Genomic DNA, 56,454 nt, shown 5'->3' with positions numbered 1-56,454 from the left:
TGCTTATACATGGGGAGATATCAACACCGATAATGTTGCTCTGCTGCCAATTTCCGTGCCCGACTGCCGAAGGGAGATAACGGTCGTATGCAACAATACCGAGTCAGCTGCAGCTGTTGATTTCTACAATTTCCTTTGCGATAATATTGAATCGGTGCATCGTGAATCTCTGAAAAAGTTCTGATGATGTTCTGCACATTTAATGAATTTTGGAGTACTTCATACCTATTTCCAAGGAAATAGATATGAAACATAAATCTTATAACAAGGAGACATTAAATGTCTGATTTTAATACATTTGAAAAGCTGGGAGAAAGCTGTGAGATATGCGTCACGAAGGAGCATACCTTCGGCACTGACGCATTTTTGCTGGCTGATTTTGCCAAAGCACGCCACAAGGATATTGTCTGCGACCTTGGCACAGGCTGCGGAATAATTGCCGTTCTCATGCGCCTGAGATATGTGCCTAAGCAGGTATATGGCGTGGATATTCAGCCGCAGGCGATAGAGCAGTTTGAGCTGACTGTGAGCCGCTCCGGGCTGAAAGAGACATATCCCTTGCTTATGGATCTGAAAGCACTTACAAACGATGCTCCGCTGGGCAGATGTGACCTTGTCACCTGCAACCCGCCCTATAAGGCAGCCAAAGCGGGCATTGAAAGCGAGCTTTCGGCTCACAAGATAGCCCGTCACGAGATATTGTGCAACATATCTGACGTGTGCGCTGCCGGAAATAAGCTCCTGAAATACGGCGGCAGGCTGTGTCTGTGCAACCGTCCCGAGCGTCTGGCGGACGTTATGTGCGCCATGCGTGACAATGATATCGAGCCGAAATATCTGCGGTTCGTATCAAAATCGCCCAGTGATGCTCCATGGCTTTTCCTTATTGAAGGAAGAAAGGGCGGCGGCTCATTTATGCAGGTGCTTCCGCAGCTTTATATCAGCGGAAGCGGGGGAATAAGCCCAGAGCTTGCACAAATCTACGGAAAGACCGATGAAAGGACTGAATAAAATGCCAGGAAAACTTTACGTTGTGGGAACACCCATCGGCAATCTGGAGGATATCACCTACAGAGCTGTCAGGATCTTATCGGAAGTGGATTTCATCTGTGCCGAGGATACAAGAGTTACCGTCAAGCTTCTCAATCATTTTGATATAAAAAAGCCTTTGCTCAGCTATCACGAGCATTCTGCATCACACGTTTCGGAAAATATCATAAGCCGCCTGCAAAGCGGGGAGAGCTGTGCGGTGGTAACCGATGCAGGTATGCCCTGTATCTCCGATCCGGGCGAGGATCTGGTCAGAATGTGCAGAGACCTTGATATCCCCGTGGAAGCTGTTCCGGGACCTACGGCAATGGCAACGGCGGCGGCGGTGTGCGGTATCCCTGCATCACGTTTTGCATTTGAAGGCTTCCTTTCCGTCACAAAGAAGCAGAGATTTGAGCATCTTAAATCCGTATCCAAGGATACTCACACGCTGATTTTTTATGAGGCACCACATAAGCTCAGGTCAACTCTTGAGGATATGCTGAAATATTTTGGTGACAGACGCATATCCATATGCCGTGAACTTACAAAGATACATGAAGAAGTAATGCGTACAACGCTTTCTCAGGCGATAGAATACTATGAGCAGAATGCTCCGAGAGGGGAGTATGTGCTTGTGGTGGAGGGCATGAGCGCTGAAGAGCTGAAAGATGAATATTCGGTGGAAGAAGCCGCCGATATTGCACGCAAGCTCATTGAGGGCGGTGCAAAGATGTCCGATGCCTGCAAGGAAGCCGCAAGGATAACAGGGGTGAGAAAGAACGATATTTACACTGCCGTAATGTGATTTTGACTCTGTGTAAATAACGCTTTGAGAATTTTGTTAAAAATGCTCAAAAAATATGCAGGATTTTTTTTGCAAACTTGCGTTTTACATCTTGCAAAATCTGAATAAAGGTGTTATAATAAATTCAGTCTTTATGTGATGGAAGTTTTCGCATGGAGAAAATTATACAGGGAGGTTGTTAACAATGGCGTTAACCAACACATATCTTATCAATTTACTGGAAAATGTTAAGAAGCGTAATCAGGGTGAGCCCGAATTCATTCAGGCTGTTACAGAGGTTATTGAGACCCTCGAGCCCGTTATCAACAAGAGACCCGATCTCGTTGAGGCAGGCGTTCTTGACAGACTCGTTGAGCCTGAAAGACAGATCATTTTCCGTGTTCCTTGGGTTGACGACAACGGCAAGGTACAGGTAAACCGTGGTTTCAGAGTACAGTTCAACTCTGCAATCGGTCCTTACAAGGGCGGTATCAGACTTCACCCCTCCGTTTATATCGGTATTATCAAGTTCCTCGGCTTTGAGCAGGTATTCAAGAACAGCCTTACAACCCTCCCTATGGGCGGCGGCAAGGGCGGCTCCGACTTCGATCCTAAGGGTAAGAGCGACGGAGAGGTTATGCGTTTCTGCCAGAGCTTCATGACTGAGCTTTGCAAGCACATCGGTGCTGACACAGACGTTCCTGCCGGCGACATCGGTACAGGCGGACGTGAGATCGGCTATATGTTCGGTCAGTATAAGAGACTCCGCAACGAGTTCACAGGCGTTCTCACAGGTAAGGGCCTTACCTACGGCGGTTCTCTCGCAAGAACAGAGGCTACAGGTTACGGTCTCTGCTACTTCACCAACGAAATGCTTAAGGCTAACGGCAAGTCCTTCGAGGGCAAGACCGTTGTTATCTCCGGTTCCGGAAACGTTGCTATTTACGCTTGCCAGAAGGCTACAACCCTTGGAGCTAAGGTAATCACAGTTTCCGACTCCAACGGCTACATCTACGATCCCGACGGAATCGAGCTTGAGCTCGTTCAGCAGATCAAGGAAGTTGAGAGAGGCAGAATCAAGGAGTACATCGGCAGAACTTCTCACAAGAATGCTGAGTACCATGAGGGCAGCGTTTGGACACTTAAGTGCAACGCAGGCAATATCAAGCTTGACATTGCTCTTCCCTGCGCAACTCAGAACGAGATCGACGGCGAAGGCGCAAAGGCTATCGTTGCTAACGGCGCATTTGCTATCGCAGAGGGTGCTAATATGCCTTCTACTCCCGACGCTATCAACACATACCTTGCAAGCGGTCTCCTCTATGGTCCTGCAAAGGCTGCCAATGCAGGCGGCGTAGCTACTTCCGGTCTCGAAATGAGCCAGAACAGCGAAAGACTTTCCTGGACATTCGAGGAAGTTGACGCTAAGCTCCACAACATCATGGTTTCCATCTTCAATGCTTGCGACAGCGCTGCTAAGGAGTATGGCATGGAAGGCAACTACATGGCAGGTGCAAACATTGCAGGCTTCCTGAAGGTTGCTGAAGCTATGAAGGCTCAGGGCTGCGTTTGATTTCGCCAACTGATTTATGGAGGCACTGAATGAATTTCAGCAAGAATAATAACGGTCATAAAGACTTTACAGCTCATACCTCACAGGATACGGACTGCCGTCTTTCACCAAAGCATGATAACAGAGGAACAGCTCATTACCATGCCAAGGCAGATGGATTTACCAAGGACTGCATGAAGCCCTCATTAAATCCCTCCGATTCGCATAAATCATATATCAAAGATCACGATTAAAACAAAGGCTCACGGATATTCTTCCGTGAGCCTTTGTTTTGTTAATGCTTCAAAGCTTCCTGCGTTATACGTAAATAAAAAAGCAACAGGCTGCACTTTTCGCATAGCCTGTTGCTTTTTTATGGTTTATCTTACTTTTTATCTATAATAAGAACATAGAATATTCCTGCACCAACGCAGGCAGCCAGTGACAATACTATCACCTTGACAGGTGTGGCAACTGTTTTAGCCTCTTCGTCACCATTTTCATCGGATTCTTCCGCTTCCGATATGTCGCTGTCAGATGACTGGGCAGTTCCTTCATCCGTTGCTGAAACTGTAACGGTTTCTGCAACTGACTGAGAAGTTTCGATAAGGTCAGGAACTGTTGCGTCCGCAGGATTGGTGTCTTCGGTAACAGCCTCTGAGCTTTGTAAAACTGTCACGCTTTCGGTAGTACCATGAGGATTTTCGGTTATGATCTTATCATCTTCATTTGCCTGTGAAGCTTCTGTGTTCCATACGCTTTCGCTGCTGTCCTCGGAAATAAGCTCCTCGCCAACGCTTCTGAGCACCAGCATATAAACGGACATTGTATCTGCATCAAAGCTTACGGTGTTGCTGCCATACTCAAAGCTGTCCGTTCCGATGTTTACAATGTCCGCATTTTCATCTATGCGGTATGCTTCGGAAAGCTCATAATCATACTGAGATGACTTGATGTTTATGTTGAAATTCTTCGTATTCACCATGTTTTTGTTTGTGAGTATAAGACGCAGCACTTCAGGGTCATCATTATCCACAGCCGCATATACCGAGCTCATTGTATCATCGTCGTTGTCAGAATATACAAGCGCATCTCCGAACTTTGTGCCCTCACCGTCATAGTCGGTGAAAAGATTCATGGCAGCCTTCTGGAAGCTGTAATCCTCCGAAACAGGGGACAGGCAGGCAAGGTAAACGCCTTCCTTTGCAAAGGTTCCCAGCACATCTGTCTCGGCAATGGCACCGCTCATATTGTCTCCGCCGCCAAAGTCATATTCAGAGAATGAAAGACGAGTTCCGGGATAATTCATTCTTATAGAAGCCTGCAATGTGGGGATAAGCGGGGTGAACTGCTTGTTCATAAGCACTGAAACGCTGTTTTCCGTGTAGTCCGAATCCCATAGTGTTCGGACCGCCTGCATACGGTAAGCGTTGCTGAACTCATCGCTGCTTGTGAGCACAGGAATGCCCACGGGAGTAAGCGCTTCGGTGTAATAGTGCAAATCCAGAACGTCCAGCAGACGATAACCCACCTGATCGCCACGCATATACATATACGAGAGGTAATTATCTATAAACCATGAATACTCATTATCCGAACGGCTGCCCCATGCGTCTGAATTGTTCAGATTTATGCAGCCCTGAAGCCCGCTGACTGACGGACCGAATATAAAAGCCTTGTTGTCAATAGTCTTGACTGCATATGCAAGCTCTGCAGAACGATACAAAAGCTCGTCGGGGGTTATCTGGTCAAGACCCAGCACCGAGAAATTCTCAGCCCACTTATCAGGCTCGCTGTCAAGGAAATATCCGTTTATTCCGCCCTCCATGGCTGAACCGTAGCGGTTTACCAGATAGCTCACATATTCGTCCATATAGACCACGTCATCGTCAGTGTCGGGCTGATTAAGATATGTGTCGTTTTTATGGAACTGCACGGTACACCATCTTGTCTGCTTCGACAAAGCATCGTCAGAAACGATACCCATGGAATCCTTGGAGACATATCCCATCAGCTGGAGAGTTACCAGCCTTACGGGAATATTGTTCATCATTCCACGGGTAACAAGTGAATCAGTGTAAAGCGCAGGTGAGCTCCATTTGCTGGATGGAAAATTATCCACCAGCGATATATCGTTTGAGTTATTGCCGCTTGTTCCGGGATTTGAGAAATTTGTCTCCCAGTTGTAGGTTGAAAGAGATGTGCCCGTCTGCTTTATAACTGTAGGGGATATGCCCGCTATATTTCCCTTGTCGTTTATGCCGAAAATATAGGGGCTTATCTTAGTCTTGTCCTTTTCAGGCTTGACTGTTACGATGGTGTCGGCAGTTTCGGGGATTATCTCGATTATCATTTCGTCGTCCGCATATGTTGAGCAGGGGATAGCCGCTGCGGTAAGCAGTGCGGCAGCAAAAGCAGCAATTCTTTTCACTTTTTTCAATATTACGGCCATCCTTTCTCAGAGCTATGATCGTTATAGGCGATCAGGTTACTCATATTTACATTATACAGCATTGATGTATAAAAAGCAAGTGAAATCGTGTTATTCATCTTTCATTGCCATAAAGCTGTAAACTGCTGACATTCCTTGCAAATTAAATTCCACAGTGTTGTCAGGAGCTTTTTCAAGGGGGATTTTTATTTCATGGAAATCGTCCCATGAGGCTGACGGGGGTATCTCAACCGAGCCTATGCAGCTGCCGTTGCAGATAATTTCAATTCTGGCAGTGGAGCATGGGGCTGAAGCATATACTATCATATGATCTGCGCCGTCAAACTGACAGCTTTCAAATGAGACATTTCCGCCCCAGTCGCCGAATTTTACATACCAGTCGTTTTTCGCATTGGAAAATCCGAGGGAACCTCTGAAGATACTGTCATTATTTTTACAGTAAACAGTTTCACCGCATTTTCTGAAAGAAGCCTCTGCCCCTGATATCATCACATCAGCCGTGCAGCGTATATCCTTGCTTGAAGCGCCTGCCATAAATGTGTATTTTCCGCTGAAAATTTCCATTCTACCGTTAACGGTGCTGTAGGCTTCAAGGCGTTCCTTGGGAATTTCAAGGGATAATTTGGCGGTTTCGCCCGCTTTTATGGTGACTCTTTCAAATCCGCAGAGCTTAGATATTCTTTCGGGGGCAGTGTCCGCAGAGAAATATATCTGAACCACTTCATCTCCATCTGTGTCGGAGGTGTTTTTTACATTTACGGATATTTTTATGCAGTCGTCAAGCGCATTCACCGTAAGATCAGAATATTCAAAGCTGGAGTATGATAAGCCAAATCCAAAGGGATAAAGCGGCTCGCCGTCATAATACATATAGGTTGAGCGTGATGTGATGATATCATACTCCTTGATATCGGGAAGCTCATGCTCTGATCTGTACCATGTGATAGGACATCTTGCGGCGGGATTATTTTCACCGAATATGGTCGAATACACAGCATTTCCCATCTCTGCACCGCAGTGGGAGGAGTAAATTACCGCCGAAGCGTGCTTGCTTTCGCTGACTATGGCGTAAGGGTAACTTGATATAAGCATAAGCACAAGCTTTTCGGAGGGCAGGCTCATTATCTGCTCATGCTGATGAGAGGGGAGAGCAAGAGTTTCCCTGTCATAACATTCCCTTGCCACCTGCATCGGGTGATTTCCTGCACAGTATATCACAATATCCGACTTGTGCGACAGCGCATGAAGTCTTTCTGTTCCTCTTGAAACAGTTTCAATAGTGAAAAGCCTATTCTCGGAGGGGCGGCAGGTTGGCTTTACGGCAAGCTCGCCATTTTCATTAACATAAACCGAGTCATCATGCCACGATTCAAAATAAACATATTCGCCGTATTCGTGGGGCTTGAACCATTCTTTTATAAACCATTCGTATGGTGTTTCCGAGGAAGCGGAGTATGTGCCGTTTTCGGTGACATATTTGCCATTGAACAGAGATTTGAAATTATAAACGCTCTTGTCCCATTTGTGAAGCTCGAAAAGCTCACGTTCGGTGATCTTATCGGCAGAAAAGCTTATTTTTCCGTCATCGCCTACAGACATATATTTTCCGTTTGCTTTGGATTTTACGGCAACATAGTCGTATCCGTTATCAAAGGAAAGCGCTTCCTTGTCAAAGTGCATTTCAAATGCTTTTCGTACAGAAATGGCGTAAGATGCCACGCCTGTGTACCAGTCACGGTAATTTTCATCAGCTATCGGCCCTGCAATAAGAATTTTTCTCTTTTCTCCGCTGACAGACAATTTTTCACTTGTTAATGGTAAAATGCCGTTATTTTTTAACAGGCAAATCTGCTCATAAGCTGCCTGCCTGTTTATTGTGCGGGCGTATTCGCTGTCAGGCAAAGTGTCGGTATCGGAATATTTGTGTCTGTCATCAAATTCGCCCAGCCTGAACCGTCCCAGCAGAACATTTCCCACAGCCTTGTTGATATCATTTTCAGAAATAAGCCCTTTATTCAGTGCATCTCTTGCAGCGGCAGCTACCATGCGGCCATCATCGGTCATGGTATCGGTACCGTTCTTTATGCACAGCGCCAGTGATTCGGCGTGAGAATTTGTATAGCCGTGTTCAAGATAATTCTGGGAAAAAGCTCCGCCGTCACTTACTGCCAAGTCCATTTTCCACTCATCTTTAAGGACGTGCTGCATATCGGGGTTCATATCCCCGGGAACGCCGCCGATCTTGTTATAGGCAGCCATTACAGCGTGAGCGCCGCCCTCCGTGAGAGCAGGCTTGAACGCACGGTAATAGTATTCGTGGAGCAGCTTCACGGTAACATCGGAATTTCCGCACATACGGTCTTTTTCGTTGTTATTGGCGCAGAAATGTTTAAGGGTGGGGAGAGTTTTCAGCAGAACTCCGCTTTCGTCTGTGCGGCAGTCCCTGATATCCTTGTCGGCAGGCTCTTCACTGTGAGCAGCACCTGCAAGACCGATGGTGTATTCCTTTGACATCTCACCTGCAAGGCAAGGGTCTTCTCCGTAGGCTTCCTCAGATCTTCCCCATAGGGGATTGCGTTCCATATCAACAGTGGGACCCCATAGCATAAGCCTGCCTGTGGGATCCTGCTTATAATAATGCCTTGTTTCGTCGCCTGCGATTTCGCCTATCTTTCGCATAAGCTCCTTGTCAAATGTCGATGCCATTCCGATGGGCTGAGGGAATACTGTGGAGACCTCATTCGTGTCTTTTGACACAAAGCCTCTGGCAGCTTCACAGCCGATAGTCCATTTTCCGACACCGAGCCTTGGCACCTCGCACTGAACCGAAGAAAGCATATTTATCTTTTCGTCAACAGTGAGCCTGCCCAGCAAATCGTCTATTCTTTCTCCGATTGTGAGACTTTTATCCCTGAACTTCATGTATTCCATTTTATCAGCCCTCATTTATTTAAGTATTACGAATTTTGCCAGGGGAACGAGTACGGCAAGGAAAATTATGTTCACTATTGTAAAGCAGTTGATGAACTTCTTTGAGTCGGATTTTTCTGAGCGCAGATAGCTTTTGTAGGATATCAGGCTCGCAAGGGAAGCTATGAGGGTTCCCAGACCGCCGATATCGGTTCCGAGGATAAGGGACTTGTAATCATCTGTGAAAGCCGAAAGCATAACGGAAGCGGGGACATTGGAAATTATCTGGCTGCAAAGAACGGAGCTTTCAAACTCGTGACCCGATATCACGCTGCTTATAAACTGAGTTACCTCGGGAATATTCTTGACATTTCCCACAAAAATGAAAAAGCAGGCGAATGTGGCAAGCAGACCGTAATCTACCTTTACAAAAACGCTGGGCTGGATTATTGCCACCACAACACAGACCGACGCAAAAACGCTTATTGTGTCAACTACATTGAAAACGGAAAGAATACATAAAATAAACAACGCAGCATACAGCAGCAGGTATTTGGGGTTCTGGACAGTTGCCTTTTGTTCGTCCTTTTCCAAAAAAATAGGCTCTTTTTTTATCATCATGCAGCCTATAAAAAGCATCAGCATACTTACTGCCGTAACGGGAAGCGTCAGAGAGAAAAACTCCGAAGATGTCATCTTTGAGGCAGAAAAAAGGTACAGATTCTGCGGATTGCCGAATGGCGTAAATGCGCTGCCCATATTAGCTGCAATAGTCTGCAGCACGATAACATAAACAGGGGACTTGTCTATTTTTTCGTACATCATTACGGTAAACGGGATAAATGCAATAAGAGCAACATCGTTGGTGATGAGCATGGACATGAAAAATACCATGAAAACCAGCGCAAGAGCAAGATTTCTTGTGTCCTTGGCAAGTGCGGCAACCTGTTCTGAAAGAACTTTGAAAACATTATTTACCGAAAAGCCTGCAACAACAGCCATAAATCCGAACATAACACCGATAAGGTCGGTATCAATATAAGAAACATAATTTGTTACAGGAACAAAAATACAGGAAATAATAGCGGCTATGAATGCGATTATTGCGACAGCCTCTTGCTTTATAAACTGTTTCAGATCAGTCACGCTGAAAACCGTCCTCTCAGATCAATTTAAAACTCAGCAGAAAAGATTAAGTACAGAGCCGCTGAGAACGCCTATAAAATACAGATATACAAGGAAAATGATATTTTCTTTCAGGTTCTTGTTTGTCTTAAAAAGCACCGCAAGTCCCACGCCTGCACCAGTGCAAAGTCCGCCTACGGCAGTTCCGAAGGAGATGCTTCCGCTGGCATACAGCTCTGTTATAATTACAGATGCTGCACAGTTGGGGATAAGACCAACAAGAGCTGATGCAAACGGTTGGAGAAATCCGATGCCGTTCAAAAATGCGGATACATTGTCCTGACCGGCAAATTCCATGATAGAGTTCATTATGAGGTTGACAATTAAGATGAACACAAAAATCTCAAGTGTGTGATGGAATGCCGAGAGCCATATGCTGTGATTGCCACAGCCGCAGGTGGTGCATATCTGGTCGAATTCCGCATCATCGGGTTCTTTTACAAAAAACTTTATGAGAATGCCGAAAAGTGCTCCTGCGATTATGGCAATGATAAACTTTGCAGCAATAAGCTTCCAGAGAGAACTTATCTGGTCAGGGTGAGCAAGCAAGATGGGGATTGCTTCATCTGAGGTGGAAATAAAGACAGCCATAAGTGTGCCTGCGCCGATTATTCTGCTGGAAAACAGATTTGATGCAGCAATGGAAAATCCACATTGCGGAACGCAGCCCAGAGCCGCACCGACAGCAGCTCCGCCGATGTTTGAATGACCTGCTTTTTCAAGTGCGAGCGCAAGCTTATCGGCAGCGTGATGTTCGATAAATTCCATCAGCAAAAATGTGAGGTATAAAAATGGCAGCATTTTTGCCGAATCTAAAAGAGCGTCTAATATTATATCAAGTATTGTTGAGAGCATTTATATGGTATAAAACTGTGCAATATGGAGTTTAAATATAATTTTTACTTATCTAATTTCGCATAACTTTGATTATGCGAAATTAGATATTTTTTATATCCCTATCATATCATAACAAACAGTTCTATTTCCTTCCTTTCCATTTTTATTCATAACATTCATTATACCGCATTTGCCGCCAACTGTCAAGAAATTTGCCTGTACATTTCTGCACAGGCAATGAATTTTTAATATTCTCTAATCCGATAAAATGTATCAATCTTATAATGGTCTAAATTTGCAGATTTTGCGGTTAAATGAAACATATGAGAACAATGATTTTTTTCCCATATTTGCCTTGCTGCTTCCTTAGCATTTCTCTGATTTTTAGCTTCTATATAAATAAAATAATTTGTTTCGCCTTGTTTTCTAACAAGAAATTCAACTTTATAAATTTTCATTTTTATCCTTTCATACTTGACAAAATCGGGTTTATGGATTATAATCAATATGATGAACGTGAGAGTATTCACCACATCAATTATATTTGCGTTATGTAGTCGGTGCTTTAGACGGTTGACCGACTACATTTTTTATTGCTCTTTTTTAAGGGCTTCAAGCTCTGCTTTGAGTTTTTCAAGCTCTGATCTAAGCTTTTCATTCTCTCTTATAAGCTCCTCAAAGCGGTTGCATTCATAAGGCGTCAAGCTCATTTCCTCACTTCCTTTCATAAGAGGTCTGTTCCTCTCTCTCACTATATATATTATATCATAATGGGTACATTATATCAATAGGCATTTTACAAGAAATAATGGGTACATTATTGTATATATTGCATAATGGACACAGTATAAAAAATGTGATATAATCACATTGAGGTGATAAAAATGCCAAATGCACAAACACGAGCAAGCGCCAAGTATAATGCTAAAACCTATGAAGAAATGAAAATAAGGGTGTATAAAGGTCAAAAAGACCAAATAGCCGCACACGCCGCAAGCAAGGGCATGAGCCTAAACGCATATATAAATGCGCTCATTGCCGCAGATATGGGCGAGAAGCTCACAAAGCCAGAGCAGGAGCAAGGGCGTTAACTCCCCTGCTCTTTTTTTATGCCTTTACATACTCCCTCGGAAACGCCTGTTGCCGTCTCTGCATCTGCCGATATTCGGCGATAATCTGCGACCATTCAAACCAACCTAAACCCGAAAACAGGTAAGACCAACGGACACCCAGAAGCATTGCGATTTCATTGTCGGAATGACCTTTTAACGTCAATTCGCTGATATAGCCGCTCAGAGCGCCGCCAGTAAGCTTTTCGTAATATTCAAACATATCTACACTACCTTTCACATAATTGATTTTAGGGGCATTTAAGTGTGTTTTACGGCGGTATGCCGTTTTTGAGCTTCAATAGCTCCGTTACGTCTCTTGTAACTTCAATAAACATTGCAAGACGTTCTTGGGCTATGATAAGCTCTAAGCAATCCACGGAAGATATAGAACGATAACGCAAATTCTCCTGCAACTGCTGAACTTCATGTTCCAAAAAAACACGGCGATTATATATGTACTCACTCAACAACTCAGATTTACGCATAACACTAACCCCCTATTATTTCAAAATCGCTGAATGTGTCTATTTCCTCAAATTCGGCAAGAATATCAAATATAGCTGCAGAATTTGCCGCCGCCTGCTGATAATCAGTCATACGGTCAAATTCATTTTCTCCAAGCTCCCAAAAAAAACGACTTTCACCTTGAAAGAATGTGTAATATTTGTAGCGATCCTTAGTCCGTGGTATCGCATATTCACGAGTGTAAATGCTGTCATAATCAAAATTAGACACATACACATCAGGAGACCGCCGCAAATTGCGGCTACTCCAGTAATACCGACCAAACACAGCCTTATTGTCCTTGGTGATATATTTGGTAATATATCGGGCGCACGCCTGAGAACCGTTATATGCCTTAATAGCAGTGGTAAAACCGAATTTCCACTGAGGGCAGTTATATACAATCCTGTCTTCATATTCCGCAGGGTCATAACCCTTGCGGCGTATAGTATCAATTTTGACAGGTTTGGACGCCCACGGAACAATACGTGTACCACTATCAACCATTTTAAGGATATCGTTGATAAATCCGTGAAAATGAATACGACCGCTTTTAGGCTGTAGCTCAGCGACAAGGACGTATTTTAAACCCTTACGATTAACCATATGTTTTAACCAGTTCTGCAACGGCTTCAACGCCGCTTTTGCGTTTGTGGGGTCAAAAACCGTATCGCCGAGCGTACCGGTAAAAAAATAGTCCCAGTCGTTGAGCGCCACAAGGTCAAATATTTTATCCTTTGCACGCTTAACGTTATCAGCACGTTTTGAAATGACCTTGTTGCCGTCCGTTAAACATTGATTTTCGGCAGGCAGGAAAGGCGATATATATATAATCTCACCCGACCAATCATCAACGTGTATATAACCGTTATCATATGATATATTGGTTTTTAGATCAGTCTGATAATTCCAATTCAAAAAAGAATTATCAGTACGGCGATTAGTCTTTTCGGAAGAAGAAGGAAGCTTGAACTTTGGCAAATTGGAAAACACGGCGACAATAGTATTATCGGGATAAACCTTTAATTTTCCGTTGTATTTACAACATATATCAGCCATAGCAACCCCCGTTTAATAAAAATGGCACCATTTTGAGGTTAATATATCAAGTAGAGGCCGCAGGGCGAAGCCGCCGCCCGAGGGCGGGCGGCTTCGCCGCTTGCGTCCTCTTACCTTTTACTAAATATATTAACATTCTGTTGCATTGTATCGTTGCTTAACTGCTCTGAACGAGGCTGAAAGCCTTTAACCGAAAGACGGGCTACACGCTCATATGTATCATAGGCATTGCGCAACCTATCATCATGCACAAAGAAATACATCTTGATGCAATGCCTGTCTTTAAGCGTTCCATCATCATTCAAATCACACTTATAGACACGCACAAAGGTTATACAGCCAAAGAACGTTTTAGGCAAATACAACAACGTCACCTGTTCCCTTATGGGCTTTGCAAGCCGTGTGAACACCTGAGACGTGCCGAGAATTGCTTTGCGCTGTTTGCGTTCCTGGGTTATATCCTGCAACATTTCAGGGGGGAAATTTTTGCTATCCATAGAACTAAACCAGTTTTGCAACTCGTCAAGAATACAGATCTGACCCAATTCACCGTTATTCTTATCAACGAGGGTATGCCAATCCTCTATTTTTTCATCTTGAAAATTCAAGTCGATATTGGAACATACACGGCAAGCAGGATATTGCTCTTTCAGCATAAGTGCAAAATGCACCATAGCTATTGATTTGCCTGAACCTTGTTCGCCAGCGAAAACATGAACACCGTGAAAATTAAACGCATCAGGGTTACGGTCAAATTTGTCTTGTATAAATCGTTTGGGAAAATCCACGAACAGCCGAATAAGCACTGACCTTTTCTTTGTATAAATAGGCTCAGGAAGTGGAACGGTTCGCTTCTTTATACGGTCGCCCTTGATGATATGGACTAAATAACAAATAGCCATACTCAAAAACAGTGGAACAAGTATAATAGCAATGGCTATAATCAAAAACTTGAATATAGCCATAAATATTGAAGTAAATACACCAAATACTGATTGAAACATATACATTCTCCTTATGCTCCCATTGAGGGAATAAATGATTTAACCCTGACTATTACAGCAAGAGTTATACGCACAGTTGTTATCAAAACCGTAAGCCCGAATAACGATTGAATAGTATCCATAGGCAGGAAATAATACAAAGCCGCATGAACTTCCAGGAGTGTTTTAGGAAGGTCAAAGACGGGTATATCAATTTCAGGTATCAAGTCAATGAGAATATTTATAAACTGAATAACAGCGTCCGACAATAGATTTTTAAGCATTTCATCACTCCCCTATCAATCATATTTACGGCGGTATGCTTCAACCTCTGACATAGCAGAGGGAGCGCCAGCAACCTTGCCAGCATTAAGCACGATATCAGGGATAGAACGGAATACAGCCATACAGAACGAAGCTATAAGAAACAGCTCAACTATATCCTTAAATGTCTGCAAGCTGGGGCTTGCGGAAAAGGCAGGAAGCCACTCCCAAAAGTCATACTTTTGACCGTTATAAGTAAAATACAAGTGAGGATATGCGTCAACGGTAGTTGGAGCATCTGTTGAGGCATCATCTGCAAGCGTGTAAGTAGCAAGAAGCTGACCGTCTTGTGTCTCTGTATAGGTAGGAGCTGTAAAGAATGCAGATGTTATATTGTCGATATTCTTAGTAAGGTTAGTTATGCCAAGCTTGCTTTTGAGCTTCTCAATAAGCTTTGTAAGCTCAGTAATAAAGCTTGTCTTATCGTCCTCGTTAGCTATATCGTCAACACTCTTTCCGATGCTTTTCAGCTGCTTGATGATTTCATTAAGCTTATCGGTTACATTACGAAAACCAGCCTGACACTTATTAAAAATAGCCTGGAGCTTATCATATATAGCCCTAAGCGCTTCAAGAATGGCGCTGTCATCAAACTTATAGTCAGTGCCGATATTATCGTAATAATAGTTATAAACGTAATTATAGAACTCGTTCAAATAGTCCTCAGACATATCACGATAATCATAATAAACACTATAGGTATTGCCGCCAATGGTCACGGTATCACCGTAATCATAGTAGGTATTATTATAGTTAATGCTATCCCCTTCCCTATATGCGTTGATAGTGTCGCCATTATCTATGTTATATAGCGTAATAGGCACAGGCGTTACAGTTGGTTTATCTTCCTCGCCATCGCCGTAAGTGCTATACCACGGGAATGTATGGGTGTACGTAGCTAAATCACCAATATGCACCCAACCAGTGCGCTCGGCGTCGTAGCTAAATTTGCCATCGGGAAGAATGGTGAAATTATGATAAGGTGTTGTATTGCAAGTGGGGCAACTTATGGGACCGTCATAACTATCAGTTGAAATCTCAATGATTTTGCCGCTTTCGTTGTGGAGATAAAAGCGCAAGGAATATGTATATTTCAAGTGTGTTGCCGTGCCAACGCCGAATCCATAGCCATATTGACCGCCCTGCAACGGCTCCCAGGAAATATAGTAACCGTTAGGAAACTTGTAGCAAACGCTATTGTTAATGCCTGAGTACGGGTATTCTTGCTGATACTCGTCAAAGCGGTCGTTCATTTCCTCACTGAATGAATTAGAAGAATGACCATTATCCTTATAATTACCGTCACCAAAATCAGCAAGACCACGTTGGGATAGCATAAATTTAGCAGATGCAGGGTCACCAGTGGATATAGGGACACCGTTAATACTTCCGGCAGTAGTATCAAAACCATTAAGCGAACGGTAACAGCGATAAAGAGCATAGCCGCCCATACCGTTAATATCATTAACAGTGCCCTTGTATGTACCGCCATTATCTGCACAAGTTTCAACCATAAGATTATATATCTCTTCACGTGTTAACGCCTGCCATTCGTCCAATGAATAATTTGGGCGAGTAGCCGCAAAGACAGGAACAGTAAAAGAAACGATAATAGCAAAAGAAGAAATCATTGCTAAAATCATTTGCAAAATTCTGTTATAATTCATAATAAACCTCCTTTCAAAAGGTCATTAAGGCATAAAAAATGGGCAGACCCATTAAGAGCCTGCCCATTTGGGTCTTTAGGCGGAATGGATACAGCCGATAAGGAAGCTGATGCCCTTACGGATTGCAAGCACGCCGACGATAACAGGGAGAGCAACAGGAACAACGGCAGAAATAGTATCACCGATTGCGCTGAAGTCAACGCCCTGCATAGCTGTTACAAGGGCATTGCCGCCCTCTGCTGCAAGTGCAGTAAACATAAAGCAAATCTCCTTTCATTAAGATTTATATACCGAACATTCCTGCGATGTGTTGCCACAGAATGCGGAATACGGAGAAGAGAACAACAGAAACAAACAGAAGAGCAATAAGCTGAAATATGCTTTCAGTGTTTTGCATTATTTCCTGCATTGTCTCTCTATCTTGTTCGGAAAGCTCGAGAACCATTGTGCCATATACTTCTTCCTCTTCCGAGGAAGCTAAGGTATCAAGAGCGGAAACGTCAGTAAAAGTGGTTTCATCATTCATTCAGACACTCCCTTACGTATTATCAAGGGTTATGCCCCTTATAGCGGCTTTACCCTTGCTGTTAACACAGGTATGAAGCACGATAGGCATACCAACGAGGGGGTCGAGGAATTTTTCGGGCGTGAACTCCTGAGGTGAACAACCGAAGAATGCGAAAGCTCTGTCAAAAGGTATCTTGATAACTGATACCGAGCCGCCGACAAACTTATCAGCTCCCCACTTGGACGGGTCAGCAGGTGAAACAATCTGCAACTCATAGCGGTTAAGCACAAGGTTAGTTATCTCGCCCGTTTCCTTATTAAGGAACGAACCGCCAGTAACGGCATAATAGCCGAGCAAATAAGTTTTGAATGGTGCAAGAGTAATTTTTTTGTTTTCCATAATTCTTTTTCTCCTTTGATTTATTTTTATTCATCAGTCTCTTTCAAGACGTATGTGCAATCATACTCAACGATAGAAGAAGCTGGGTAATACTGTAGCTCGTATTCGTAGCCGTTGCGCTTGATTGTATCAGGTGGGTTAAAGTGATGATAAATACTGATAACAGAAGTTATCATAACAGAGATACAAGCAAGCCAAAAAGCTAAACTGAACAAATCAATGTTGTCAAAAAATTCTTTTATTGCTTTTAATACTTTTAACATTTATATCCCCCCCTTGTTATCTTTTAAAGGACTTATCTGTCCTCTTTAACAATAATATAAGACAATAATGTCCAGTTGTCAAGACATATTTGTCCTTTTGTGTTATAATTTGGATAAATGCACAAAAAGGAGATGAAACATTTATATGTTATATCAAAGAATAAGAGATTTACGAGAAGATAACGACCTAAAACAAAGTCAATTATCTGAAAAATTAAATATCACACTAAAAACATACCAAAGATATGAAAGAGGAGAAACACCAATAACATTGGAAATTGCTGAACAGCTTGCAACAATATATAAAGTCTCGTTAGATTATATAGCAGGCAAAACAAACGATAAACGGGGTTTAACAAAATCAGAGCTATCAGCAGAGGAAACCGACATAATAAAAAAATACCGTTCTCTTTCCGAGAAGCGGCAAGGTAAAATTATTGGTCAAATAGATCGGTTGGCAGAAGAACAGGCGGCAGAAGCCGCAGAAAGACGAGATATAATATAAAACATTGGAGGAATACAAAATGAAAGAATACAGGTGTAAAAAATGCGGCTTAACATATAATACAAAAGGAAATCCCAAATGCCCGTATTGTGGAAAGAAAAGAGCGCCCCAAGGAATAATATTTGCTATAATAATTATCGTAGCCGCATTGGCAGGGTATTACATAATAACAAATAGCGGTATAATAAACAACAGAACCAAATATATAGATGGGTTAAAAATAGAAATCAAAGATATTACTATTGAAAGAAATCAAGTAACAGGAGACAAACTAAAGATTAGTCTTGATATAACAAATACAAGTATTGATAAAAACACACAACTTATTTCATTCAAAACATATGTTGATGATTATGAAGAAAAATCTGAAAGTTTAGTTGTTAGCGAACTGTTAAGCGGCAAAAAGACAAATGATGAAATCACTATGTACTTAGAAAATGAAGATTGGGAAAAAATAGAAATATATTACACAACAAATTATAACAATTATGAGTTGTTTTACACAATCACGCATAATGATATAAAATAACGAGCTATGATAATATAAGGCGCTATAACATCTTACGGGTCGTGCCAGCACTCCCCTTGATGTTTGGCACCTTACATTTGTGCGTGCCGAAAAATTTACAAACTCCTCCAAGATTTGCACAGGGCGGCGCAGGGGTACGGCATTTAAGAGGTCACCCCCCGAGGTAAGCCGCTTGTGTGCTGTCCTCTATGCTGTAAATGAAAGCCGAACAGGAGTGCGCCGCCATACGTGAGAGGGGGCGACCTCTGGGTTAATTATATGCGCCGCCCTGCGCAATTCTCGGAGCTTCTGTAAATTTTTCAGCAGGACAGAAAAAAGCCACTCGGCAGACTTCCGAATGGCTTAGATGATATATGTTGACTTTAGTAATAGCTTGTATGTAAATTTAACTTTTATTATGCGAAATTAGATATTTTTTATATCCCTTTCATATCATAACAAACAGTTCTATTTCCTTCCTTTCTATTTTTATTCATAACATTCATTATACCGCATTTATGGCGCAGTGTCAAGAAATTTGCCTGTACATTTCTGCACAGGCAATGAAATTTATTTCATATTTAAACAATCACACGCTTTATTTAATGCTGTATCATAATTGCAACGTGATGCAACAACGTTACCGTTTATTTTAAGCTTATAATATCTTATAGATGTATTGCACTGCTGAACACTTATTACATCTCCGTTAACCTCAGATATGAAACCACGTCCAAACGTACTTACTGAATTTTCTATAATCATTGCTTTTGTTATCATAATAAACTTCCTTTCATACTTGACAAATTCGGGTTTATGGATTATAATCATTGTGATGTGTGGGCGGTGGAAGTCACCCACATCATCTACGTTTGTTATCAGTCGGTGGATTTTAGAGGTTCAACCGACTGATTTTTTTATTTGCTTTCTTTCAGCCTTAAAAAACATTGACAGATTATCAGCCTGGCTGTTATAATATTGGTATCGGGCGGCGCTGTTGAGGGAATGAAGGATTATGCGCCCAAAAATAAGCGCTGATAACAAAATTTATGGAGAAAAATTATGTCAGGTGTACTGAATGATGAGCTGATATATGAAATACTGTCCGCAGTTGAGGAGATACCTGAGGGTAAAGTCGCTTCATACGGTCAGATAGCACGCCTTATCGGTCGAGAGAAAAATTCACGTCTTGTGGGCAAGGTGCTGAGCATGGCGGAATATTACGGAAAATATCCCTGCCACAGAGTCGTTAACAGCGCAGGCAGACTTGCTCCGGGTTTTGATGAGCAGCATTCATTGCTTGAAAACGAGGGCGTGGAATTTAAGGAAAACGGCTGTGTGGATATGAAAAAATACGGTTAGAACGGTGAATAACATGGAATATACATATCATTATAACTCCCCGCTTGGCGGCATTACGCTGGCAGGCTGTGAAGATGGTCTTACGGGGCTTTGGTTTGACGGACAGAAATATTTTGCAGCAACTCTTTCCAAACAGCATGAGGAAAAGCATATTCCTGTGTTTGACGAAGCGATAAGGTGGCTGGATATTTATTTTGGCGGCAAAGAGTCTGATTTTACCCCGCCGCTCAAATTATCGGGAACGCCTTTCCGCAGGGCAGTCTGGGATATCCTGCTGACTATCCCCTACGGTCATACCATGACATACGGTGAGATATCCGATATCATGGCAAAGCAAAAGTGTGTTTCCAAAATGTCGGCTCAGGCGGTGGGAGGCGCTGTGGGACATAATCCTGTTACGCTTATCGTGCCTTGCCACAGAGTAGTTGGCGCAGGCGGAAATCTTACGGGATATGCAGGCGGAACAGATAAAAAGCTCAGGCTTCTTAAGCTGGAGGGTGCAGATATCTCATCGCTGTATATCCCTGCTAAAGGAACTGCACTGTAAGATTTTTTGTTTTTTTTATAAAAAAGGTTGACTTTGCTTCTATTTTATGGTAAAATTAACGTGTTTTAGTTTTTTTATAAAAAATACTTAATTTGCTGAATTTAGGAGCTGATATAATGATCTGGGCAAAGGAAGAAACTCTTTCTCGTGAAGAGATCGAAGCTATACAGCTTGAAAAGCTGAAAAAGGTCGTTTCAACGGTATATGAAAAGGTTGCGCCTTACCGTGCAAAAATGGACGAAGCAGGCATCAAGCCTGAGGACGTTAAAAGCCTCAATGACCTGAAGCGTCTCCCATTCACAACCAAGCAGGATATGCGTGACAACTATCCTTTCGGTCTTTTTGCTGTGGATAAGAGCCAGCTTGCAAGAATACACGCATCATCGGGAACTACAGGCAAGCCAACTGTTGTAGGATATACTAAAAAGGATCTGGAAACGTGGGCTGAATGTGTTGCAAGGCTTGCGGTGGCAGGCGGTGCGGAGAGCAGCGATGTTTGTCAGATATGCTTCGGATACGGTATGTTCACAGGTGCGCTGGGCTTACATAACGGCCTTGAAAGAATAGGTGCCTGCATTATCCCCTCTTCCACAGGCAACACCGAAAAGCAGATAATGTACATGAAGGATTACGGTACAACTCTGCTGGTTGCAACACCTTCCTATGCTCTCCGTATCGGCGAGGTGGCTACTCAGATGGGTCTTAACCCCAAAACTGACCTGAAGCTCAAAACAGCTCTTGTTGGAAGCGAGCTGCTTACCGAAGCTATGAGAGATGAGATGCACAAGCTTTACGGCGATAATCTTACCATTACACAGAACTATGGCATGAGCGAGCTTATTGGCCCAGGTGTTTCGGGCGAATGTACCGAGCTTTGCGGAATGCACATCAATGAAGATCATTTCCTTGCCGAGATAATCGACCCCGAAACAGGCGAAGTTCTCCCCGCAGGCGAAAAGGGCGAGCTGGTCGTTACCTGCCTCTCCAAGGAAGCTCTGCCGCTTATCAGATACCGCACAAGAGATATTACCCGTCTTATGTACGAGCCTTGCAAGTGCGGAAGAACCACTGCAAGAATGGAAAATCTCAGCGGAAGAACAGATGATATGCTCAAGATCAGGGGCGTAAACGTATTTCCCAGCCAGATCGAAGAGGTCCTGCTCAAGACTGAGGAAATAGGTCCTCATTACGAGATAATCGTTGACAGAAAGAATCACTCGGATATTCTTACTATCAGAGTAGAACTTGCTCCCGATAAGATGACCGACGATTATGCAGAGCTTGAAAGGATACGCCTGAAGCTCAAGTCAGCTCTTCGTGTAATGCTTGGTCTTGACGCTGTTATCCAGCTGGAATCTCCCAACACTCTCAAGCGCTTTGAGGGCAAGGCAAAGCGTGTGACCGATAACAGAAAAGGTCAGAACTGATCTTATGAAAGGAATTGAGTGCAAATGAAACAGCTTACGGTTTTTATTGAAAACAGACTGGGCAGGCTTGAGGAAGTCACCGAAACACTGTCCGCAGCAAATATCAATATTATATGTATCAGCCTTTCTGACACAGGTGAGTACGGAATGCTCAGAATGATAGTTTCACAGCCTGCCGCAGCGGTGGATGCTCTGGCAGCATCAGGCTTCTCAGCAGTGCTTGGTGATGTTATAGCTGTTAAGCTCCCCCATCATTTCGGCGCACTGAAAGGGCTCAGTGGTCAGCTTTCCGAAAACGGCATAGATATCAAGTATATGTATGCGCTTACATCAGGCGAAAATGCTGCTATAGTTATCAAAACGTCTGACAATGACAAGGCAGAAGCTGTCCTGTCGGGTGAGCACGAGCTTTTAAGCGCTGTTGACGTTTATAATATGTGATCTGATCTATCATTATTTCGGGGATATTCCTCACAATATCCCCGAAAAATTATACCATATGCACTTTAATGATTTAAAGTCAAGCAAATTTAAAGTATGTATGATTTAAAGCTATTATGCAATAAAATAAAAGGAAAATGAAAGGATTGTTTTTATGGTTCTTTGGGGTACACTGATCGCTTACCTGGCGATAATGGTAGGCATAGGCATTTACTGCCGTAAAAAGACTTCCAACGTGGATGATTTTGTTCTTGGAGGAAGAAGCATCGGCCCTTGGTTCACAGCATTTGCATACGGAACTTCTTATTTCTCGGCGGTAGTTTTTGTTGGCTATGCGGGACAGTTCGGCTGGGAATACGGTCTGGCATCCACATGGATAGGTCTGGGAAATGCGTTCATCGGCTCACTTCTTGCGTGGTTCCTGCTTGGAAAGCGCACAAGAATAATGTCTAAATATTTGCAGACATCTACCATGCCCGAGTTCTTTGAAAAGCGATATCTGTCAAAGCCGCTGAAGCTTTCCTCGGCGATAATCATTTTTATTTTCCTTATCCCCTACACAGCTTCCGTTTATAACGGTCTGTCACGTCTTTTTGAAACAGCTTTCCATATACCCTATTCCGCCTGTATCGTGGCGATGGCGCTGTTCACCGCAATATACGTAATTCTCGGTGGATATCATGCTACTGCACTTAATGATTTCGTTCAGGGAATCATCATGCTCATAGGCATTGCATCTGTAGTCGTATGCGTTCTGGCTCACAAGGGCGGACTTACAGAAGCTGTCAGCTCCCTTTCACAGATACCCGACAACAGCGGAAACACAGGTACATACACTTCCCTTTTCGGCCCTGACCCCATTAACCTTTTCGGAGTAGTAATTCTTACCTCTCTCGGAACATGGGGACTTCCTCAGATGGTACAGAAGTTCTACGCTATCAAGGACGATGCTGCAATTAAGCGTGGAAGCATTATCTCCACCATTTTTGCCATTGTCGTAGCAGGCGGCTCATATTTTCTCGGCGGCTTCGGACGCATTTATTCCACCACCGACCCTGCGGATACCACCAAGAATTTCGTAAGCACCTCTGCCGCAGGTAAACTCCAGTATGACACTATTATTCCCGCAATGATGACAGAGGCTCTTCCCGAGCTGCTGTTTGGAATACTTATCGTGCTGGTGCTTTCCGCATCTATGTCAACTCTTTCATCTCTGGTGCTTACATCAAGCTCCACTATGACCATTGATATGATAAAGCCTTACAAAAAGGATATGACCGACAAGCAGCAGATACTTGTGATAAGAGTATTCATCGTTTTGTTCCTTGCACTTTCCGTAATTCTTGCCATGAACAAGAACGCATACATTTCCACGCTGATGTCAATTTCATGGGGTGCGCTGGCAGGTGCGTTCCTTGCGCCTTTCCTTTGGGGACTTTTCTCTAAGAAGATATCCCGCACAGCAGTTGGCGTGTGCTTCGTATGGGGCGTTGGTGTGACAGTGCTGCATACAGTTATGTTCAGCATGGGCTGGTTCCCCGGACTTGTTGAGAGTGTAAAGGCAATGGGCTGGAAGCTGAACATTATGTCTCCCCTTAACTGCGGTTCATTTACAATGCTTTCATCGCTTATCATCTGCCCTCTGATAAGTAAATTTACCATGAAAAAGGACGGCAGCGACCTTGCGGCAGGTGAAAGCGCATTCAAGTGCTATGCAGAGAAAAATTGATATTTACAAACTCTAATATATAAGAAAAAGCAGCTCGAAAGGGCTGCTTTTTTATGCTGTTATGATTCGTTTACTAATTTTCCCGTGATATGTTCTGGAATAAGCTTCAGACAAAGCACATTCGGCCCTGAGAATTTCAGCTCATGCTTGATATAGCTCTCATCATCAGTGAATTTATAACACAGTTTTCTGCATATTTTCTTAGCAAGGTCAGGGTCGGTCACAGGACGGATCCTGCCGAAAACAATAACGCTTCTGATATTAAGCGCCCATTCCCATTCTTTCCTGAATCCGCTGTCATATACGCAGAATGATGTCTTGTCGCATTTCATTATTGAATCTATTCAGCATATTGTTGATCTCATCAATAATCGTCCCCGTAAACGCCTTGGTTTTCGTACTCCCCTCGAAGTGCTTTATAAATTTTTTCGTTGATTTTGTTGCACTTGACTTGACAATCTATCTTTTGATATGGTATAATGCCTTTAACAGCAGATTGAATATGTCTGCTCGACAAATCGGAATTTGAGGAGGTATTCATATGAAGAGAGCATTGCTTTTTATTTTCATGACGGTTTGTGTATTAGGAATGTCCGCCTGTAGCAGCAAAGACGCCATGCCAGAAACATCAGATTCTGCCAGCAATCCGGTTCAGAATACAGATATCAGTAATCTGAATGGAGGAAAAATCTGGTCTGAACAAGATATTGTGTCTATGTTCTCTCTTGTGCAAGAAACAGATTGGGAATACATAGACTGTGTTTTAATTCCAGATCATGCCAGTGACCGTGTTGGTGCAGTACTCTTCCGGAACGATAAGGAGCAATCAAGCAATGTTGCGTTCTTTGATGCAGACGGATACTTTCAACAGTATGGCACATATGCAAGAATGTCTGACGAACCTGATTTTCAGTATCTCGGAGGTGGTGCGGTAACATTTAAGCTGGAAACAGAAGATGGTATAATCTATAACTACACGATCACAATCTCGATCGATGGCAGTAATGTGAATTTTAAAGCGGAAGATGATTTGCCAAAATAAATTCCAATTTATCGAGCAGTTCAAAATCACAGCACTCACAACGGGTACTGTGATTTTTTTCGGTTGTGATTTTTGAAATGTGTCTCACGTTATGACATAATACGACGGCACAACCGCTTAATTGCCAGAAATCATAAAAATTGTCGCTGTCAAGGTTGTCTTCGACATTCATTTTAACCTTGACAGCGACATTTTTTATGATATAATGACAGAGCGGCTATGACATCTTTCGACATTTACACAGTTAAAGAATCGGACTCTAATTACTCCCACTCAATAGTTGCGGGGGGCTTTGTGGTAACATCATACACAACTCTGTTGATGCTCTTTACTTCGTTTACGATCCTTGCAGCGGCAGTCTCAAGAACCTCGTAAGGGATCTTAGCAAAGTCAGCAGTCATAAAGTCGGTAGTGGTAACAGCTCTCAGCGCAAGAGTGTAGTCGTATGTTCTACCGTCACCCATAACGCCTACGGAGCGCATATTGGTGAGCACTGCAAAATACTGATTTATGCTCTTGTCAAGACCTGCCTTGGCAATCTCCTCACGGAAGATAAAGTCAGCGTCCTGGAGAATAGAAAGCTTTTCATCAGTTATCTCGCCGATGATTCTGATAGCAAGACCGGGGCCGGGGAAGGGCTGACGGTCAACGAGAACATCGGAAAGACCAAGCTCACGGCCAAGAGCACGAACCTCGTCCTTGAAAAGAAGTCTGAGAGGCTCGATGATCTCCTTGAAATCAACATAATCAGGCAGTCCGCCTACGTTGTGGTGAGACTTGATAACGGCAGCATCGCCTGCGCCGCTTTCGATGATATCAGGATATATTGTGCCCTGAACGAGGAAATCCACCTTGCCGATCTTCTTTGCCTCAGCCTCGAATACTCGGATAAACTCCTCACCAATAAGCTTTCTCTTGGTCTCTGGGTCTGATACACCGTTCAGCTTTGCCATGAAGCGATCCTTGGCATTAACTCTTACAAAATTGATGCCCCAGCCTGCGAAAGCAGCCTCTACCTCGTCACCCTCATTCTTTCTCATAAAGCCGTGGTCAACGAAAATGCAGGTGAGCTTGTCCCCTACAGCCTTTGCAAGAAGAGCTGCTGCAACGGAGCTGTCAACGCCGCCTGAAAGTGCCAGAAGCACCTTGCCGTCGCCAACCTTTTCACGGATATCCTTTATAGCGGTCTGAGCATAGTTGCCCATGGTCCAGTCGCCTGTGCAGCCGCATACATTTTTAAGGAAGCTGTCAATCATCTTTACACCGTACTGAGTGTGGTTAACTTCGGGGTGGAACTGAACGGCATAAAGCTTCTTTTCCTTGTTTTCCATAGCGGCAACGGGACAGTTCTCAGTGTGAGCAACTGCTCTGAAGCCTGCGGGAAGCTCAGAAACATAGTCGGTATGGCTCATCCATGAAACAGCCTTTTCGGGCATACCGTCAACGCCGCCGAAAAGTACGCAGGACTTGTCATATTCAGTCTCGGTCTTGCCGTATTCAGAGGTTATGCAGGTAGATACCTTTCCGCCGAGAACGTGCGCCATGAGTTGGCAGCCGTAGCAGATACCGAGAACGGGAATGCCAAGGTCAAAGATCTCCTTTCCGATAGTGGGAGAGCTTTCAAGATAAACGCTGTTGGGACCGCCTGTGAAGATGATACCTACAGGATTCATCGCTTTGATCTGTTCGAGGGGAGTTTTATAGGATTTGACTTCGCAGTACACGCCGCACTCACGCACACGTCTGGCGATAAGCTGATTGTACTGACCGCCGAAGTCGAGAACAATTACCATCTGATGGGACATTGGCAATACCTCATTTCACAAATAATAGAAAATAGTTATCTATAATAATTATCTCATATATTTAACTTTTCTGCAAGCATCATTTTTATTAAAAAAGTTAACTTTTATCGCATAATACTATTTAATTTTACCAAATTGGTTATCTTATGCTGTCGGATATAAGGGAGCGCACCGAGTTTTTATAGATTATCCTGCCGCCCACAGGCATTCTGCCGATATTATAGGACGGATTTTCGATTTTTTTCAGGATAGTATCTACTGCCAGCGAGGACATCTGCTCCGTGTTTACTTCGATAGTGGTTATCTTAGGCTCGGACATATCCGAATACATTGAGTTATCAAAGCCAGTTACCGAAATATCCTGCGGCACACGATAGCCCTCACGGTTGAGCTGCTTTATAAGCTCATATGCCGTGCCGTCGCAGTTGCACACAAACGCCGTTGGCATATCCACAGGCAGACGGATCGGGACCATCAGTCCGTCATCACCACGGTCATCAAGGACGTAATTTGAGCTTACGTGTATCCCGTGCTCCATAAGCGACTTCACATAACCTAAGTATCTGTCCTGAATGGAGCTGGTAGCTTTTACCGAGCCAACAAAAGCAAGCTTTCTGTGGCCTATGTTTATAAGATAGTTGGTAATATCGTAAGAAGCATAAAAGCTGTCGCTTATGATGCAGTCGATATCCTTTCTGTCGTCATAGAAATCCAGAAATACCACAGGAAAATTCTTTGAGGTTATCAGCTCGATATATGCCTTTGACATCTGACCCAGAATTATTGCTCCGTCTGTTCTGCCTGGGGTCAACAGCTCGGGATATATGAGATTTTCCTCGTCGGAAGATGATATGGTATGAAAAAATGCGTATCGTCCCCTGCTCTGGAGCAGGGATGATATGTGCTTATAATATTTTAGATAAAAGGAGTCAGCGTCAATGAACCTTGTGGAAGCAAGCACGCAGATATTTCCCGTAAGCTCGCCCTGAACAGATTTACGGCGTGGGTTATATACATAGTTCAGTTCCTCGGCTGTGCGGCAGACCTTTGCACGCATAGCCTCGCTGACGCCGCTTTTTCCGCTTAGCGCTTTGGAGACCGCAACAACGCTTATCCCCAGCCTGTCGGCTATATCCTGCATCTTGACTTCCTTTTGCATTGCTGCCCCTCCTTTATAAGCTATGTATCAATTATACTATAATTCGTCCGAAAAATCAACCGTACAAATAAAAATCGCTCAGATATACACCTCAGGGAAACGGTGCATATCTGAGCCTATGTTCTAAGTTATTTATGTTAATGTTTGTCAGAGCTTATCAGCAGTTGCCGCCGAAGCAAGACTTGATGAAGTCCATGAAGCAGTTGATGTTTCCAAAGTTAAAACTGCACATTCTTGATTATCTCCTTTCATTTATTTCCGACGGGTCAGCGCTCTACCCTTTCGGATTGATTTAATTATAACATGAAAACGGAGTTTATTCAAGCTGTAAATGCAGGCAGAAAGCTATACAGAATATGGCAGTGAAAATATAAGAACCCGTCTTCACAAGCATATGCGCACGTCTTTTCGGCAAATTTTGCCGCAGACTGCGTTAAAAATCCTTGCCGGGCGAAAGCCCGCCTGCGGATTTTTGCCTACTCTGCAACAAAATTATGCTCGAAAATCCGCACACATTTCTTATGAAGACAGGTTCTAAAAATGCGGCAGCCTTTTCAAGACTGCCGCAAATATTATTATACTCTTACAATAGATGGCTTGAGAACTCTGCCGTTTTTCAGGTTCTTGTAGCCGTAAAGAACAACTTCCTTGATAGGACCTTCAACAGTTGCCTTCTTCTTGTCAAAGAATGCAGCCTTGCGCTCTTCTCTGGTCATTATCTTGGTGTGCTGATCCTCATCAAATGCGTCACCGGGCTTGGTGTCAAGCAGTGCGTACAGAGGTGAAGGATAGCTGCTGTTGTGGAAATCCAGGAAGTAAGCGAATATCTCGTTGAGAGTTCCTACATCGGAGAAATCCTCTGCATTTATCTTCTGCTGAGTGTATTCCCAAAGAGCCTGGATATGACCCCACTGAGCGCCGCTGGAGAGGAAGCTTCTTACATTAAGATCCTCATTGAATACGTCCTTGAGGCCTTCCTTGGTAGCGGGAGTAAGGTTCTGGTACTTTTCAAATACCTGTGTAAGGTCGCCGAAAGTGAGGTTGTATGCGTCGATATCCTTTTTAAGCTCATTGACTTCGTTGGTCTTCTGAGTGATCTCTGCATTGCATTCAAGAATGCGGTTGGAAAGATCCTCGGCGTGATTCTTGAGGGACTCTGCATACTTGCCTATCTCATCGATCTGAGTATTCTTTGTATTGATAGCTTCGCTGTACTGCTCTGTTTTAGCTGCAAGCTCGCTGTTCTGGGAGCTGAGAGCTGTTATCTGCTCATTGAGGGAGCTGATGGTGTTATCTCTCTCGGCAAGAATATTTCTTGCGTTCTCCACTTCCTCAGCATATGCGTTTGCGGTTTCTGCATACTCGTTTATCTTCTGGCGGAGAATGAGCATACCCTGGAGCTGAGTGTTCATAGAAGTGATAGTGCTGTCCTTCTGAGTGATGGATTCATGTGCTTCTGCAAGCTTGGCTTCAGTATCCTTAAGCTTTGCAGCACTTGCTTCGATCTCGGATTTGTATGTATCAACTTCGCCGCTGAGCTTTTCGTACTTGCTCTTTTCGGCAGCCAGATCAGCTGTGAGAGCAGCTACCTTAGCATTAAGCTCTGCATTTTTTGCATCGGCATTGCTGTTAAGCTCAGCAATGGTCTTATCCTTGCTGCTGATCTCTGCTTTTGCCTTTTCGATATCAGCGGTAAAGTCTGTGATCTTGGCTTCAAGCTCGGATATCTTCTTTTCAAGCTCTGCGTTTTTGTTTTCAATTTCTGCCTTTGCGGATGCGGCATTCTTTTCAGCCTCAGCCAGCTGTGCGGCAGCCTCTTCATTTTCCTTTTTAAGGCGCTCGATCTCTGCGCTGTCATTCTGAGCCTTCTGCTTGTCAGCTTCGTTCTGAGCCTTGACAGTTTCAAACTCAGATGTAACGGCAGCAAGCTTTTCATTAAGTCTGCCGATCTCGGAATCCTTCTCGGAGCCTGTGGATTCGAGCTGTTTTCTCATATCATCGGCAGCGGAGCTGCTTGCTGTAAGCTGAGCCTTGAGATAATTTTCGGAAGCGGTAAGCTCTGCAATGCGTTTGTCCTTTTCGCCTGCTTCATTCCTGAGAGAATCAACTTCATTGGTAAGTCTTGCGATCCTGTCGGATGCGATTTTAGCGCTGTCACTTTCGGAAGAGGTGAGCTTGGCGATATTTTCGGTAAGCTCTGCGATGCGCTTATCTTTATTTTCAGATTCAAGCTTAACGGCAGCCGATGTACCTGACAAATCATTAAATTCAGAAAGCAGACTGCTGTACTTTTCTTCTGCTTCCTTGGAGGACTTTGCAAGCTTTTCCTCCAGCTCTTTTACAAGATTTTCGTAGCGTTCGATTTCCGCTGCCACACCGTCATCACTTAAAAGCTTTAAAAATTGGCTCTTAATGTTGTCATCTCTGAGACTATCCAGCAGCATTTTCTGAAACTCTGCAAAATCCATCTGCACACAACCACCGTTCTGTATATTTATTTTATTACCAGGATAAATTACAATAATTTTCCTGATCCCACTTGATAATCATAACATATTTTCACTATTTTGTCAAATCCATTTTTGTAGAAAATGTGCAGATATTTTTGTAATATAATACATACTGTGAATAAAGTATAGCGATATAGCTATAAAAATTGCTCCCGAACATATGCACGGAAGCAATTTTGATTTGGTTATTCAGATGACGATACCTCGATACCGTCCTTCTTTGCGGATATCCTTATAGTCTTTACAGGCTTGCTTGCGCTTTCGACGATAATATCAGCTATCTTATCCTCGATCTCGGAGCGGATAACGCTTCTGATATCTCTTGCACCAAACTTCTTGCCGTATGCCTTTTCGGCAATGGCAGCCGGAACACGCTTGTCATATTTAAGCTCAATGCCCTTTTCTGACAGAGGATCCTTCATTTCGGTAAGCATAAGACCTGCTATTTCAGCGTAGCTTTCCTTTGAGAGAGGATCAAACACGACTATCTCGTCAACACGGCCCAGAAATTCGGGGCGCAGGAACTCGGACAGAGCCTTCATTGCCTTTTCACGGGAAATATCGCCCTCTGTCTTGTTAAAGCCCAGACCTGTTGTCTTGTCAGAGCTGCCTGCATTGGAGGTCATGCAGATTATGGTGTTCTCAAAGTTTATAGATCTGCCCTGAGCGTCCTTTACATGACCCTCGTCCAAAATCTGGAGCAGCAGGTTCATGATATCGGGGTGAGCCTTCTCGATCTCATCAAAAAGGATAACGGAATAAGGGTGCCTGCGAACCTTTTCGGTAAGCTCGCCTGCATCGTCATAGCCCACATATCCCGGAGGTGAACCGATAAGGCTGGAAACGGAGAATTTTTCCATATACTCGGTCATATCAAGGCGGATAAGCGTGTCAGTTCCGTTGAACAGTTCATCGTTGATAACCTTTACAAGCTCGGTCTTTCCTACACCTGTGGGGCCAACAAAAATGAATGAAGCGGGACGTCTGCGCTTTGTGAGCTGAACTCTTGAACGCTTTATAGCTTCGCATACAAGGTCAACGGCCTTATCCTGACCGATTATGCGCTTTTTCATCTCACTGTTAAGTGCGGCAAGCTTTTTGAACTCGGTCTCTTCAATCTTGTTTGCTGGGATACCTGTCCAAAGCTCAATTACCTTTGCAAGGTCGGAATCCTCAACATTGATATTTTCAATTTTCTTGTCCAGATCGTCAAGCTCGTTCTTCTCACGGATAAGGAGAGATTTCTTTTCGGCAAGCGCCTCAAAATCAGGCTCGTCGCCGTCCTCTATAGTCTTTATCTCTTTTTCCAGGTCAGATACCTTTTTCTTCATATCATGCTCGTTGGAAAGCTCAATGCTTCTGATGCTGCGGTTTGCGCAGGCCTCGTCCAGCAGGTCGATAGCCTTGTCGGGAAGATATCTGTCGTTGATGTACCTTTCGGATAAAACAGCACACATTCTGAGCAGCTCATCGCTGATCTTCACTCTGTGGTGCTCTTCATAATAGCCCTTTATGCCCTTGAGCACTTCAACTGTGTCCTCAATGGTAGGCTCGTTAACAGTTACAGGCTGGAAACGTCTTTCAAGTGCGCTGTCCTTTTCAATGTACTTTCTGTACTCTTTAAAGGTAGTAGCGCCTATTACCTGCAGCTCGCCACGGCTGAGAGCAGGCTTCAGGATATTGGCTGTGTTCATGGTCGAGCCTTCGCTGTCCCCTGCGCCAACGATATTGTGTATCTCGTCGATAAAGAGGATAATGTTGCCTTCTGTCTTTATCTCGTTGATAAGGCCTTTTATTCTGCCCTCAAACTGACCTCTGAACTGAGTTCCCGCAACGAGAGCAGTCAGGTCAAGGAGAAATACTTCCTTGTTGGTCAGCTGGAAAGGTACCTCCCCTGCTGCTATCTTCTGAGCAAGACCCTCTGCAATGGCAGTTTTGCCGACGCCGGGTTCACCGATAAGGCAGGGATTGTTTTTCTGCCTGCGGCAGAGTATCTGAATGGTGCGGGCGATCTCTTTGTCTCTTCCGATTATCCTGTCAAGCTTGCCTTCCTTTGCACGGGCGGTAAGGTCGGTGCAGAAAGAGTTAAGGAACTTTCTTTTCTTGTCCTTGCTTCCCTTGCCGTCGCCTTTGCCCACGCTGTCGGGAATATCGGCATCAGCGCCCTGACCGGGAGCCTCCTCGGCGGTCATGTTCTGCTCGTCCGTGGGCTTTGCCGCATTGAACAGTGCATTGAAAAAGTTGGGCAAGGAGTTTGTTCCGCCCATCTTGAACATATCGGAATCAATATTATCTGAAAGATCAGTCATAGCGTCAGCGTATTCTTCCAGCTGATCGTCTGTTATACCCATCTGATCCATATATTCTTTTATCTGCGGGATGTTCATTTTTCTTGCGCATACAAGGCATAAGCCCTCGCTATGCTTTTCGCCGCCCTGCATGGACTGAATGAACACCACAGCCTCACGTTTTTTACATCTGCTGCAACGCATTACTGCAATTCCATCCTTTCTGTACGAATAAACGCACATTAAATTTTAAGCTCTGTCATCAGATCATATATCCTGCCGAAAACGAGAGTATGGGAGAAAATATCTTCATTCATATACTCTGTTCCGCCTGTCCATCGCACGGCGAGGACAATAAGCATACAGCACGCCGCAATAACGGCAGCACCTGCCGCTGCGCCTGCCACCGCTCCCAATATGGAGTCGCAGGCCTTTATAGGCTGTAATTTCCTTACAACAAGCACCGCTCTTACAATGAGATGAAGCACCAGACTGCACAGTGCAAACACCACAGCCCATATTATCATTCCCAGAAAGCGTATGCAGGCAGGTCTTACAACGATCTGCTCCAGATAATCCGCAATGCCATTATATTCCGCATTTTCGGATCTTATACCCCAAAGTTCGGTGAATATCGCTTCCACAGCGTTTTCATCGGACAGCATATCCCTTACGTAAGCCTTATCGACCTTTATCCCGAGAGGCATTCGGCTGTTAAGCTCATCGGCTATAACATCGCCGTACTTTTCGGTTATAGCTTTTATTTTATCACTAATTTGCGGATTAGTCAATAGTGTTCGCAGGTCTATGCCCAAATAATTATACAATTTGGGGATACTTTCGGAAATAAGCTTTCCTCCGTCATCAATGATATCCCCTGCAAACTGCTTCATAAACTCATTGTCGCCGAAGCTTTCTTCTATTATCTCGTCTGCCAGCTCATTTGCCTTGTCACGTATCTCATCCTGTGCTTTGGTCTTAACGTCCTGCACAACCGTGTCGATGCGCTGCTGCACTTTGTCATGCAGATATCTGTCATACACATAGGTCGTTACCGACTGCGATGACAGAACAGACGCTATTGCAAAAGCGATAACAAAGCAAACACAGTTCAGAATTGTCCTGAGCACTCCCCTTTTATACCCCAGCCCTATACATACTATCATTATAAGCAGCAGGGCGATATCGTAAATATAAGCACTCATTAAAATTTATCATTCACGCATTTGATTTGCGTGGGTTCTCCTCTCCTGTGAGATTTTTGGCATTGCATCAGTCGGAATAATCTATCCTGTTTATAGTGTCGTAACCCATAAGGTAAATATATTTTCCGTTCCTGCACAAGTCATCATAAGTGTCCTCGAGGGCTATGCTGCCTGTGTTGAGACCGTTTGCTGTGTAAACATCTATTCCGTCTCCGCTTAAAATATATGCGCTGGAGCCGTCAACAAATACCTTTTCGGCATCATCGTCAAGAACAGTTGTTATGGGCGACGTGCAGTTGGAGCCGCTGAAGGTTATGAGAGCTGTGCGCCTCAGGTCGGAATTTATGGTAAGCACGCCCGTTATCTCGCCGTTTGAGTCATAGTCCTCGATGGTGTAGTCGTAGGAATATTGAGAAACTATATTTCCTTCGGAGTCAAAGCCTGCGGACATGGTGTCGCCTATCATGATTATGCCGCCGTCGGAAGTGAACCTTGTATCCAGCGCAAGAGCTGGAATGCCGTCGCTGACCCACTTGGGGTCTGTGTCGGAAAAATCAAAGCGTATCATTTTTGAAACTAGCTGGCCGTTTTCTGCCGTGAGAACTGTTACGATGCAGCCTGCGCTGTTGTTGGTAAAGGTAACATTGATAATACGGCTGTCATAGCTGTAGTATGTGAAAATAGGCTCGCCGTTTGCGTTGTAAATTTTCAGCATTGCCAGAAATTTATCCGACTTTGTTACCACAGCCGCATAGTCTGAGCTTGAAAGCTTTGCGATATAGATAATATCATCGGCAGTTTTTTCATAAATTGTCTTGTACTTGCTTTCAAGGCTGAAATCACGTCCGCCTTCGTCATAGATGAGAGCCTTGCTGCCTGATACGCACAGCAGAGGATTTGCATAGGTGTGCTGCCTTTCGTTCATCACCTTTCCGTCACTGCTGTAGATATGGAACTGTGAGTCATCTAGCACGGCAATGCAGTTGTCGATGCTCATAAGCTGGTAGCCCAGACCGCCCTCGACCTTTATGGGGAATTTTCCCTCTGCAAGCTCTGCGGAGGAGGCTTCGGGCTGAACTGTCTCGGGGATAGTGGTCAGCACGCCGTTAAGGTACGGGTACCACATATCCTTGGTGAATACCGCCACAAGTGCAGCACCGCAGATAAGCAGCACAATGAATATTTTAATGATGAGATTTCTTGTTTTCTTAGCCTGACGCTTTTTTCTCAGCTCCGAAATATCGGTGACTGCCATATTCCCTCTCCTTTCAGTAAAAGACCTTGTTAAGATATAAGCCGTATGGTTTTGCGGTGAAGCCCGCCAGATTGCGGTCACGGCTTGCGATTATCCTGTCGATATCATCAGGCTTGAGTCTGCCCTCATTCACGTAGATAAGTGTGCCTACGATTATGCGCACCATATTGTAAAGAAAACCGTCTCCTCTTACGGTCACGGTAACGATTTCGCACTCACGTGATACATCGCATTTTGTCACCGTTCTTACGGAATTTTCCTTTATGCCCAGCGCTCCGCAGAAGCACAGAAAATCATGTGTGCCTACTATTCTCTCGGCAGCGGCGTTCATGATGTCTGTGTCCATAGGATAGGGATAATGAAAAGCCAGATCGTATAAAAATGGGTCACGTACTTTTCTGTTCAGTATCTTATAGATATATTCCTTGCCCGTGCAGGAATAGCGTGCATGAAAATCAGCGGGAGCTTCCTCACAGTCCAGCACGGAAATATCATCGGGAAGCAGGCTGTTCATTCCACGGATAATGTTTTCGCACGGGATAGAATGTTCTGTATTAAATGAGAAATAGTATTCATTCGCATGAACTCCCGTGTCTGTTCTGGAGCAGCCGTTTACCGATACAGGAGCAGCCGTGAGACGGGATAAAACGCCTTCTACCACATTCTGCACCGCAACGGAATTTTCCTGCCGCTGAAAACCGTGGTATGCTGTGCCTCTGTAGGCTATCTTTACTTTGATATTGCGTTTGTCAGCCATAAGCACCTCACAGAATGACCCTGCCCATATTTATGAGAAGCACTCCGCCGAGGAAAAGCATGGTCACAGACAGAGCCGCATAATCCTTTCCGCCCGATACCAGTGTTTTGAGCTTTGTTCTGCCCTCACCGCCGTTATAGCAGCGGCATTCCATAGCAAGAGCAAGCTCCTCCGCACGCCTGAATGACGATACAAAAAGCGGGATAAGTATAGGCACAAGAGCCTTTGCCCTCTGGATAACTGTTCCGCTGTCCATATCCGCTCCCCTTGCTTTCTGGGCGGAGATTATTTTGTCAGTCTCCTCAATAAGTGTGGGGATAAACCGCAGAGCTATTGTCATCATCATAGCAAGCTCATGGGTGGGAAATTTCAGCTTTGAAAGAGGCTTCAGTATCTGCTCGATAGCGTCTGTCAGCACAATGGGAGACGTGGTATAGGTGAGCAGTGAGGAGCCGCAGATAAGGGCTATGAGCCTTATTATCATGTATCCCGATGTGATAAGTCCGTTATCGGTTATCCTTATGCCGAATATCTTGAATACGGTAACGCCGTCAATAAAGAAGATATTCAGCACTGAGGTGAATATGATGATTGGGATAATAGGCTTCATGCTCTTTACAATAAGTTTGAGTGAGAGCTTTGAAGCTGCGAATGCAATAACAAAGAACAGCAGAGATAAAAACAGACCTGCAAAATTATCCGCCGTGAATATCATTACGATAAAGAGAGCGGTTATCAGTATCTTGAAGCGGGCATCAAGCTTGTGCACAAAGGAGTTACCGGGAAAATACTGACCGATGGTAATGTCTTTAAGCATTGCCCTCACCTGCCTTTCCCTTTGCCGCAAGGTATTCGTTTATAGTTTTCATGGCAAATTCAATGGTGTAAACGTCGCCCCTTATGTCGATCCCTCTGCTTCTGAGCATAGAGAAGACCTTCGTGATCTGGGGCACAGAAAGACCGATGGCTGCGATTTCGTCAGCCCGTGCAAATACCGCAGGGGGCGTGTCATAGCAGAATACTTCGCCCTTGTTCATAACAAGTATCTTCTGAGCAAATCTTGCCACGTCCTCCATGCTGTGGGAAACAAGCAGCACCGTGGAGCCTGTTTCCTCGTGATAATGCTTTATCTGACCCAGTATCATCTCACGGCCTCTCGGGTCAAGACCTGCCGTTGGCTCGTCCAGAATGAGCACCTTGGGTCGCATTGCCATAACGCCTGCAATGGCAACTCTTCTCTTCTGGCCGCCGGAAAGCTCAAAAGGAGACTTGTTCAGCAGGCTGTCATCAATGCCAACCAGCTTCGCAGTCTCTCTTACACGCTTGTCAATCTCGCCCTCGTCAAGCCCCATATTTGTAGGGCCGAAAGCGATATCCTTATAAACAGTTTCTTCAAATATCTGGTATTCGGGATACTGAAAAACCAGACCTACCTTAAAACGAACATCACGGAGCTTGATATCCTTGTCATGAATGTCAGCTCCGTCAATGAATATTTTTCCCGAAGTGGGCTTTATCAGACCGTTAAGGTGCTGGATAAGGGTAGATTTACCCGAGCCTGTGTGGCCGATGATGCCCACAAGCTCTCCTTCTTCGATTTCGATATTAACATCTTTCACCGCAGTCTTTTCAAAGGGCGTCCCCTGACTGTAGGTGTAAGTGAGATTTTCGGTTCTAATTACAGACATCTGTTATCCTCCAGGCGGATACATTTCCTTGCGGATAATGTTCCTGATAAATTGGTCGGTTATGCGCCGACAGAGAGCTTTTTGCTAATCCGTGCAGCATTCACGATGCTGACCACGGGAAGAAGTGAAAGAAATATATAAAGTGCAGCCTTTTTCTTTGTTATGCTGCCGTTTTCAACCAGCTTTTTCACCTGCGCCGACATGAAAACAGCCGACATCACCTGAAATACTATAAGTGCTGTTCCGCTGACACCTGCCGCAAGTACCATGGGCAGAGACGACATTATGGTGTGAAAGCCCACGATCAACACCCACATTGGGAACAGAACAGCCATTACGATAAAGCCTATGCCGAATGTAAGGCAGCCGATAAGTATTGTGGCAGCAATAAGTTTAAGACTGCTTACAGCCGCAAAGCTGAATGCGCTCACCGCCGCTATGGCAGCAAAAACAGAAAATGCAGCGGTACATACAGCGCCGAGGGCCGTTGATGTTTTTGACCACACAGACAGGCAGTGTATATCATCGTCAGGTGAGCCGAACATCTGCTGCTCCTTTGTTTTGCCGTTGTGAAGGGCAAGTCTTACGCAACCGATAACGGAGAGAACAGCGGGCAGTATGGAAAGGATACACATTCCCGCAAATGCAAGGATATCCTTGAACTTGCTCTCCCAGAAATATCCGTACTCGTCTATGGAGTCAAATATATCTATTTCGCTTTTCCATCTGAATGAGCAAATACAAAGAATAATTGTCAGGAGCATAGGCACTGCCAGATATATAACTCCAGTGCCCTCTGCCTGCCTGTTTATTTTTCCCGCACAGTCCATACAGAAAAATATTACCAGCGCTATGGTAACAATTAAAATTACTGCAAATCCCATAATTTTTCCCCCTTGCTCCTGTCTCAGTTATTGCGAAGTGATCTTATGCAGATGATGCAAAGTGCTATAAGAGCGATGATGTTTATTGCGGGGACAAGCATAAGGATAAGGAATATCACGCATTTAAGAAGCGAGAAAACACCTTTTCCCAGAAGCTTTATAAGCATTCCCAGTCCGCACAGAACGCAGATTATAGCCGCAATGCAGAAGAACAGCAGTACCCCTACGCCCGAAAGCATTGAAACTATTGTAACACCTGCAACTATAAGCAGGATAATACCTGTAAGAAGTGAAAGCAATACCATAAATCATTCCTCATTTCGATCAAATTTTGTCTGATGATCTCACTCATCGGTACAAATATAACATACTACTCTTAAATAACAGCAGTAACATTGATTAAAATGAGATTAAAACTTTCATTTATCTGTTTGCTGAAAGCAATGAATACAGGTAATCTGCGCACTCTTCCTCGTTGATGATGTGAGTATCGGCACCCTCAAAACCGCTGTGATCCATCAGGTACATGAGTTGCGTCACCTGTGGAACGTCAAGTCCCACCTCTCTCAGCATATCCACATGAGAGAACACCTCGGAGGGCGTATCGTCAAGTATTATCTTGCCCTTGTCCATTACAACGACTCTTTCTGCCTGAGCAGCCTCGTCCATATAATGGGTTATGAGTATGATGGTTATACCGTTTTCACGGTTGAGCCTGCGAATGGTCTTCATGACCTCTCGTCTGCCCGCAGGGTCAAGCATTGCTGTAGGCTCGTCCAGAACGATGCAGTCGGGGCGCATTGCGATTATTCCCGCAATGGCAACACGCTGCTTCTGACCGCCGGAAAGCTGTGACGGCGAATGCTCACGGTATTCGTACATTCCCACGGCTTTAAGAGCCTCATCTACACGGACTCTCATTTCAGCGGGAGGAACGCCCATATTTTCAAGAGCAAACGCCACGTCCTCCTCGACAACGGAAGCAACTATCTGATTGTCGGGGTTCTGGAAAACCATTCCGATGTGCTTTCTTATATCAAAAAGCCTGCTTTCGTCCGATGTGTCAAAGCCTGCCGCATACATTTTTCCGCCGCAGGGCAGAAGAATAGCGTTCATATGCTTTGCAAGGGTGGATTTTCCGCAGCCGTTGTGCCCCAGAATGACCGTAAAGCTTCCCTTTTTTATTTTAAGGTCAAGTCCGTCAAAAACGAGTATCTTATTTACCTGTGCCTGAGGCTCGTCATCGTCCGCAGGCTCGGAATAATAAAACGTTAGGTTTTCGGCAGAAATTATATCTTCCATAAAATATCCTTTCAAATATTTTCAGCTGTGAACATTGCGGTGGAGCCGCATGGCAGCGCATAGCTTCCCGTTTCCACAGGGAGACCTATCTCATCGGCGCTGACTTTGCCATTGTATCTGCTGCCCACGGTTTCACCGATAATGTAAGCCATTACCGAGGGAGAAAGCCCCGTAGTGTAGCTGTTGAGCAGGAAGAACAGCGGGTCATCGCTGAGAACGCCCACGCACAGATCCACCAGATTGTAAACGCAGTCCTCCAGCTTCCAGACCTCCTGATTGGGGCCTCTGCCATAGGAGGGAGGGTCCATTATAACAGCGTCATAGCGCCTGCCACGCTTTATTTCACGGGCAACGAATTTTTCGCAGTCATCAACTATCCAGCGTATGGGACGGTCGGAAAGTGCTGATGAAGCGGCGTTGTCCCTTGCCCACTGCACCATTCCCTTTGATGCGTCCACATGGCAGACGGAAGCGCCGGCAGCAGCGCAGGCAAGAGTAGCTCCGCCTGTGTATGCAAAGAGGTTGAGCACATTAACTTCCCTGCCTGACGCTATCCTTTCGGATATCATCTTTGCCATAAAGTCCCAGTTGACAGCCTGCTCGGGGAAAAGTCCCGTATGCTTGAAGCCTGTGGGGCGGATATTAAATGTGAGCTTCTGACCTGTGATAAGGTCATAGCCTATCTGCCATGACTCTGGCAGCCTGCGGGTGAACGACCACTGACCGCCGCCCTTTTCGGAGCGGTGATAATGACCGTCAGCCTTATCCCAGACAGGTGTTTTCTTTGCGGTCTTCCATATGACCTGAGGGTCGGGGCGCACAAGCGAGACCTTTCCCCAGTATTCCAGCTTTTCAGAGCAGGTACAGTCAACAAGGCGGTAATCATGCCATCTGTCGGCGCATCTCAATTCCAATTCCTCCCATGGTCATATTTCGGGGCAGCATCTGCGGATAACATCGGCTATCTCTACTGCCATTTCATTTATTGTTTCAAAGAGCTTTCCCTCTATCATAACTCTGATAAGCGGCTCTGTTCCGCTTTCGCGGACAAGTATCCTGCCGCTGCCGTCCAGCTCTTTCTCTTTATTTTCGATAATTTCCTCTATCTCGGGAATGTTTTTCCATGCTTCCTTCCATCTGGGGGATATCTTCACGTTTATCATTACCTGAGGATATCTCTCCATAAGCTCCGCAAGCTCGGAAAGTTTTTTGCCGCTGCGCTTCATGACCGAAAGCAGCTGTATCGCCGTAAGCTGACCGTCGCCAGTGGAGGCAAAGTCACGGAAAATAATGTGGCCCGACTGCTCGCCGCCAAGGGAATATCCCCCTGCAAGCATCTGTTCCAGTATGTATCTGTCGCCCACTTTGGTGGTTATCATCTTTATGCCGTTTTCCTTGGCAAAGAAGCTGAAGCCAATGTTTGTCATAACAGTGACCACGGCAGCATTGTCAGGCAGTCTGCCACGCTCGCTCATATCCTTTGCAAAAATGGCAATGAGCTTGTCGCCGTCAACAACAGTACCGTTCTCATCAACAGCAAGGCACCTGTCCGCATCGCCGTCAAACGCAATGCCCAGATCACAGCTGTTTGCCTTTACAAAGTTTGAAAGCTGCTCCAGATGAGTAGAGCCGCAGCTGTCGTTGATGTTTGTGCCGTCAGGCTCGCAGCTCAGCAGATATACCTTTGCGCCAAGCCCTGTAAACAGCTTTTCGGCAGTTGCGGAGGCAGAGCCGTTTGCGCAATCGACTGCTATCCTCATTCCCTCAAAGCTCTTTTCGCCTGTGGCAAGAATGTGGCGGATATAGCTTGTCACCGCTTCTCTGTCAACAGTGAGCCTGCCCACATTGCTGCCGCTTCTGAGCGACTGTGTGAGCTTTTCGGGAGTATCGAGCACCAGTGCTTCTATTTCTTCCTCAATATCGTCGGAGAGCTTGAAGCCTGTGCCCGAGAAAAGCTTTATCCCGTTAAATTCCATGCTGTTGTGCGAAGCGGATATCATCACTCCCCCATCGGCACGCATGGCTTTTACAAGGAACGCCACTGCGGGAGTAGGAACAACTCCCAGACTTATAACGTCCGCTCCCACTGAGAGGATACCTGCCGTAAGCGCAGCTTCCATAATGTCGGAGGAAATGCGTGTGTCCTTTCCGATAAGTATCCTTGCCCTGTGGCCTGCCTTTTTGCAGAGCACCGATGCCGCCGCTCTGCCTATCTGCATGGCAGTCTCACAGGTAAGCTCGGTCACGGCAACACCTCTGGCACCGTCGGTGCCGAATAATCTGCCCATTAAAGTATGATCTCTCCTCTTTATTCAAACATAGAAATCTGACCGCTTTTTTCAGCGGGAATATTGTAGCCCATATGCCTGTATGCAAGGGCTGTTGCGCATCTTCCTCGTGGTGTTCTTGAAATAAAGCCCAGCTGCATAAGATATGGTTCGCAGACATCTTCCAGCGTAACTGCCTCTTCACCTATAGCCGAGGCAAGGGTCTCAAGTCCCGCAGGGCCTCCGCTGTATCCCTTTATGAGCATATTTAGAAATCTCTTGTCAAGATTATCAAGTCCCAGTGAATCTATTTCCATACGGTCAAGGGCGATGGCAGCGATTTCGCCGTTTATCTTTCCGCCGCCGATCACTTCCGCAAAGTCACGGACACGCTTTAGCAGTCGGTTTGCGATACGTGGCGTTCCTCTGGAGCGCTTTGCTATCTCAAGAGCGCCGTCCTTATCACAGGCAATGCCGAGAATTACGGCAGAGCGCATTACGATATCGGTGAGCTGCTCATGGGAGTAAAGCTCCAGACGCTGGATTATACCAAATCTGTCTCTGAGAGGTGATGTGAGCTGACCTGCTCTTGTGGTAGCGCCCACAAGGGTGAACTTGTGCAGATCTACCCTAAGCGAACGTGCCGAGGGGCCTTTACCGATGATGATATCAAGGGCAAAATCCTCCATTGCAGGGTAAAGTACTTCTTCAATGGAGCGGGAAAGGCGGTGTATCTCATCAATGAAAAGCACATCGCCCTCACCGAGATTTGTGAGCAGTGCCGCCAGATCGCCCGGCTTTTCAATGGCAGGGCCTGAGGTTATGCGGATATTTACGCCCATTTCGTGGGCGATTATGGCAGAAAGTGTGGTTTTTCCAAGACCCGGAGGGCCGTAGAGAAGCACATGGTCAAGAGGCTCGTTTCTCTGCTTTGCAGCCTTGATATATACCGCAAGATTTTCCTTTACCTTTTCCTGACCTATATATTCGTTAAGAGTTTTGGGCCTCAGAGAATAATCAACGTCGTCCTCGTCGGAAGGCATCGCCTCTGGAGAGACCATTCGCTCTTCAAAATCAATATCGCTTTGTTCCAGCAAGTTTCAATCATTCCTTTCGGCTTACCTTTTATCAGAATTTTGCAAGGCTCTTCAGTGCCTGACGGATCAACTCCTCCGCAGAGAGAGCGGGATCAAGCTTTGAAACGGCGCTTTCCGCCTCTGCCTGAGAGTAGCCCAGTACCAGCAGAGCGTCCAGAGCCTCCCCTGCTGCTCCGCCCGAGATTAGCACTCTGTTCACGGCTGCGGGAGCGGAGCTTTCCGCAAAGCTCATCTGTTCCTTAGATATCTTGTCTTTAAGCTCCAGAACTATTCTCTGAGCCATTTTGGGGCCAACGCCCTTAGCCTTTGTAAGAAGCTTGTGATTGCCTGTTGCCACCGCAAGAGCAAAGTTATTTGGGTCAATATCCGAAAGGATACTGAGCGATACCTTGGGGCCAACGCCCGAAACTCCCAGCAGCAGCTTGAAACAGCCAAGCTCCTGCCTGTCATGAAAGCCGAAAAGCTCAATGTCGTCCTCACGGACATGGAGATAGGTATAAAGGGTTTCCTCGCTGCCTATATCTCCCATACGTGCAAGGGTGTTATAGGTGGTTCGGCAGCCGTAGCCAACACCGCCGCATTCTATTACCGCAAGACCTGCTTCCTTGTGAACGAGAGTTCCTCTTACGCTGTATATCATATTATCAATCCTTATTGTATCAGTTGAACTTTATAGCCGATGAGCAGTGACCGTGGCATATTGCCAGAGCCAATGCGTCGGCAGTATCATCGGGCTTAGGTACGGAAGCCAGCCCGAGGATCGAGCGTGTCATCTCCATGACCTGCTTCTTTTCAGCCCTGCCGTAGCCTACAACAGACTGTTTTACCTGCAGAGGCGTGTACTCAAACACAGGCACGCCTCTTTCGGCAGCAGCGAGTATGATAACGCCTCTTGCCTGAGCAACATCAATGCCCGTTTTCTGGTTCGTGTTGAAGAAAAGCTTTTCGATACTCATGGCATCGGGCTTGAAGGTGTCAAGCACTGTTTCCATATCGTGATAGATATCCATGAGCCTCAGTGTGAAATCCGTGCCTGCTTCCGTAGTGATAGCGCCATAGCCCAACGGTCTGAACTTGTAGCCGTCATAATTCAGTATCCCATAGCCCACGATAGCATAGCCGGGGTCTATTCCCAGTATTTTCAACAGTACACTTCCTTCACAGCAAATCACTTCTTTTAATTATAACATAAACCGTTATATGTTGCAAGTTTTTTTGAAAATATTTTTCCGCAGTTCATTGTGATAAATACCTATTGTATCCGATGAAATTTGTTTAATCTGACTATCTGCAAGATAACGAAAAATGCTGACCGCCACGGCAAGGTAAGCGGTCTGCGATAAGAATATAAGCTATAAGCTATGATATCAGCTTCGGGGGTTATCAGCATCAACAGGTACCCACAGCCCTGAGCTGTTTTTTACCATGCCCGATCTGCGGCGGTCTATCTCTTCCATAAGCTTTTCGTTCATTTTCTTTTCAGCACTGTCCAGCATATCCGATACGGCAGTAAGCTCCTCATCGGAAAGAATATCTGCATTTATGTGCTTTATTCTCGGCATAATTTTTCCTCCCCATTATGGTATAAGTTAATATAAACTATACCACATTTTTAGGCTTATTTCAATCGGTATCGAAAAAATTTTCGTAAGCTACTTTTCGTACTCATTTTTCAGCTTTTCAAGAGCTTTTTTTTCAATCCTCGAAACATATGAGCGGGATATATCCAGCTTTTCCGCCACTTCCCGCTGAGTAAGGGGCTTTTTGCCGTAAAGGCCATATCTGTAAAGGATTATCTCCCGCTCCCTGTCGTCAAGGCTGTTTTCCACAAAGCCGTACAGCTGGCGGGATTTTATCATGGTGTCTATCCTGTCAACCATGTTGTCGTCCTCGGCGATAATGTCCATCAGGCTCATGCTGTTGCCGTCCTTGTCAACGTCAACAGGCTCATCAAGGTAAACGTCACGTGCACTTTTCTTGGCACTTCTAAAGTACATCAGTATCTCATTGTCGATGCACTTAGCTGCATATGTGGCAAACCTGGTGGATTTGGAATTGTTGAAGGTGGATACCGCTTTTATAAGTCCTACAGTGCCGATGGAGATAAGCTCTTCCGTATCTGCGTTGGACGTGTAATATTTCTTCACCACATGAGCCACAAGCCTGAGATTATGCACGATAAGCTCAGAGCGGGCGGAAGTGTCCCCCTCTGCCATGCGGCGGAACGCCTCCGCCTCCTGCTGTGCAGACAACGGCTTTGGAAATACCGTGCCGCTTTCCATATGCAGTGCAAAGTACAGCATATTTTCCATAAGCCATGATATCAGTCCGCCGAACATAAAAAATCACCTCGGATATATTATTTAAAATAATATATTCAAGGTGAGATTTGTCCTATTCTGTTTTATTCGGCGGTATTGCCGCCGTTCTCTTCGGTAGCGGCGGAAGCAGCTGCCTTTTTCTCGGAAAAGCGCTTCATAGCCTGCATTCCGAAAATAATAACTCCGCCGATAAGGAACGGTATGATGCGGAATGTACCGAAGGTCATGGGAGGCTGAGGGTCATCAAGAGTTGCGGGACCCATAATAACTGCGTATATGGAACCTATCATCAGACCGATTATAAGGTAAACCGTTGCTCCCCTGTGCTTTTCAAGGGCACGCTGGATTATCTTGATTATTGAGATAACGCCTGTGATGATTCCCAGACCGAAAGCAATAAGAAGAGGGAGTGCATGGAAATCCAGATGAAGCAGGTCTTTTATTCCTGTGATTATGGGAACATACAGACCGAAAATGAGCATCAGCGTGGAGCCTGAAATTCCCGGGAGGATCATTGCGCATATTGCGATAGCGCCTGCAATAAATATGTAGAGGTACATCAGCAGGCCGGGGTTATCGAGGTTAAGACTGTTGTCGGTGCCGCCTACGGGGTTAAAGTGGGTTATAGCTGCAACTATTGCTATGCCTATAAGCAGGAAGAATGACATACAAGCCCTGTCCTTCAGGCATTGCTTTTCTTCCATTATTACAAGAGGTATGGCAAAGATTATGAAGCCGATGAACAGAGATGATACGGTGTAAATATGGCTCTCAAACAGGCTTGACAGCATAACCACCGCCATAAGGAAGCCGATTATCCAGCCTATTCCCAGATTTATCAGATAGAAAAAGGCTTTCTTGCGTTCCTCCCATGAGCCTGTTATCAGGTTGCCGAGAGCATTTATGAAATTGTCGTAAAATCCCATAAGAAATGCCACCGTGCCGCCCGAAACTCCGGGAACGCTGTCGGCAAGGGACATACAAAAGCCGTGTATGGCTGTGATGAGCTTGTTCATTGTTGTGACCTATCCTTTCCACTTGCGTTTTATGTATATATTTTGTTGTCCGAATGACAGGTTTCAGTATAACACACTTTACATTTCTTTGCAATAGAATGCTCTGAAATTATATGAGATTTTTACGAAAATTTCTTGAAATTTTCGGGTAAGTATGTTATAATGAACTTAATCGAAAATATGCGCCCGTTCAGAGCGCCTTTGTCGGATAAAAATGAAGGAAGGTCATATTATGGGCAGTTACATAAAAACCTACATGAGATCGGTAGATAAAGCCCTCGAGGACGAAAACACCGACTTTGCGGCACTGAAAAGAGAACATCTTGTACAGATAGAGTTTATCCAGCACGAGCGCCTTATCCACCTTATGGTGACGATAATGTGCTGTATCCTGTTGTTTATAGGGATGTGCGTATTTTTCCTTTCGCAGCTCACTGCGTTTATGGTCGTAAATGCACTGCTTCTTATACTTGATTTCAGTTACCTTATATATTATTTTTTCATTGAAAACAGCACCCAGCAGCTTTACAGGCAGTACAACAAGATCTGCGCAAAGCTTGAGCCTGATAACAAGACCGTTACCGAGCTTCTGACCGATAAGAAAATGACCTGAACTTAATTTAGATTGGAGGATCTGCCGTGAAAGTCACACCGGAGATCGTTCGTGAGATTATAGATAAAAAAGATATAATAGTGGAGTTCCAGCCGATATATTCCCTTAACACAAGAAAGTTTATCGGCCTTGAAGCTCTTTCAAGAGGTGTTTACAACGGCGAGATAGTTTCGCCGTTTTTCCTGTTCGATTATGCCAAAAAGGACGGCACCGCATTAAAGCTTGACAGAATATGCCGTGAAAAGGCGATGAAGGCTTTTTCAGCCGAGACATCAGCTCCGTCGCTGTTCATCAATTTCGAGACATCTGTTCTCAACGGCATAACCTCAGGCACGGGCGAGATAATGAAAACGGCTGCGGAAAACAATATTTCTCCCCAGAATATCGTTATCGAGCTTAACGAATCACAGGTAAAGGACTCCTACAACCTGATGATGTTCGTGGATTTTTACCGTTCAAAAGGCTTTCTTATTGCACTTGACAATGTGAGTGCAGGGCTTGACACCCTTAACCGCATAATGCTCATAAATCCCGATATCATCAAGATAGACAGGGCGATTGTCTCCCAGATAGATTCAAGCAAATATAATCAGGAGGTCTTCCGCTCCATCATCAACACCGCAAAGCAGATAGGCGCAATGACCGTTGCCGAGGGTGTTGAGACTGTAGATGAGGTCATCACCTGCATGATAATGGGCGTGGATTATTTTCAGGGCTTTTATTTCCAGAAGCCTGAGCAGTTCAACTATCTTTTCACCAACGAAGCAAGAATGAAAATAGAGGACGCAGCCCAGAAGCTTAACATCTCTACCAAGAAAAACCCCACTATTGTCAATATGAAGATCGAGAGCTACAAGCGCATCATCTACAATCTTGTGAACCGTCTTTCCTGCATGACAACGGACGATTATAACGCAGAGCTCAGAAATTACGTCAACGAGCATACCGAAATAGAATGTGCGTTCCTTATCAATAAAAAGGGCTTCCAGATAACCGACACAGTAATGTCCCCCGGAGTTGAGATACTGGAGGGTTATCACCCTGCAATAGTCGGCGTGAATCATGATATCAAGAATTATTTCTATGCCATAAAGGAGCAGATCGAAGACCCGTTTATTTCGGGCTGGTACATATCCAATGCAACAGGTAAGAGCTGTAAGACCATTTCCTCGAAATTCTACGATAAAAACGGTGAAATGATAGTTGCCTGTGTGGACTTGAAAAAGCAATAAAAATAAGAGCTTTCCGAAACAAAAAACGGAAAGCTCTTTTCTTTTGCTGTGTCAGACGATTTTCAATCCCAGAAGCTTTGCAAGCTCTATCGCCTGCTCGTAATTTACCTTTACATCTTTAAGGGCAGACAGCGAAAATCTTGCACCGCTTATGCTGCTGTTTGAGAAATCACAGCCGCCTATGTCAGCTCCCCCGAAGTCGCAGCCGCTGAAAATATTGTTTTTCAAAGCAGTGCCCCTGAGCTTTGCATCGGCAAAGGAGCTTTCGTTGAGAGTACAGTCCTTTAGTGAGGATTTTTTGAATGTGCAGGCTCCGAAAGATGAGTAAGGCCCTGTGCAGTCGGAAAAAACACAGCTTTCCAGCAGGCTTTCGGAAAATGAGCTGCCTGTGATTCGGCATTTATCAAAGCTGCACTGCTTAAAGGTGCAGTCATACATATGTATATTGGAAAGGTCGCAGCCCTTGAAGCTTACATTTTTGAAATAGACCTTTTCAAACTCACATTCTCTGAAACGGCAGCTGTTGAAATCCGATTCCTCGATATCAATTCCGTAAAGCTTTATCCCGCACACCATATCATCGGAAAAGGACTGCTTTTCAATATCGTCCTCATTTTCCTGAGCATTGAGCATAATTTCCTGTAGATCCATAGAACACTCCTGTAAAAATTCAGGCTGCCGAGGTCATCGGCAGCCTGCTTAATTATTCATCATCAAAATTTCCGGGAATATGCAGCTGTTTTACAGGAATTCTTTTAAGAGGTGAATAAGCAAACTTGGGACAGGAAGCGTCCCCGTTTACGAGGCCTCTTTTTTCACATAAAACCTTTCCGCCGTCCTTTGCTCTTGTGCCGAATGCGCAATACTGACATTGGGGCTGAATATCGTTGCCGAAGTATTTCTTCTTTGCCATATGAACATTCCTTTCCTGTGGATGGATTATCCTGCGGCAATGATGTTTTATGTAATGCCGCTGTTTATCATTATTCATTATATCACATTTTTTTGTTTTTGACTATAGTTTTTTGTGAGATTATTAAAATCGTCATAATCAACAAAAATATAGAAAGTATTGGTTGATTATGACTAATAATGACAGCTTCTCTGCTGATGGAAGCGTTTACAGCCACTGCTTCTGTGGGAAAATAATCGGGCATTATCAGCCTGCATATCAGAAAAGCTGCGGCGGAGCATGGTATTCTGCACAGGAGTGCTTTCATAGGCGAAAATCCCCTGCAAACGGACATTATCTGTAAATGAACACAAATGCCTCCGAAGCTGAGCATTGCCGCTGCCATGGGGATAGTTACTGTAACATCGCCGAATATCCTTGTAAGATTGCTTATTTCAAGGAATGACCGCACAAAGGGATATATCTGTGCAGGCGGATATTTTATTGCCCGTGAAAGCAGAGCGGAGACTGCTCCGAATGCTCCCGCCTTGCCCAGTATTCCCATTACCGCCGCCATAAAGATTATCATGCCGCATATTATTGCCATGCTTTCCGCTCCCGCTCTTACAGATTCGGTGAACAGGCTTGCCGAGAATGTGACCTCTGCCTTTTCTTCCGACCGTGGAGGTATCTTTCGGGTAAAGGAGGTTAACAGAACTCCCAGCAGATTTGCCCCTGCCACGGCAAGAAAAATATATCCGCTCATGCCTGCAATATCGGGAGCAACGGCAACAGCCACGGCGGAGATATATGCAGGCCCCGGAGCGATGCAGAAACAGAGCATTTCTTCCGCCTGTTTTGGGGTTATCTTCCCCTCTGTCTCCATCTGGCTTATAAGCGAAGCGCCTATGGGATAGCCTGCGAACTGGCTTATGAGGAAGATTGGGAAAAACTCAGCGGGCATTCGCAGTATATATCGTGATATCCATGAAAAGGGTCTGCCGATGAGCTTATATGTGTTTGTGGATATCATCAGCTTTGACAGAACGGTGAATGCGTAAAGTGACGGTATCATTACCGTAAGGCACAGCCCTGCGGCAGTCTTTGCCTCGGCAGCTGTTTCACGGCACGCCCATATCATTGCGGCTGCGCAGGCTGTTAGGGCGATCGCCTGCAAGCGGCCTTTCAGATGTGTTTCTTTCATGTTATCCTCCCGTTTCGGGCATATGAAAGCCCGTCCATCAATATATATAATATGAAGCGGCGGATAATATTCCGATAATCTTTTATCTGAAAGGAACGGTAATACATATGGATCTGAAGCCATTCAACACGCAGATAACCGTATGCGGCAATTCTTATCTGGAGATAGAAAACTGCAGGCGGATAATGGAATATAACGATATTTATCTTAAAGTAAAGGCATCGTCGGGGCTGGTGGTAGAGATATGGGGCACAAATCTGCGGCTTTCCGACTATAATACAGACGGCATATCCGTCCGTGGCAGGATAGCTTCCATTGAGCTCCACGGCAATGAGGACGAGGTGGAGTAAAATGAATCTGTATGAAATAAGAAGCCGCACATATTTCGAGATATCCTCCGACAGCGGCGATTACAACAAGTTCGTAAATGCCCTGCGATGCAGTCCCGTGCAGTTCTTCGGGCTGGAGATACGTAAAAATGTTATCAGCGGATATGTCCGCACCAAGGATATGAAGCGCCTTTGCAGTCTTGCAGAGGCGTACAGGCTCGATGTGACCCAAAGCAGTGAGCATGGTGCGGCGGTGGTCCTGAAAAAATATAAAAAGCGCTACGGTCTTGTGATAGGCTTTATGCTGTCTGTGGGGATAATAGCGTTCCTGAATGATAGGGTGATGATGATAGAGATAGGCGGAAACGAGACTATCTCCGACAGCAGGATAATATCGCTGCTTGAAGATACGGGCATAAGCATAGGCAGCAGAATATCCGACATTGACCTTCGCCAGGCGGAAAGGCGCATAAAAGGAATGGACAAGGACGTGGGCTGGATAGGTATTCGTCACACGGGAAGCAGGGTCGTGGTGGAGATATCCGAGCTTACCGAGCCGCCCAAAATGCAGAGCAAGAACACTCCATGCAATATTGTGGCATCAAGGGACGCACAGATAAAAAATGTCCGCCTTTACAGCGGAATGCTGGTGCCGATGGTGGGCGATGGTGTAAAAAAGGGTGATATCATTGTAAGCGGAGTGGTAGATACAAAATACGGCAGAAGCTTTTATGTCCATTCTATCGGGGAGGTAACAGGGATATACACCGAGAAAATGACCTTTTCCAAGCCGCTTGAATGTGAGGAATATGTGGGAGCGGGCACGGCAGAAAAGAAAGCCATATCTATTTTCGGGAAGCGCTTTGTTTATTCCTCCGAGGGCAGTGTTGACGGCGAATATGAGTACAATGAGGACGAAACTCCCCTGACACTTGGAAAAATAACCTTTCCCGTTTCAAGGGTGGATATGCACTATCATTTGCTGGAAAAAGTGACTGTCACCCGAACCGAGGAGGAAGCCGAACAGCTTATTGGCGAGAGGATAGACAGGTACGAGAAAAACTTTATCACAGGAAATTCCGAGATAGTTCAGCGGGATATTGAAAAAAGCGTATCGAACGGCGTTGTGACCTTTTCCGTTACCTATACTCTCGAGGGTGAGATAGGCGTAGAAAAGCAGATATTTGCAAGATATGAGGACGCACAGGGACTTGAAAAGAAAACAGAAGAGAATAAGTGAAAAGATCCTCTGGCCGGATATCAGTCAGAGGATCTCTTTTATTTGTGCAGGTCTGTTTTGTGCTGTTCTTCGTATTTGTGCTTGGTTGCAAGTCCGCCACGGATATGGCGCTCACGTTTGTTTGTTTCAAGTATCTCTTTCACTGCGGGAAACATTGACGGACTTATTTTCGGCAGCTTTTCTGTCAGGTCTTTGTGTACGGTCGTAACAAAAGCGAAAATCGCTGCCTATTTTCAGCTCGTCCAAAAGATCAAAATAAACGTCTATTTTTCCGCTTTTATCCACAGTGATCTTGCTGATGATCTGCCTGAGTTGGGTGTTGGTCATTTTCTCAAATGTAGTTATTGCTTTCGCAGAGGAGAACATATTTTCGAGTTCTTTTTGAAGGCTGTCCCCTTTTGCCGCTCTGCCGTCAATGAGCTGAAGCTCGCTGCGGATATTTTCCGCTTCCTCGTTTATATCCTTTGCCTTTGTATTCAGCTCATCACGGGAAATAAGCTCGTCAACGTACATATCCATATACCTTTCACGCTTTTTTTCAAGCTTTCTCAGCCTTGATTTAAGCTCGGAGATTTTTTCGGCACTGCTGTCACTTTTGCCGCATATCTCATTGAATCGTGCGATAACAGTGCGTGTGAATTCTTCTCTGTTTGCGATTATCTGGGAAAAGTATGCCTGCAGGTCATGGGTAAGGTCGGCTTCGTTTATAATTGTGCGGTTGGGGCAGCTGCCTGTGCCGTTGGAGTTTCGTCCGCTGCATATCCATCGGACGCTGCCACGGTAAACAGAGCGCCTGAAAGAATATCCGCATTCACTGCATCGGATAAGTGTGCTGTAAAGGTGTTTGCTGCTTTGCCGCTCATGGGTCATGTTAAAGGCGGCATGGCGCTTTTTTAGCAGCTCCCCTGCCTGTCGGAAATCCTCATCTGAGATGATCCGCAGTTCGGGGCGGGAGACGATTATCCAGTTGTCCTCGCTTTTTGCAATGCGCTCCCCTGTCAGGAAGTCCTTGACCTCCTCTTTGCCGTTGACTATTCTGCCTGTGTATATGGGGTTGGTGAGTATCCTGCACACAGCGTTCTGAGTCCATTTGCTGCTGCGTTTTGTTCTTATTCCTTTTTCATTAAGGGCGTTTGCGATTTTAAGCGCTCCTATTCCTTTGCTGAGGTACATATCGTAAATATCATGTATTACAGCGGCTTCATGCGGATTGATATCCATATTGAAATAGTTCCCCGCTATTTTGTCATAGCCGAAAACGATGTTTGGAACACGTCCCTTTTGCGCATTGACCCACTTGCCGAATTTTACACGCTTGGAGGTGTTTGCGGACTCCTCCTGCGCAAGCGCCGCAAAAATGGTAAGCACAAATTCTGAATTGCCCAGCACTTTCTGATTTGATGTTAGGAACACGGTCTCGATATCAAGTTCTTTAAGGGTGCGTATGCTTTGCAGGAAATCCACGGTGTTGCGGGCAAAGCGTGAGATGTCCTTTACCACTACCATTTCAAACTGCCTTTGCCTTGCGTCCTGCATGAGCCTGAGAAATTCTCTGCGGTTCTTTATTTTTGTGCCCGATATGCCCTCGTCGGCATACAGCCGTACCATATTGTGACCGTTCTTTTCCGCAAATTCGGCAAAGAACTTTTTCTGGGTCTCAAGGCTGTTGAGCTGGTCTGATTTATCGGTGGATACACGGCAGTATGCGGCAATATTCATTGCGTGGCTTCCTTTCATATTACATAGCTTTAGGTAATATTATAGCATACTTTATGTGGGGAAAAACGGTGTTTGGCAGTTGTTATGGGTAAAGTAATTCCACAGATATCTTTGCGCAGTAAAAATACAGGTCAATATCCATTTCACAGCAGCTGAACTTGTAGCGGCGCTCCTGACCCGGACCATAGTCATCAATAACAAGCCCGTGAAAAAAGCCGTTGAGGGTATCAAAGCTTATCCGACCGCTTACATCTGTTAACAGCATTTTCAGCCAGTATTTCTTTTGCTCGTCCCGAATAACCATTTCAATATTATTGATATAGTCGTATTTGTCGGTATCATCAAATACGGTCTGATATTTAAATTCGTCAATGAAATTGAAAGTGTCCCAGCGATAGCAGCTTTCGGGCAGCTTGCTCAGGAGTATGTCAATGCCTTCAATATCTTTCATTTGATCCATTACATATATTCCGTTCATGGCTTATCTTCCGTTCAGTTCTTGTCATCTTTAAGGCGTGATTTTACAGCGGCAATGACCGTCTGAAGCACCTTTATTCGGGCATATTTCTTGTCATTGGCTTCTATCACGTTCCACGGGGCATAGGCGGAAGATGTCTTTGCAAGCATTTCGTTGACGGCAGCTTCATACTGCTCCCACTTTTCCCTGTTGCGCCAGTCCTCATCGGTTATTTTCCACTGCTTAGCAGGGGTGTTCTGACGTTCTGTAAAGCGCCTGAGCTGTTCGTCCTTATCTATCTGGATCCAGAATTTTACGATTATAAAGCCGCTGTCGGAAAGCTCCTTTTCAAATCCGTTTATTTCATCGTAAGCCTGAGCGCAGCGTTCGGCGGGAGTAAAGCCCTCGAGCTTTTCCACCATAACTCTTCCGTACCAGGTGCGGTCGAAAATGGCAATGTGGCCTGTCTTGGGAATATTGTTCCAGAAGCGCCACAGGTAATGGTGAGCAAGCTCTGTTTTATCGGGAGCGGCAATGGGTATCGCCTCATAGCCTCTTGGGTCAAGGGCAGATGAGAGGCGCTTGATAGCTCCGCCCTTTCCCGCAGCGTCCCAGCCCTCAAATGCGATTATCATGGGTATTTTTGCCTGATATAGCCTGCTGTGGAGCTTGGAAAGCTCTTTCTGGCATTTCTTCAGCTGTTCGGCATAAGCTTCGTCCGAAAGCGTTTTGTTTTCAAGTGAAATATCGGAAAGCTTTGGCATTGGCAGCAACTTGTATTGCTTATCGGAGGTAAAAGTTACCTTTGGAGAATCAAGGGCACTTGTTATACGGTTGGTAACGGTACTGAACATCTGATATTTGGCGAAAGTCTTATCGGTTGTGTCGATAACAGTCCAGTGAGCCTGCGGGGTATCGGTCCGGGTGAGCATATCGTCAAATGCCTTATAATATTCGTCATAAAGCTTGTGACGCTTTTTATCCCGCTCGGTCACTCTCCACTTGGTCTCGCTGCTTTCACGAAGCTTGTCAAAGCGGCGCTTCTGATCCTCCTTGCTGATCTGCAGGAAGAATTTTATGATAAGATAACCGTCATTTCTCAGCTGACGTTCAAATTCGTTGACGGTCTTTACTCTGCGGGCGTATTCCTTATCGGAGATATCCTCTTCCATACATGCGACTGCAAGCTCCTGATACCAGCTTCTGTCCATGACTGCCATTTTGCCGTATTCGGGGATATTTGCCCAGAAGCGTTTCATTATAGGATAGCGCATCTGAGCGCTGTCAGCAGGCAGGGTGGAATAGACCTTGAAAAATCTGGGGTCAAGATGTTTTATAAGGTCGCCTATCAGACTTCCCTTTCCCGATGCGCTCCAGCCTTCAAAAATAATGATGACTGGGAGCTTGTTTTCTCGGATTTTCAGCTGAAGCTCCGCAAGCGTCTGCCTGAGCTGAACGGTCTTTTCTTTAAGGTCGGAATTATCAGTGGTGTTTGTTAATGCGTTTTCAAGCATATAAGCGTCCTCCTTTTTGTGCCGATGAACTTTAAAATATATTAACATATTCAGCCGTGATTATCAAGAGCTTTTTGGCGATATAGGCAAATTTTATCAGAATTTGTCTTCACAAGATAAATGTGGTAAAATAAAAGAACAATGAGATATACAAGTGATATGACGGAAAGTCAATGGGAAATAATAAAACCAATATTACAGGAAGCAAAATACAGGAACTTGGAAGAAAAGCAAGAACAGATAAATGCGGTATTTTACTTGGTGAAAACAGGGTGTCAATGGAGAAACCTGCCAAAAGATTTTCCTAAGTGGAAGACCGTATATAGCTTCTATAGAAGAGCTTGTCTGAATGGAATATGGGATAAAATACAGAAAGCACCGGTCAAAAAAGTTCGTTTGGCAAAAGGTAGAAAAGAAGCTCCAAGCTATGCTTTGATCGATTCACAAAGTGCTAAAACAGTATCATCAAATGAAAACCGAGGATATGACGGAGGAAAAAAACAAAAGGACGAAAGCGGCATATAGTAACATATACAATGGGAAATCTGCTTTGTGTGCACGTCCATGC

The 56,454-nt window shown here is 44.8% G+C and carries 63 protein-coding genes (1 of these 63 only partly in view); 19 read left to right on the top strand and 44 right to left on the bottom strand.

The window, feature by feature from the left end:
- The 5 genes from OCV68_RS11315 to OCV68_RS11295 form a co-directional block, all read left to right on the top strand.
- On the top strand, positions 1-184 hold the 3' portion of the coding sequence (locus OCV68_RS11315; protein WP_147621512.1) for a LysR family transcriptional regulator. It extends 704 nt beyond the left edge of the window; only the last 184 of its 888 coding nucleotides appear in the window; the start codon falls outside the window, past its left edge; it ends in the stop codon at positions 182-184.
- 95 nt (positions 185-279) lie between these two features.
- The gene (locus tag OCV68_RS11310) at positions 280-1,011 is read left to right on the top strand and encodes a tRNA1(Val) (adenine(37)-N6)-methyltransferase (protein ID WP_262572738.1); all 732 of its coding nucleotides are present in this window, start codon (positions 280-282) and stop codon (positions 1,009-1,011) included.
- 1 nt (position 1,012) lies between these two features.
- Positions 1,013-1,837 carry a 16S rRNA (cytidine(1402)-2'-O)-methyltransferase gene (gene rsmI, locus OCV68_RS11305; protein ID WP_147621513.1) on the top strand — a complete coding sequence of 275 codons (825 nt, stop codon included), beginning with the start codon at positions 1,013-1,015 and terminating at the stop codon, positions 1,835-1,837.
- Positions 1,838-2,021: 184 nt separating this feature from the next.
- Entirely contained in the window at positions 2,022-3,389 is a 1,368-nt protein-coding gene (gene gdhA / locus OCV68_RS11300; protein WP_022476088.1) for an NADP-specific glutamate dehydrogenase, read from the top strand.
- Positions 3,390-3,418: 29 nt separating this feature from the next.
- A complete protein-coding gene (locus OCV68_RS11295) occupies positions 3,419-3,622 on the top strand; it encodes a hypothetical protein (protein WP_022476087.1) in 204 nt (67 codons plus the stop codon).
- Between the two features lie 131 nt (positions 3,623-3,753).
- Here OCV68_RS11295 and OCV68_RS11290 read toward each other — a convergent pair whose 3' ends face one another.
- The 6 genes from OCV68_RS11290 to OCV68_RS11265 form a co-directional block, all read right to left on the bottom strand.
- Positions 3,754-5,799: a glycoside hydrolase family 44 protein gene (locus tag OCV68_RS11290; protein ID WP_262572789.1), complete on the bottom strand. Its 2,046-nt coding sequence runs from the start codon at positions 5,797-5,799 to the stop codon at positions 3,754-3,756.
- 111 nt (positions 5,800-5,910) lie between these two features.
- Positions 5,911-8,751 carry a glycoside hydrolase family 3 C-terminal domain-containing protein gene (locus tag OCV68_RS11285; RefSeq protein ID WP_262572733.1) on the bottom strand — a complete coding sequence of 947 codons (2,841 nt, stop codon included), beginning with the start codon at positions 8,749-8,751 and terminating at the stop codon, positions 5,911-5,913.
- A gap of 15 nt (positions 8,752-8,766) precedes the next feature.
- Positions 8,767-9,876, bottom strand: a complete 1,110-nt coding sequence (locus OCV68_RS11280) for an SLC13 family permease (protein ID WP_262572731.1) — start codon at positions 9,874-9,876, stop codon at positions 8,767-8,769.
- Positions 9,877-9,909: 33 nt separating this feature from the next.
- On the bottom strand, positions 9,910-10,770 hold the full coding sequence (locus OCV68_RS11275; RefSeq protein WP_022476083.1) for a putative manganese transporter: 861 nt from the start codon (positions 10,768-10,770) through the stop codon (positions 9,910-9,912).
- Positions 10,771-10,997: 227 nt separating this feature from the next.
- Positions 10,998-11,210, bottom strand: coding sequence for a hypothetical protein (locus tag OCV68_RS11270; RefSeq protein ID WP_262572728.1), 213 nt, complete (start codon positions 11,208-11,210; stop codon positions 10,998-11,000).
- 132 nt (positions 11,211-11,342) lie between these two features.
- Positions 11,343-11,480 carry a hypothetical protein gene (locus OCV68_RS11265; RefSeq protein WP_262572726.1) on the bottom strand — a complete coding sequence of 46 codons (138 nt, stop codon included), beginning with the start codon at positions 11,478-11,480 and terminating at the stop codon, positions 11,343-11,345.
- A gap of 156 nt (positions 11,481-11,636) precedes the next feature.
- Here OCV68_RS11265 and OCV68_RS11260 point away from each other — a divergent pair, with 156 nt between their 5' ends.
- Positions 11,637-11,843, top strand: a complete 207-nt coding sequence (locus OCV68_RS11260) for an antitoxin (protein ID WP_262572724.1) — start codon at positions 11,637-11,639, stop codon at positions 11,841-11,843.
- A 16-nt stretch (positions 11,844-11,859) separates the two neighbouring features.
- Here OCV68_RS11260 and OCV68_RS11255 read toward each other — a convergent pair whose 3' ends face one another.
- From OCV68_RS11255 to OCV68_RS11215, 9 genes are all read right to left on the bottom strand, one after another.
- Entirely contained in the window at positions 11,860-12,084 is a 225-nt protein-coding gene (locus OCV68_RS11255) for a hypothetical protein (protein ID WP_262572722.1), read from the bottom strand.
- Positions 12,085-12,353: 269 nt separating this feature from the next.
- On the bottom strand, positions 12,354-13,427 hold the full coding sequence (locus tag OCV68_RS11250) for a rolling circle replication-associated protein (RefSeq protein ID WP_262572719.1): 1,074 nt from the start codon (positions 13,425-13,427) through the stop codon (positions 12,354-12,356).
- 110 nt (positions 13,428-13,537) lie between these two features.
- Complete coding sequence (locus OCV68_RS11245) at positions 13,538-14,431, bottom strand: hypothetical protein (protein ID WP_262572717.1); 894 nt, start codon at positions 14,429-14,431, stop codon at positions 13,538-13,540.
- An 11-nt stretch (positions 14,432-14,442) separates the two neighbouring features.
- Positions 14,443-14,694: a hypothetical protein gene (locus OCV68_RS11240; RefSeq protein ID WP_262572714.1), complete on the bottom strand. Its 252-nt coding sequence runs from the start codon at positions 14,692-14,694 to the stop codon at positions 14,443-14,445.
- A 15-nt stretch (positions 14,695-14,709) separates the two neighbouring features.
- The gene (locus OCV68_RS11235) at positions 14,710-16,401 is read right to left on the bottom strand and encodes a hypothetical protein (protein WP_262572712.1); all 1,692 of its coding nucleotides are present in this window, start codon (positions 16,399-16,401) and stop codon (positions 14,710-14,712) included.
- Positions 16,402-16,476: 75 nt separating this feature from the next.
- The gene (locus OCV68_RS11230) at positions 16,477-16,659 is read right to left on the bottom strand and encodes a hypothetical protein (RefSeq protein ID WP_262572710.1); all 183 of its coding nucleotides are present in this window, start codon (positions 16,657-16,659) and stop codon (positions 16,477-16,479) included.
- 25 nt (positions 16,660-16,684) lie between these two features.
- On the bottom strand, positions 16,685-16,927 hold the full coding sequence (locus OCV68_RS11225) for a hypothetical protein (protein ID WP_262572707.1): 243 nt from the start codon (positions 16,925-16,927) through the stop codon (positions 16,685-16,687).
- A gap of 12 nt (positions 16,928-16,939) precedes the next feature.
- Positions 16,940-17,308 (bottom strand): hypothetical protein, encoded by a 369-nt coding sequence (locus OCV68_RS11220; RefSeq protein ID WP_262572705.1) that lies wholly within the window; start codon positions 17,306-17,308, stop codon positions 16,940-16,942.
- A gap of 26 nt (positions 17,309-17,334) precedes the next feature.
- A complete protein-coding gene (locus OCV68_RS11215) occupies positions 17,335-17,571 on the bottom strand; it encodes a hypothetical protein (RefSeq protein WP_262572702.1) in 237 nt (78 codons plus the stop codon).
- A 145-nt stretch (positions 17,572-17,716) separates the two neighbouring features.
- On the opposite strand from OCV68_RS11215, the gene OCV68_RS11210 reads away from it, so the two are divergent.
- Both OCV68_RS11210 and OCV68_RS11205 read left to right on the top strand, forming a co-directional pair.
- Positions 17,717-18,076: a helix-turn-helix domain-containing protein gene (locus tag OCV68_RS11210; protein WP_262572700.1), complete on the top strand. Its 360-nt coding sequence runs from the start codon at positions 17,717-17,719 to the stop codon at positions 18,074-18,076.
- Between the two features lie 19 nt (positions 18,077-18,095).
- Positions 18,096-18,605: a hypothetical protein gene (locus tag OCV68_RS11205; RefSeq protein ID WP_262572698.1), complete on the top strand. Its 510-nt coding sequence runs from the start codon at positions 18,096-18,098 to the stop codon at positions 18,603-18,605.
- A gap of 549 nt (positions 18,606-19,154) precedes the next feature.
- On the opposite strand, the gene OCV68_RS11200 is transcribed toward OCV68_RS11205, so the two are convergent.
- Complete coding sequence (locus OCV68_RS11200) at positions 19,155-19,364, bottom strand: hypothetical protein (protein WP_262572695.1); 210 nt, start codon at positions 19,362-19,364, stop codon at positions 19,155-19,157.
- A gap of 282 nt (positions 19,365-19,646) precedes the next feature.
- On the opposite strand from OCV68_RS11200, the gene OCV68_RS11195 reads away from it, so the two are divergent.
- The 5 genes from OCV68_RS11195 to OCV68_RS11175 all read left to right on the top strand — a co-directional run bounded on the left by OCV68_RS11195 (position 19,647) and on the right by OCV68_RS11175 (position 24,090).
- Complete coding sequence (locus OCV68_RS11195; protein ID WP_262572693.1) at positions 19,647-19,946, top strand: MGMT family protein; 300 nt, start codon at positions 19,647-19,649, stop codon at positions 19,944-19,946.
- 13 nt (positions 19,947-19,959) lie between these two features.
- Positions 19,960-20,493: a methylated-DNA--[protein]-cysteine S-methyltransferase gene (locus OCV68_RS11190; RefSeq protein ID WP_262572691.1), complete on the top strand. Its 534-nt coding sequence runs from the start codon at positions 19,960-19,962 to the stop codon at positions 20,491-20,493.
- A gap of 116 nt (positions 20,494-20,609) precedes the next feature.
- Complete coding sequence (locus tag OCV68_RS11185; RefSeq protein WP_022476080.1) at positions 20,610-21,920, top strand: phenylacetate--CoA ligase family protein; 1,311 nt, start codon at positions 20,610-20,612, stop codon at positions 21,918-21,920.
- Between the two features lie 24 nt (positions 21,921-21,944).
- The gene (locus tag OCV68_RS11180; protein ID WP_262572688.1) at positions 21,945-22,361 is read left to right on the top strand and encodes an amino acid-binding protein; all 417 of its coding nucleotides are present in this window, start codon (positions 21,945-21,947) and stop codon (positions 22,359-22,361) included.
- Positions 22,362-22,515: 154 nt separating this feature from the next.
- Positions 22,516-24,090 (top strand): sodium:solute symporter family protein, encoded by a 1,575-nt coding sequence (locus OCV68_RS11175; protein WP_022476078.1) that lies wholly within the window; start codon positions 22,516-22,518, stop codon positions 24,088-24,090.
- Positions 24,091-24,149: 59 nt separating this feature from the next.
- Here the strand turns inward: OCV68_RS11175 and OCV68_RS11170 are convergent, their stop codons facing one another.
- The gene (locus tag OCV68_RS11170) at positions 24,150-24,422 is read right to left on the bottom strand and encodes a pyridoxamine 5'-phosphate oxidase family protein (RefSeq protein ID WP_262572685.1); all 273 of its coding nucleotides are present in this window, start codon (positions 24,420-24,422) and stop codon (positions 24,150-24,152) included.
- Positions 24,423-24,631: 209 nt separating this feature from the next.
- Here OCV68_RS11170 and OCV68_RS11165 point away from each other — a divergent pair, with 209 nt between their 5' ends.
- The gene (locus OCV68_RS11165; protein ID WP_005930729.1) at positions 24,632-25,132 is read left to right on the top strand and encodes a hypothetical protein; all 501 of its coding nucleotides are present in this window, start codon (positions 24,632-24,634) and stop codon (positions 25,130-25,132) included.
- A 263-nt stretch (positions 25,133-25,395) separates the two neighbouring features.
- On the opposite strand, the gene guaA is transcribed toward OCV68_RS11165, so the two are convergent.
- The 20 genes from guaA to OCV68_RS11065 form a co-directional block, all read right to left on the bottom strand.
- Positions 25,396-26,937: a glutamine-hydrolyzing GMP synthase gene (gene guaA / locus OCV68_RS11160; protein WP_262572680.1), complete on the bottom strand. Its 1,542-nt coding sequence runs from the start codon at positions 26,935-26,937 to the stop codon at positions 25,396-25,398.
- Positions 26,938-27,076: 139 nt separating this feature from the next.
- Positions 27,077-28,096 (bottom strand): LacI family DNA-binding transcriptional regulator, encoded by a 1,020-nt coding sequence (locus OCV68_RS11155; RefSeq protein ID WP_262572678.1) that lies wholly within the window; start codon positions 28,094-28,096, stop codon positions 27,077-27,079.
- A gap of 575 nt (positions 28,097-28,671) precedes the next feature.
- Positions 28,672-30,570, bottom strand: a complete 1,899-nt coding sequence (locus OCV68_RS11150) for a coiled-coil domain-containing protein (protein ID WP_262572676.1) — start codon at positions 30,568-30,570, stop codon at positions 28,672-28,674.
- 221 nt (positions 30,571-30,791) lie between these two features.
- Entirely contained in the window at positions 30,792-33,098 is a 2,307-nt protein-coding gene (locus OCV68_RS11145; protein WP_262572674.1) for an ATP-dependent Clp protease ATP-binding subunit, read from the bottom strand.
- 38 nt (positions 33,099-33,136) lie between these two features.
- The gene (locus OCV68_RS11140; RefSeq protein WP_262572672.1) at positions 33,137-34,099 is read right to left on the bottom strand and encodes a CvpA family protein; all 963 of its coding nucleotides are present in this window, start codon (positions 34,097-34,099) and stop codon (positions 33,137-33,139) included.
- A gap of 67 nt (positions 34,100-34,166) precedes the next feature.
- Complete coding sequence (locus tag OCV68_RS11135; protein ID WP_262572670.1) at positions 34,167-35,354, bottom strand: DUF5711 family protein; 1,188 nt, start codon at positions 35,352-35,354, stop codon at positions 34,167-34,169.
- Positions 35,355-35,367: 13 nt separating this feature from the next.
- Complete coding sequence (gene truA / locus OCV68_RS11130) at positions 35,368-36,111, bottom strand: tRNA pseudouridine(38-40) synthase TruA (protein ID WP_262572668.1); 744 nt, start codon at positions 36,109-36,111, stop codon at positions 35,368-35,370.
- Between the two features lie 7 nt (positions 36,112-36,118).
- Positions 36,119-36,928, bottom strand: a complete 810-nt coding sequence (locus OCV68_RS11125) for an energy-coupling factor transporter transmembrane component T family protein (protein WP_022476067.1) — start codon at positions 36,926-36,928, stop codon at positions 36,119-36,121.
- Complete coding sequence (locus OCV68_RS11120) at positions 36,921-37,799, bottom strand: energy-coupling factor transporter ATPase (RefSeq protein WP_262572666.1); 879 nt, start codon at positions 37,797-37,799, stop codon at positions 36,921-36,923. Before OCV68_RS11120 ends, OCV68_RS11125 begins: the two co-directional genes overlap by 8 nt.
- Before the next feature lie 59 nt (positions 37,800-37,858).
- Complete coding sequence (locus OCV68_RS11115; RefSeq protein ID WP_262572664.1) at positions 37,859-38,683, bottom strand: hypothetical protein; 825 nt, start codon at positions 38,681-38,683, stop codon at positions 37,859-37,861.
- 23 nt (positions 38,684-38,706) lie between these two features.
- Positions 38,707-38,988, bottom strand: a complete 282-nt coding sequence (locus tag OCV68_RS11110) for a hypothetical protein (RefSeq protein WP_022476064.1) — start codon at positions 38,986-38,988, stop codon at positions 38,707-38,709.
- A gap of 118 nt (positions 38,989-39,106) precedes the next feature.
- The gene (locus OCV68_RS11105; RefSeq protein WP_262572662.1) at positions 39,107-39,985 is read right to left on the bottom strand and encodes an energy-coupling factor transporter ATPase; all 879 of its coding nucleotides are present in this window, start codon (positions 39,983-39,985) and stop codon (positions 39,107-39,109) included.
- 11 nt (positions 39,986-39,996) lie between these two features.
- Positions 39,997-40,893: a class I SAM-dependent methyltransferase gene (locus OCV68_RS11100; RefSeq protein WP_262572660.1), complete on the bottom strand. Its 897-nt coding sequence runs from the start codon at positions 40,891-40,893 to the stop codon at positions 39,997-39,999.
- Between the two features lie 18 nt (positions 40,894-40,911).
- Positions 40,912-42,273 carry a phosphoglucosamine mutase gene (gene glmM, locus OCV68_RS11095; protein ID WP_262572658.1) on the bottom strand — a complete coding sequence of 454 codons (1,362 nt, stop codon included), beginning with the start codon at positions 42,271-42,273 and terminating at the stop codon, positions 40,912-40,914.
- A gap of 20 nt (positions 42,274-42,293) precedes the next feature.
- Positions 42,294-43,313, bottom strand: coding sequence for a Holliday junction branch migration DNA helicase RuvB (ruvB, locus tag OCV68_RS11090; RefSeq protein WP_394803510.1), 1,020 nt, complete (start codon positions 43,311-43,313; stop codon positions 42,294-42,296).
- Between the two features lie 67 nt (positions 43,314-43,380).
- Entirely contained in the window at positions 43,381-43,989 is a 609-nt protein-coding gene (gene ruvA, locus OCV68_RS11085; RefSeq protein ID WP_262572651.1) for a Holliday junction branch migration protein RuvA, read from the bottom strand.
- A 19-nt stretch (positions 43,990-44,008) separates the two neighbouring features.
- The gene (ruvC, locus tag OCV68_RS11080; RefSeq protein ID WP_022476058.1) at positions 44,009-44,494 is read right to left on the bottom strand and encodes a crossover junction endodeoxyribonuclease RuvC; all 486 of its coding nucleotides are present in this window, start codon (positions 44,492-44,494) and stop codon (positions 44,009-44,011) included.
- A 222-nt stretch (positions 44,495-44,716) separates the two neighbouring features.
- Positions 44,717-44,911, bottom strand: coding sequence for a hypothetical protein (locus OCV68_RS11075; RefSeq protein ID WP_147621535.1), 195 nt, complete (start codon positions 44,909-44,911; stop codon positions 44,717-44,719).
- Between the two features lie 90 nt (positions 44,912-45,001).
- On the bottom strand, positions 45,002-45,688 hold the full coding sequence (sigK, locus tag OCV68_RS11070; protein WP_022476056.1) for an RNA polymerase sporulation sigma factor SigK: 687 nt from the start codon (positions 45,686-45,688) through the stop codon (positions 45,002-45,004).
- Between the two features lie 65 nt (positions 45,689-45,753).
- Complete coding sequence (locus OCV68_RS11065; RefSeq protein WP_394803509.1) at positions 45,754-46,686, bottom strand: DUF368 domain-containing protein; 933 nt, start codon at positions 46,684-46,686, stop codon at positions 45,754-45,756.
- Between the two features lie 232 nt (positions 46,687-46,918).
- Here OCV68_RS11065 and OCV68_RS11060 point away from each other — a divergent pair, with 232 nt between their 5' ends.
- Positions 46,919-47,299 (top strand): hypothetical protein, encoded by a 381-nt coding sequence (locus OCV68_RS11060; RefSeq protein ID WP_262572647.1) that lies wholly within the window; start codon positions 46,919-46,921, stop codon positions 47,297-47,299.
- 26 nt (positions 47,300-47,325) lie between these two features.
- Positions 47,326-48,531: an EAL domain-containing protein gene (locus tag OCV68_RS11055; protein ID WP_178086026.1), complete on the top strand. Its 1,206-nt coding sequence runs from the start codon at positions 47,326-47,328 to the stop codon at positions 48,529-48,531.
- Between the two features lie 51 nt (positions 48,532-48,582).
- Here OCV68_RS11055 and OCV68_RS11050 read toward each other — a convergent pair whose 3' ends face one another.
- The 3 genes from OCV68_RS11050 to OCV68_RS11040 form a co-directional block, all read right to left on the bottom strand.
- Positions 48,583-49,182, bottom strand: coding sequence for a pentapeptide repeat-containing protein (locus OCV68_RS11050; RefSeq protein WP_262572645.1), 600 nt, complete (start codon positions 49,180-49,182; stop codon positions 48,583-48,585).
- Positions 49,183-49,234: 52 nt separating this feature from the next.
- Complete coding sequence (locus OCV68_RS11045) at positions 49,235-49,444, bottom strand: hypothetical protein (protein ID WP_262572643.1); 210 nt, start codon at positions 49,442-49,444, stop codon at positions 49,235-49,237.
- 82 nt (positions 49,445-49,526) lie between these two features.
- Entirely contained in the window at positions 49,527-50,627 is a 1,101-nt protein-coding gene (locus tag OCV68_RS11040; protein WP_262572642.1) for a hypothetical protein, read from the bottom strand.
- A 107-nt stretch (positions 50,628-50,734) separates the two neighbouring features.
- On the opposite strand from OCV68_RS11040, the gene OCV68_RS11035 reads away from it, so the two are divergent.
- Both OCV68_RS11035 and OCV68_RS11030 read left to right on the top strand, forming a co-directional pair.
- On the top strand, positions 50,735-50,977 hold the full coding sequence (locus OCV68_RS11035; RefSeq protein WP_022476049.1) for a YabP/YqfC family sporulation protein: 243 nt from the start codon (positions 50,735-50,737) through the stop codon (positions 50,975-50,977).
- Between the two features lies 1 nt (position 50,978).
- Complete coding sequence (locus tag OCV68_RS11030; protein WP_262572639.1) at positions 50,979-52,196, top strand: sporulation protein YqfD; 1,218 nt, start codon at positions 50,979-50,981, stop codon at positions 52,194-52,196.
- Between the two features lie 38 nt (positions 52,197-52,234).
- On the opposite strand, the gene OCV68_RS11025 is transcribed toward OCV68_RS11030, so the two are convergent.
- The 4 genes from OCV68_RS11025 to pap form a co-directional block, all read right to left on the bottom strand.
- Complete coding sequence (locus OCV68_RS11025) at positions 52,235-52,351, bottom strand: sporulation transcriptional regulator SpoIIID (RefSeq protein ID WP_337675061.1); 117 nt, start codon at positions 52,349-52,351, stop codon at positions 52,235-52,237.
- Positions 52,323-53,915: a recombinase family protein gene (locus OCV68_RS11020; protein WP_262572637.1), complete on the bottom strand. Its 1,593-nt coding sequence runs from the start codon at positions 53,913-53,915 to the stop codon at positions 52,323-52,325. The genes OCV68_RS11025 and OCV68_RS11020 overlap by 29 nt, the downstream gene beginning before the upstream one ends.
- Positions 53,916-53,997: 82 nt before the next feature.
- Positions 53,998-54,375 (bottom strand): hypothetical protein, encoded by a 378-nt coding sequence (locus OCV68_RS11015; protein ID WP_262572635.1) that lies wholly within the window; start codon positions 54,373-54,375, stop codon positions 53,998-54,000.
- Between the two features lie 32 nt (positions 54,376-54,407).
- On the bottom strand, positions 54,408-55,886 hold the full coding sequence (gene pap / locus OCV68_RS11010) for a polyphosphate:AMP phosphotransferase (protein ID WP_262572633.1): 1,479 nt from the start codon (positions 55,884-55,886) through the stop codon (positions 54,408-54,410).
- Between the two features lie 141 nt (positions 55,887-56,027).
- Between pap and OCV68_RS11005 the strand changes: the two genes are divergently transcribed.
- Positions 56,028-56,411, top strand: a complete 384-nt coding sequence (locus OCV68_RS11005; RefSeq protein WP_262572631.1) for a transposase — start codon at positions 56,028-56,030, stop codon at positions 56,409-56,411.
- Positions 56,412-56,454 lie beyond the last annotated feature (43 nt).

The organism is Huintestinicola butyrica (assembly GCF_025567215.1).
GTDB lineage: Bacteria > Bacillota > Clostridia > Oscillospirales > Ruminococcaceae > Huintestinicola > Huintestinicola butyrica.
Note: the sequence above shows the minus strand (reverse complement) of the source record. Positions and strands in the feature narration are given on the sequence as shown.

What these genes read in the sequence shown, in the direction of transcription:
- OCV68_RS11265 (WP_262572726.1), bottom strand. Translation starts at nt 11,480, where the DNA reads ATGAAAGGAAGTGAGGAAATGAGCTTGACGCCTTATGAATGCAACCGC.
- OCV68_RS11030 (WP_262572639.1), top strand. Translation starts at nt 50,979, where the DNA reads ATGAATCTGTATGAAATAAGAAGCCGCACATATTTCGAGATATCCTCC.
- OCV68_RS11245 (WP_262572717.1), bottom strand. Translation starts at nt 14,431, where the DNA reads ATGTTTCAATCAGTATTTGGTGTATTTACTTCAATATTTATGGCTATA.
- truA (WP_262572668.1), bottom strand. Translation starts at nt 36,111, where the DNA reads ATGGCTGACAAACGCAATATCAAAGTAAAGATAGCCTACAGAGGCACA.
- OCV68_RS11110 (WP_022476064.1), bottom strand. Translation starts at nt 38,988, where the DNA reads ATGGTATTGCTTTCACTTCTTACAGGTATTATCCTGCTTATAGTTGCA.
- OCV68_RS11105 (WP_262572662.1), bottom strand. Translation starts at nt 39,985, where the DNA reads ATGGAAGATATAATTTCTGCCGAAAACCTAACGTTTTATTATTCCGAG.
- OCV68_RS11230 (WP_262572710.1), bottom strand. Translation starts at nt 16,659, where the DNA reads ATGTTTACTGCACTTGCAGCAGAGGGCGGCAATGCCCTTGTAACAGCT.
- OCV68_RS11285 (WP_262572733.1), bottom strand. Translation starts at nt 8,751, where the DNA reads ATGGAATACATGAAGTTCAGGGATAAAAGTCTCACAATCGGAGAAAGA.
- sigK (WP_022476056.1), bottom strand. Translation starts at nt 45,688, where the DNA reads ATGTTCGGCGGACTGATATCATGGCTTATGGAAAATATGCTGTACTTT.
- OCV68_RS11170 (WP_262572685.1), bottom strand. Translation starts at nt 24,422, where the DNA reads ATGAAATGCGACAAGACATCATTCTGCGTATATGACAGCGGATTCAGG.
- OCV68_RS11045 (WP_262572643.1), bottom strand. Translation starts at nt 49,444, where the DNA reads ATGGCAAAGAAGAAATACTTCGGCAACGATATTCAGCCCCAATGTCAG.
- ruvB (WP_394803510.1), bottom strand. Translation starts at nt 43,313, where the DNA reads ATGGTCTCTCCAGAGGCGATGCCTTCCGACGAGGACGACGTTGATTAT.
- OCV68_RS11125 (WP_022476067.1), bottom strand. Translation starts at nt 36,928, where the DNA reads ATGCTTAAAGACATTACCATCGGTCAGTATTTTCCCGGTAACTCCTTT.
- ruvA (WP_262572651.1), bottom strand. Translation starts at nt 43,989, where the DNA reads ATGATATACAGCGTAAGAGGAACTCTCGTTCACAAGGAAGCAGGTCTT.
- rsmI (WP_147621513.1), top strand. Translation starts at nt 1,013, where the DNA reads ATGCCAGGAAAACTTTACGTTGTGGGAACACCCATCGGCAATCTGGAG.
- OCV68_RS11260 (WP_262572724.1), top strand. Translation starts at nt 11,637, where the DNA reads ATGCCAAATGCACAAACACGAGCAAGCGCCAAGTATAATGCTAAAACC.
- gdhA (WP_022476088.1), top strand. Translation starts at nt 2,022, where the DNA reads ATGGCGTTAACCAACACATATCTTATCAATTTACTGGAAAATGTTAAG.
- OCV68_RS11235 (WP_262572712.1), bottom strand. Translation starts at nt 16,401, where the DNA reads ATGAATTATAACAGAATTTTGCAAATGATTTTAGCAATGATTTCTTCT.
- OCV68_RS11050 (WP_262572645.1), bottom strand. Translation starts at nt 49,182, where the DNA reads ATGGATCTACAGGAAATTATGCTCAATGCTCAGGAAAATGAGGACGAT.
- OCV68_RS11155 (WP_262572678.1), bottom strand. Translation starts at nt 28,096, where the DNA reads ATGCAAAAGGAAGTCAAGATGCAGGATATAGCCGACAGGCTGGGGATA.
- OCV68_RS11015 (WP_262572635.1), bottom strand. Translation starts at nt 54,375, where the DNA reads ATGGATCAAATGAAAGATATTGAAGGCATTGACATACTCCTGAGCAAG.
- OCV68_RS11040 (WP_262572642.1), bottom strand. Translation starts at nt 50,627, where the DNA reads ATGAAAGAAACACATCTGAAAGGCCGCTTGCAGGCGATCGCCCTAACA.
- OCV68_RS11240 (WP_262572714.1), bottom strand. Translation starts at nt 14,694, where the DNA reads ATGCTTAAAAATCTATTGTCGGACGCTGTTATTCAGTTTATAAATATT.
- glmM (WP_262572658.1), bottom strand. Translation starts at nt 42,273, where the DNA reads ATGGGCAGATTATTCGGCACCGACGGTGCCAGAGGTGTTGCCGTGACC.
- OCV68_RS11195 (WP_262572693.1), top strand. Translation starts at nt 19,647, where the DNA reads ATGTCAGGTGTACTGAATGATGAGCTGATATATGAAATACTGTCCGCA.
- OCV68_RS11220 (WP_262572705.1), bottom strand. Translation starts at nt 17,308, where the DNA reads ATGGAAAACAAAAAAATTACTCTTGCACCATTCAAAACTTATTTGCTC.
- OCV68_RS11065 (WP_394803509.1), bottom strand. Translation starts at nt 46,686, where the DNA reads ATGAACAAGCTCATCACAGCCATACACGGCTTTTGTATGTCCCTTGCC.
- OCV68_RS11025 (WP_337675061.1), bottom strand. Translation starts at nt 52,351, where the DNA reads ATGTTTCCCGCAGTGAAAGAGATACTTGAAACAAACAAACGTGAGCGC.
- OCV68_RS11200 (WP_262572695.1), bottom strand. Translation starts at nt 19,364, where the DNA reads ATGATAACAAAAGCAATGATTATAGAAAATTCAGTAAGTACGTTTGGA.
- OCV68_RS11175 (WP_022476078.1), top strand. Translation starts at nt 22,516, where the DNA reads ATGGTTCTTTGGGGTACACTGATCGCTTACCTGGCGATAATGGTAGGC.
- OCV68_RS11215 (WP_262572702.1), bottom strand. Translation starts at nt 17,571, where the DNA reads ATGTTAAAAGTATTAAAAGCAATAAAAGAATTTTTTGACAACATTGAT.
- OCV68_RS11120 (WP_262572666.1), bottom strand. Translation starts at nt 37,799, where the DNA reads ATGTCTGTAATTAGAACCGAAAATCTCACTTACACCTACAGTCAGGGG.
- OCV68_RS11035 (WP_022476049.1), top strand. Translation starts at nt 50,735, where the DNA reads ATGGATCTGAAGCCATTCAACACGCAGATAACCGTATGCGGCAATTCT.
- OCV68_RS11310 (WP_262572738.1), top strand. Translation starts at nt 280, where the DNA reads ATGTCTGATTTTAATACATTTGAAAAGCTGGGAGAAAGCTGTGAGATA.
- OCV68_RS11275 (WP_022476083.1), bottom strand. Translation starts at nt 10,770, where the DNA reads ATGCTCTCAACAATACTTGATATAATATTAGACGCTCTTTTAGATTCG.
- OCV68_RS11020 (WP_262572637.1), bottom strand. Translation starts at nt 53,915, where the DNA reads ATGAATATTGCCGCATACTGCCGTGTATCCACCGATAAATCAGACCAG.
- OCV68_RS11250 (WP_262572719.1), bottom strand. Translation starts at nt 13,427, where the DNA reads ATGGCTGATATATGTTGTAAATACAACGGAAAATTAAAGGTTTATCCC.
- OCV68_RS11185 (WP_022476080.1), top strand. Translation starts at nt 20,610, where the DNA reads ATGATCTGGGCAAAGGAAGAAACTCTTTCTCGTGAAGAGATCGAAGCT.
- OCV68_RS11140 (WP_262572672.1), bottom strand. Translation starts at nt 34,099, where the DNA reads ATGAGTGCTTATATTTACGATATCGCCCTGCTGCTTATAATGATAGTA.
- OCV68_RS11210 (WP_262572700.1), top strand. Translation starts at nt 17,717, where the DNA reads ATGTTATATCAAAGAATAAGAGATTTACGAGAAGATAACGACCTAAAA.
- OCV68_RS11190 (WP_262572691.1), top strand. Translation starts at nt 19,960, where the DNA reads ATGGAATATACATATCATTATAACTCCCCGCTTGGCGGCATTACGCTG.
- OCV68_RS11225 (WP_262572707.1), bottom strand. Translation starts at nt 16,927, where the DNA reads ATGAATGATGAAACCACTTTTACTGACGTTTCCGCTCTTGATACCTTA.
- pap (WP_262572633.1), bottom strand. Translation starts at nt 55,886, where the DNA reads ATGCTTGAAAACGCATTAACAAACACCACTGATAATTCCGACCTTAAA.
- OCV68_RS11135 (WP_262572670.1), bottom strand. Translation starts at nt 35,354, where the DNA reads ATGGCAGTCACCGATATTTCGGAGCTGAGAAAAAAGCGTCAGGCTAAG.
- OCV68_RS11180 (WP_262572688.1), top strand. Translation starts at nt 21,945, where the DNA reads ATGAAACAGCTTACGGTTTTTATTGAAAACAGACTGGGCAGGCTTGAG.
- guaA (WP_262572680.1), bottom strand. Translation starts at nt 26,937, where the DNA reads ATGTCCCATCAGATGGTAATTGTTCTCGACTTCGGCGGTCAGTACAAT.
- OCV68_RS11060 (WP_262572647.1), top strand. Translation starts at nt 46,919, where the DNA reads ATGGGCAGTTACATAAAAACCTACATGAGATCGGTAGATAAAGCCCTC.
- OCV68_RS11255 (WP_262572722.1), bottom strand. Translation starts at nt 12,084, where the DNA reads ATGTTTGAATATTACGAAAAGCTTACTGGCGGCGCTCTGAGCGGCTAT.
- OCV68_RS11115 (WP_262572664.1), bottom strand. Translation starts at nt 38,683, where the DNA reads ATGGGATTTGCAGTAATTTTAATTGTTACCATAGCGCTGGTAATATTT.
- OCV68_RS11270 (WP_262572728.1), bottom strand. Translation starts at nt 11,210, where the DNA reads ATGAAAATTTATAAAGTTGAATTTCTTGTTAGAAAACAAGGCGAAACA.
- OCV68_RS11005 (WP_262572631.1), top strand. Translation starts at nt 56,028, where the DNA reads ATGAGATATACAAGTGATATGACGGAAAGTCAATGGGAAATAATAAAA.
- OCV68_RS11165 (WP_005930729.1), top strand. Translation starts at nt 24,632, where the DNA reads ATGAAGAGAGCATTGCTTTTTATTTTCATGACGGTTTGTGTATTAGGA.
- OCV68_RS11295 (WP_022476087.1), top strand. Translation starts at nt 3,419, where the DNA reads ATGAATTTCAGCAAGAATAATAACGGTCATAAAGACTTTACAGCTCAT.
- OCV68_RS11075 (WP_147621535.1), bottom strand. Translation starts at nt 44,911, where the DNA reads ATGCCGAGAATAAAGCACATAAATGCAGATATTCTTTCCGATGAGGAG.
- OCV68_RS11145 (WP_262572674.1), bottom strand. Translation starts at nt 33,098, where the DNA reads ATGCGTTGCAGCAGATGTAAAAAACGTGAGGCTGTGGTGTTCATTCAG.
- OCV68_RS11205 (WP_262572698.1), top strand. Translation starts at nt 18,096, where the DNA reads ATGAAAGAATACAGGTGTAAAAAATGCGGCTTAACATATAATACAAAA.